Genomic DNA, 56,586 nt, shown 5'->3' on the forward strand with positions numbered 1-56,586 from the left:
ATGCGACAACTTCGACGTCGTTGAAGAAATTCTGTTCAAGCTCGTGCGTCATGATCCACGGCTGCGCATCAAGGAGATTCCGTTCACGTTCAAGCAGCGCCTTTTCGGGCGCACGAAGCGCAAGTTGTTCGTCTTCATGCTGACCTATGCGTTTACCTTGATCAAACTGAGGTTCTTCGTCTAAATGCTCGCGCAATTCATGCGATTTGGCGTAGTCGGAGCATTGGGCACGCTCGTCAATCTTGCGGTGTTTGCGCTGCTCGTCGAGCATTGGCACGTTGATCACAACGTTGGAGCGTGCGCGGCGTTTCTGGCGGCCGTGACGCACAACTACGCGATCAACCGTGCATGGACCTTTCGCTCGCATGGTCGGCCGGACGTCTCCCGCCTACGTGGCCTCGCAAAGTACGCAGGCGTCAACCTGCTCGGTTTTTGCGTAGGTCTTATCGGGCTGAACGCGGTCGTGCTGTTCGCTGGCCCGGCGTTCAGCTTGCAAGGGCAGGCTTTGGGGATCGTAATGGGCATGGGGTTCAATTTCCTGCTCGCGAGGCAATGGGTATTCAAGGCGCGGCGCGTGGATGAGGGCAGGCCCGAATGAGCGATCCGGCAATGGAGTTGTCCGTCCGACGAGTGAGTTTTTTTTCCAGATTCGTGCTGATAGGGTTGGGCGCAGCCGTTGTCTTTCATGCCACGATGGCTGCGCTGGGATTGACGTTCCCGTGGACGACGTTTCTCTTTCGGCCCGACGATCGCTTCAATGATTGGCACAATTCTGTTGCGGCCGCTGCAACGCTCGATCCTTATTACGCGGCTACGCGGGCCGTTTCCGCGTATTTTCCATTTGCCTACGAGGTGCTGCGTATTGGCGTTGGCTGGGCAAGGAACGTGTCGACCTCGATTTACCTTGCGATCTCGCTGACGCTCCTGTCGTTGGCGAGTTGGTCGGCCGTGCGCTTCATGGGCCATGTCCGGGGCTGGCAGCGCCACCGGCAATGGAAAGTCTTCATATTGGCATTGGCGGGGTGCGTTGGCTGTTATCCGGTCCTCTTTGCGCTCGATCGCGGCAATCTCGATGTGTGGATCGCTTGCCTTTGCGTCATCCATGCGGCGTCATTGCGTGCCGGCGATCGTCGAACGGAGGCCGCCGGTGCCGTCGCGCTTTCACTGGCGATCGCACTCAAAGCCTATCCGCTCGCGTTCCTTGCGCTCGCGGTGGCGGAACGGAAATACCGCATCGTTGCATGGGCACTATTGGGCGGCCTGTTGCTATCGTTGATTGGCGCGACCGCCCTGTCGGGCGGTATCGTTCATACGCTGCATGGGCTGCAGGCCGGGCTCGCCAAGTATCGCGAGATATACGTGATCGGCCGGGACTCGCTTTTTGCGAGTTCCGATCCATACAATGCGATAAGAACCGTCGAAGTGTTTCGGGGCGCCTCGGGGGCGGCGATCGCGAGCAGGAGTGCCGGCCTGCTCAAGATTTATCAGCCGATTGCTTTCGCCTTCGCCATGCTCGCCGCGGCGTATATTGTTTTCTCCGGTGCGCCGTATTGGCTCCGTGTCATGGCGACTTGCCTCGTTGCCATCCTGTTTCCCAATGTCGCCAACGACTATAAGCTGTCGCTGCTTTTGCCGGGGCTGTTCGCTCTGCTGTTTTCGCAGGCGGAGGATGGCGCAGGGGATCGTCTTCGCCAAAAAGCGGCGCTATTCGTAGTCTGTCTGCTGTTGGTTCCCAAGAGCTACTTTTTCATAAATGGCTTGAGCGTCAATAACCTCTTGAATGCCACGTTGCTCTCGGGACTCATCGCGATCGTCGCATTCGATTGCCGGCGATGGCGCACCGTGCTGCGGCGTTTGTCGGGACGCCGTTTCGACACGCCACATATTGAGCACCCCTGAAAAATCTTGCGCGCCTCGATGACGATTCGCTAGGCTCCCATTCGGAGCGAACCGTCGCTCCTGTTTCTCGACCGGAAATTTAAGCGCTTAAATTTGGAGGCCGCGGTCGCCGGACTCTTCGGGGCGCCGTGCCGACATGGAGGAAGACGAATGAACAGAAGAACTGTTTTGAGCTGGCTCGCGTCGGCCGCCGCGGGTACTGCGGCAAATGTGGTTTTGGGCTCGGGCGGGGCGGTGGCCGCATCGACGCAAGCGGGCGTGGGGCGTGCGCCCCTGGCACTCGGGGCGGACGTATCGACATTGCTCGAACTCGAGGCCAACGGTGCGCGCTATTACGATCGCGGCGTCGCCCGCGATTGTCTGCTGATCCTGAAAGAGCACGGGCTCGATGCTGTCCGCCTGAAGGTCTGGAACGACCCGGGCAATCCGGACTTCTTTCCCGCGAACCAGAGCCCGGCCGCGGGCTACAACAACGCGGAGCACGTCCGCGTGCTCGCGCGCCGTGCCGCCGCATTGGGCTTGCGCGTGTTGATCGACTTCCATTACAGCGACTGGTGGGCCGATCCCGGCAAGCAGTATCCGCCTCACGCCTGGGAAGGAAAGGACGTTGCGCAGACCTGCGAACTGCTTGCCCAGTACACGGCCCGGGTGCTGCGCATGCTCGCGCGCGACGGCGTGCGTCCCGAATGGGTGCAGATCGGCAACGAGATCACAGGGGGCATGCTATGGCCGCTTGGCCGCTACGATCAATGGGACAACCTCGCGCAACTGCTGAAAGCGGGACATGATGCGGTGAAGTTGGTCGATTCGCGTACGCAGGTCATGCTGCATATCGATAGCGGCGGAGACAACGCGAAGAGCCGCTGGTGGTTCGACAGCGCGACCCAGCGCGGCGTGAGCTTCGACGTGATCGGACTGTCATGGTACCCGCAATGGCAAGGGGCGTTGGCCGATCTGAAAGCGAACGTCGACGATCTCGCCGTACGGTACGACAAGGACGTCATCGTCGTGGAAGCGGCCTACCCATGGACCACGAGCGACGGCGATTCCGAGCCCAACGCGATGACGAACACCGGTACGACTCCTTACCCGGCCACGCCGGCCGGGCAGGCGCAGGTGATGACCGCGCTTGCCGAGATCGTCAAGGCCATCCCTCATGGTCACGGCAAAGGCATTTTCTGGTGGGAGCCGGAGTGGATTCCCGTAGCCGGCGTGGGTTGGAAAACCGGCGCGGGCGATCAATGGGACAACAATACCCTCTTTGATTTCAAGGGCCACGCGTTGCCTTCGCTCGACGTATTCAGGGCGCTGCGCGCGGGCCGCTGATCGCTTCAGTAATCGGCGTGAGCGATGGCCGGCGCTCACGCCGCGCCCGTCGGAGAGGGAGCGCGCCGACTAGCGCGAACGCAGAACCCGGCCGCGCGCATCGACTGCAAAAAGCGCAAACGCACACAGTGCAAGCAGGCCGCAGAGCAAAAAGGCTGGCCGATAACCGATCGTTTCGATGATGAAACCCGACAGTACGCCAGCCGCGATCGAACCCACGCGCGAGGCGTTGAAAAAGAGCGCTGTCGCGCTGCCTGGCGCGCGCGGCACCAACTCTTGTACATATGTGAGCCCGAGGCAGGAGGTGATCGCAACCACGCCGGCGCTCAATGCCTGCAAGGGCATGGCCACGGTCACGCTGCGGCAGGCGGCAAGCGCAACGAAATAGGCCACGTGAATGCCGGCTGCGGCCGCAAGCCAGCGTGCTTTGGCCAGCCGCGACGACTTTGCGCCAAGCCACAGCATCATCGGAATTTCGAGCAGTGCCCCGAGCCCGAGCATCGTCGAGACGTCGAGGCGCGTGCCGCCGAGCCGCTGGACGACGTATAGCGGCAGCATGATCATCGTTGCATTCGCAACGAGCCCGATCAGCGTCAACGCGGCCAGTGCTCGTCCCATCGAAGCCGGGGCGTCATCGCGTTTCGCCTGCTTTGCCGTCACGGTGCCCGGTTGGAGAGGCGGTGCCGCATGGTGGGTATCCGCATCGATGCCTGCCGACGGCAGCGTGTGCGCCGGGCCGTGCGTTTCGGCAACGCGCGCGACGAGCAAGGCACAGAGTGCAAAGCTGCCGGCAGCGAAGAAGAAGAGCCCGATATAGCCCGTTTGCGCGAGCACGAGCGCGCCCACGGCTGGCCCGAACACCCACGCGGCAGAGAGCAGCGTGCGCAATGCCGCGGCCGCGAATTCGCGCTGCGCCGGATCGGTGACGGGCAGGGCCGAGCGGCCGAAGGAAAAGACCTGCGACAGCGATGCGGCGCCCGGGCCGATCAGCAGGATGCCAACCGCCATCAGTGCTGCGTAGTCGCGCACGAAGCACAAACATAGATAGCCGGCGGCCGCGGCCGCGAGCGAGCCAAGGAGCCAGGGACGGTGCCGCCCCTGGCGATCCGAGCGTCTGCCCGCCCATGCGCTCGCCCATACGCCGCTCGCCGCGATCGCGGTCATGAACACGCCGAGCCGCAGCGGCGACATGCCCGCCTGTTCCACACCGAAAAGCGATAGGTATGGCGCAGTGAACGATAAGGCGATGCCCAGCATCAGCGTGGCCGATGCCAATGGCAGAAAACGCGGCACGCGGGCAACCCGCATGATCTGTGCGTACACCGGATCAGCGCTCCTCGATCCAGGCCGCCACGTCCACGGGGCCGATGATGGGCCCGCCGAGCACGAAGCGTGCGTCTTCCGGCGCTGGCGCGGGCTGAGGCGCACCGCCGTAATTGAACGCGAAGCACACGCCGTCGCGCTTGCGCGTGCGCACGCCGCTTGCCAGGGCCACGGTGGCGATGCCCGCCTGACGGGCGCTTTCCGCAAGCACGGCGCGCAACAGGGGCGAGTCCACCGATGCGGCGAGCATCGTCACGCGCGCTCGCCGCAAAACGGCCGGTACGCCGTCGTCGAACGCCGCCAGCACTTCCACGCCCGGGCCGGGCTCGGCATGATCGCGCCATTTGCGCGCGTGCCCTTGCACGCCGTCGAACGCCATGCCGGGTGCGAGCGACGGCCGTAGCGATTCGGCTTGGATCACGCGTACGGGCAGGACAGCTTGTAGCCGACCGGGCGGCAGGTTCGGCTCGATTGCGAACGCGGTCGTCTTCGAACCGGTGCGGGGCCCGAAGAGCCAGTGCGTCGAGCCGTTCTCGATCTGGGTCACGAGCGAGGTGGGGACGACGGGCAGCGTCGGCGCGACCACGAGCTCGTAGCCGCTCAGATCGGCTTGCGCGGGCACGATGTCGAGATCGACGCCGAGCGAGCGCAGCGCCTCGTACCACTCGAAGACGTGTTGCTGATAGTCGAAGTCCGCGCCGTGGCGCTGCGTCTCGACCATCCAGTCCGCTTCGTAATCGAAGATCAAGGCCACCTTTGCCGCCGTGTGCGCGCTGCCCGATGATTGCATCGCCGATGCTTGCACCTTCAGCGCCGCAAGCTCCTCGGCCGCGCGCCGGATTTCGAGGCCACCCGGAGAAAGCGTGTCGTCTGGAAGATTCAACCCCGAGTGCATTTGCTCCTGCGCGTAGGGGCATTGCCGCCAGCGAAAGTACGACACCAGTTCGGCGCCGTGGGCGAACGCTTCCCAGGTCCAGAGCCGCACCGCACCCGGTGCGGGAACGGGATTGTGCGGCGCCCAGTTGACGGGGCCGGCCTGCTGCTCCATGACCCACATGCGGCCTCGGCCAATACCGCGGTAGAGGTCGTGACTGAATGCGGACACGTCGGGATGTCCGGTGCGCGCCCAGCGGTGCTTGTCTTCTTCCGGCAGCCCGATCACCTCGGTTCGCGGAATCGGGTAGCTGTCCCACGCGGCCACGTCGAGCCCGCGTTCGGCGAACACGTAATGATCGAAGGCAGTAAAGAAGCCCATGAAGTTGTGCAGCACGTCCCGCCCAGGCGAATGCGCACGGATCAGTTTGGCCTGCAACGCGTGAAAGTCCGCCACTTCATCGGAAACGAAACGCCGGAAATCGAGCACGTGGGCCGGATTGGCATCGGTCGGCGTGTGCAGCGGCAGCTCGATCTCGTCGAAGGACCGGTATTCCATGCTCCAGAACACGTTGCCCCAGGCCATGTTGAGTGCCGCAATCTCGCCGTAGCGCGCGGCGAGCCAGCGGCGGAATTTTTGCAGCGCCGCGCGGCTGTAGCTCGGCAGGGTGTTGTGGCAGCCGAGCTCGTTGTCTGTTTGCCACGCGATCACGGCGGGATGCTGGCCGTAGCGGCGCGTCATCGCTTCGACGATACGTGCGCAATGCTCGCGATAGACCTCGCTCGAAATGTCGTAGTGGCGACGCGAGCCGAATTGCCAGGGCATGCCGTCGCGGGCGATCGGCAGGATGTCGGGGTGCGAATCGACGAGCCACTTCGGCGGCGCTGCGGTGGGCGTGCCGAGAATGACCTTCAAACCCTCGGCAGCGAGTGTGTCGATGGCTGTGTCGAGCCATGCCCAGTCGTAGCAGCCCGGTGCGGGCTCCATGCGGCTCCAGGCGAATTCGGCAATGCGTACGCGCGTGATGCCGAGCGCGGCCATCCGCTTCGCATCGCTCTTCCATTTGTCGCGGGGCCATTGTTCGGGGTAATAGCAAACACCTAAATGCATTGGGGTTCCTTCAGGGAAAATCGACGGGAATCCGGCAGGTATCGCGGCCCATTCGGTCACTCAGCCTTTCGTGGCGCCGAAGGTCAGGCCGGCGACGAACTGCTTTTGCATGGCGAAGAACATCAGCACGGACGGCAGCGCGGCGAGCACGGAGCCGGCGGACACGAGGTTCCAGGCGGTCGTCCATTGACCTTTGAGCGCGGCCACGCCGACGGTGATGGGCGCCGCCTCGTCGCCCTGCGTGAGACAGAGCGCCCAGAAGTAGTCGTTCCACACGAACGTGAAGACGAGAATGGCGAGCGCCGCAAGCGCGGGCCTCACGAGCGGAAGCACCACACGCGCATAGATGGCCCACTCGCTTGCGCCTTCCACGCGCGCCGCTTCGATCAGCTCGTACGGAAGCTCGCGGATGAAATTGCGCAGAAACAGCGTGCAAAAGCCGGTTTGAAAGGCGGTATGAAACAGGATGAGCGCCCACACCGTGTTGTAGAGCCCGAACGTCAGCATCAGATCGCGGACGGGAATCATCAGGATCTGGATCGGCACGAAATTGCCGGCGATGAAAATGCCGAGCAAGACGAGGTTGCCGCGAAAGCGGTAATTCGCGAGCGCGTGGCCGGCCAGCGACGCGAGGAAAATGGCGGCCGCCACGGCGGGCAACGTAATGAGGCAACTGTTCAGAAAGTAATGCAGCATGGGCGTTTGCGTGAGCGCCGTGCCGTAGTTCTCGACGAACGCGAAATGCCGGGGCCAGCCCCAATAGTTGCCTTCCGTCAATTCGTCGCTCGAGCGAATGGAGGTGACGAGCACGGCGATGAGCGGCAGCAGCCAGGCGATCAGCGCGCACGGCAGCGAGACTAGATAAACGAGGCGGGGAAGCGGCCGCCAGCGCGAAACGGGCATCGGGTACATCGTCGGCTCCTTGGGCTCAACTTTCCGTGCGAACGAGTCGCCGCAATTGATAAGCGATATAGACGAGCATGATCGCGAAGAGGACCACGGCAATCGCCGCCGAATAGCCTTCGCGGTAATACTTGATCGCCTGGTCGTACATGAAATAGGCCAGCACGGTCGAACTGTCGAACGGGCCGCCGCCGCTCATGACCGAGATGAGATCGAAGCTGCGCAGCGCGCCGATTACCGTCAGGACGACGGCCATGAACGTGGCCGGGCGCAGTTGCGGCAGAACCACATGCCAGAGCAGTGCGAATCCGCGCGCGCCTTCCATTCGGGCTGCCTCGACAATTTCGCCGTTGATGCCGGTGAGGCCCGTCAGATAAAGAATCATGCAAAACGGAATCTGCGGCCAAAGCGCGGCGAAGATGATGCCGTAGGTGACGTAGCGCGGGTCGCCGAGCACCGGAACGCCGTGTCCGACGATGACTTTGAGCAGCCCGAAGGTCGGATCGTAGAACCAGGAGAACACGAGCCCGACTACCACCCCCGGCAACACGAACGGGGCGAAGAAGAGCGATTTGACGAGGCGAATGCCCCGCACGTTCTGGTTGAGGTAAAGCGCGAGAGCAAGCCCCGCCGGCGGCGCGAGTAAAAAAAGCGCGAGCCAGAGCAGATTGTTTTTCAGCGCGGTGTAAAACGTGTCCGAGGCGATGAGTTCGCGATAGTTGTCGAGGCCGATGAAACTGGGTGCGCTCATGCCGTCCCAGCTATGAAAGCTGAGCCATATGCTGCTCGCGATCGGGTAGATGACGAGCACCGCGAAGAGGGCGAACCCCGGCAGCAGGAACAGCAGCGCCGCGCGCGTACGCCTGCGCGAAAGCGACGCCGCCTGCGGCATCCGTTCGGGCGAGGCATGGCGCGGAGCGCGTTGCGAGAGACTGTGCGACATGAAGGAGGTCCTTCGGAATTCGGTCGGCGTGCGCCGCGTGCCTGGCGGTACGGATGCGGGAGCCCGAAATGCTCCGCACCGCACTGGCCGCGCGGCGCGCGGGCGTCACTTCCTGTAGATGCGTTTGCGCGTGGTTTCGAGGCGCGCGAGGATCGCGTCGAGCTGGCTCGGGTCCGACACGAACTGCTGCATCGCCTTCATGCCTTCGTCGGCCATCTCCTTCGTCATGTCGCGGTCGTAGAATTGCGCGATGCCGCCCGTTGTCGACGAAAGCGTCTTGAAGCCGACCTTCGAGATCGGGTCCTGTGGTTCGGGCGCCTGATTGTTGGAGGGCAACTGCCCCCAGCCCTTGGCAAGCTCGCCGTTTGTGGACGGTTGCTCCATGAAGGCGAGCAGACGCCGCGCGTCGGCCTTGTTCTTCGCCCTGGCCGGCATGACGAGCACGTTGACGGGGCCGTCTTCGGCGACGGGCACAGCGGCATCGATGATGGGGAAGCGGAAATACCCCATTTGCTCGCGCGTGGATGCGGGCAGTCCTGCCGAGAAGAAGGTGCCCATCAGCAGCATTGCGGCTTTGCCGTTCACGAGCAGCGGGCTCGTGGAATCGACGTCGTAGGAAAGCGCGTTATCGATGAAGTAATGATTGTCGATGAGCGTCTTCCACGCCGTGTAGACCTTGCGCACGCGTGCATCGGTGTAGGGAACGTCGCCCGCCATCAACTCCTGGTGGAACGCATAGCCGTTGATGCGCAGATCGAGATAGTCGAACCATGCGGCGAGCGTCCACGCATCGCGTGCCGGAACGGCGATCGGGGCGATACCCGCGGCCTTCAGTTTGCCGCAGTCTTCGAGAAATTGATCCCACGTAGCCGGCTCGCTCGTAATGCCGGCTTTCTTGAAGAGATCCTTGCGATAGAAGAACCCGTAGGCGTCATAACCGAGCGGGGCGCTGTATTGCTTGCCCGCATAGGTCGACGATTGCTTCACCGAGGCATAGGTCTTGTCCCAGCCGTTATTCTTCCAATCTGCGCTGAGATCTTCGAGCAGCCCGCGCCGCGCGAAGTAGGCCATGCGCTCGCCGTTGTGCCAGCTCAGCAGGTCGGGTGGATCTGTTGCGAGCCAGCCCGAGATCTGCACTTTGTAGGCTTCCTCGCCCACGTACGACACTTTCAGGTCGACGTCGGGGTTGGCCTTGCGGAATTGATCGAATGCCTCCTGCCAGGTGGCGCGCTGATTGCCGCGCGCCGAAACCGTTACGTTCAACGTGGCGGCGAGGCTCGTGCCCGCGGCGGCGAGTGCGGCGCCGAGCGCGATTGCTTTGGCGCATACGCTCCATTTCCGGTTCGTTCCGAATTTCATGGTTTGTCTCCTTTCTCCTTGATGGTGTTATGTCGTCGTCTATTGCGCCGTCATGCCAATACGTGGGCAGCGTGCTCGACGCGCAGCGCGTTGCCCGTTGCATCGAAGAGGTGGCAGTTCGTCTCGGACAGACGAAATGCATGCCGCGCGCCGCGCCGAATGTCGCAATCCCCGGGCAGTTTGGCGACGAGCGGCCGCCCGCCCGGCTGCTCGAGGTGCACGTAGCTCGCCTCGCCCAGTTGCTCGACGAGCAGCACGTCCCGGGAAATGGCGAGTTCGCCTGCGGCCTCGGGAATCAACGTCAGATGTTCCGGACGGATACCCAGCGTGACCGCCGCGCCCGCGTGGACGTCGGGCGTGGGCGTTCGGCCGTGCAGCGTCAACGGTTCGCCGCTGCCGTCAAGGCGCAGATGCAGCGCCGACGCGTCCGCCGAGACCACGCGGGCAGGCAGGAAGTTCATGCGCGGCGAGCCAATGAAGCCGGCCACGAAGAGATTGGCCGGCCGATGGTAGAGGTCGAGCGGCGCCCCCACCTGGGCAATGCTTCCGTATTTGGACACGTCGTCGCCGGCGCGCAGCAGGACGATCTTGTCCGCGAGGGTCATCGCCTCGATCTGATCGTGCGTGACGTAGACGGAGCTGGCCTTTTCGAAGCGCGCGTGCAATCGCGCGATCTCGATGCGGGTTTGCCCGCGCAGAGCGGCGTCGAGATTCGAAAGCGGTTCGTCGAAGAGGAACACGCGCGGCTCACGTACGATCGCCCGGCCGATTGCCACGCGCTGCCGTTGGCCGCCCGAAAGTGCGCGCGGTTTGCGATCGAGCAGGGTATCGAGCTGAAGCGCACGCGCAGCCTCCTCGACGCGGCGCCGAATCTCGCGCTCGGGCAGCTTGGCGATGCGCAACCCGAACGCCATGTTGTCGAAGACCGTCATATGCGGGAACAGCGCATAGCTTTGGAACACCATGGCCACGCCGCGCTCGGCAGGTGGCGTTTCGTTCATGCGCTCGCCGTCGATGCGCAGTTCCCCATCGCTGAGTTCCTCGAGGCCGGCAATAATCCGCAGCAGCGTGGATTTGCCGCAACCCGACGGGCCGAGAAACACGCAGAACTCGTGCTCGCCGATTTCAAGATTGACGTCGCTGAGCACGGGTGCGTGCTGAGCGTAGCGTTTCGATACCCGATCGAGCGTGATCGTTGCCATGCTGCCGTGTCTCCATCCGATACGCCGTCCGCCCAATAGGCATTTAAGCGCTTAAATTTTTGTACCGAACAGGGCCGTCTCGTCTTACCATCACGGTATCCCTGCAACTCGGCGTGAAAGAAAAGTAGCGCAGCCGTGAAGGGCGTGCAACTTTTGAGACGCTGTCCCAATATATGAGCGAAAACGTTTTGGCCGAGTCGGAGTATTGGCTCACCGGTCCCTATTCAGCGAGCGATGCGACGAGGTGGTCATGGTGACGCTTGCGGAGGTCGCACGTCACGCACAGGTGACCGCGGCCACTGTGTCGAACGTGCTGCGCAATCCGCAAAAGGTGAAGCCGAGCACGGTCGAGCGCGTCATGGTCGCCATTCGCGAACTCGGCTATCGCCCGAATCTGACCGCACGCGCGCTCGCCGAAGGCCGCACGCCAACCTTGGCGCTGATGCTTTCGAACATCTCGAATCCGTTCTACCCGGAGTTCGTGCTTGCCGCCGAGCGCGAGGCACGCAAGCGCGGCTACTTTCTCCTCGTTTGCAATACCGACGACGACTCGGCCATTACGCGCGCCTATCTCGGGCAGGTCGCGGGCACGCTCGCCGCCGGGGTGCTCGTGATGAATACCGATCTGGCCGAGCGAGAACTGGGCGAGGTATCGAAAAAGGGCGTGCCCGTCGTGCTCTGCATGTGGGAGCAGGTGCGCGCCTCGCTCGCACTGCCTTGCGTGACGGTGGACTTCGCGGCGGCGGGCGCGTTGGCCGCCGAGCATCTTTTCGCGCTCGGGCATCGGAAGATCGGCGTGCTCGTTGGCGAGGGCTCCGGCGGGCCGCAATCGGTGCGGCTGGGCGGCTTCGGCCAGGCGCTTGCGGCGCGTGCCAGGAATCTCGCGCCGGCCGCCGTGGAGCACGCACACGACTCCATCGAAGGCGGTTATGAAGCAGCTGCCGCGATGCTGCGCTCACGTCCGGCGCTAACGGCGATCTTTGCCACGAACGATCTGATGGCGATCGGCGCGATGCAGGCCGCGGCGGATATGGGGCGGCGCGTGCCCGACGATCTGTCGGTGATGGGGCTGACGGACATTCCGCTCGCGCGCCAATTCCGCCCTGCGCTGACGACGGTGCGGTTTCCCACGGCCCAGATCGCGGCGCGCTCGATCGTGCTCGCAATCGATATGCTCAACGGCGAGCAACCCTTGCACAGCATCTTTGCCGTACCTTCGCCCGAACTCGTCGTTCGCGGTTCGACCGGCGCCGCGCCGCGCAAACGCGCGCACGGCTGATCTCAGGCGTGCGCGCACAGGCTTCGGGCTTGCGCGCATCTGCTTTCGCTTCCTTCTCATCAGTACTCCCGATCGACGATATCAGCAGGCGATACGCGATCGGCGCCCATACGAGAATTAAATAAAAAGATCAATTCTGATAATGGATGGATCAATTTCTTTATTGAATGTAACAATTGTTTTGTATCTGGAGACGTTTGTTGAGGATTGCCCCATTGGCTGTGATGGCAACGGAGAAACGATTGTTAACAATTCCAGAGGAATTCGTTGGATCGGGAAAAATTCTTACTATATGCGGATTTTTCGGATATGATGCAAAGACCTGTTCACCCACCGAACGGTGGGCGAACAGTTGGGGGATTCATTGATAACGAAAATCGAACGGCCGATGTCAGACGGGGTAGCGGTGCTATCTGATTTTTAACGCTTCACATAGATGAAGGCATCATAAGTCTCATGCGATCCGACAGAATAAAGATTGGCTATGCCAGAGTCTCGACAGACGAGCAGCATCTCGATATGCAATTGAAGGCGCTGAGCGACTACGGGTGTACGGCTGTCTATACTGATAAAGGGTTTTCTGGCGCGAGGTTCGACCGCCCCGGGTTGCTCGAGGCGCTTGCGGCGCTCAAGGGTGGCGGTACGCTTGTCGTGTTCAGGCTGGACCGGCTGGGGCGCTCCCTGCGGCATCTGGCAGCTCTGGTAAGCGATCTGGACAAGCAGAAGGTACGGCTCGTTTCGCTCAGCGAGTATATTGATACCGGTTCGTCGAGCGGGCGCTTCACGTTTCACATGCTTGCGGCGATGGCCGAATTCGAGCGTGGCTTGATCAGCGAGCGAACGCGGGCGGGGATGGCCGCGGCGCGCGAGCGCGGCAGTGCGATCGGTAGGCCGAGCGTATTGACGGAAGAACAACGCGAGCAAGCGCGTGCATTGCTGCAGTCCCATTCGACCGAATTCGTTGCACAAACGTTCAACGTCCACGAGCGGACGTTGAGGCGGCACTTGCGAACGCGCAATGCATTGCAGGACGCTGCGATATCGAACAATTGCACTTGAAATGGGCGCAGGCCCGCGCGGGAACCGATGTGGGTATTCGGTTACCGCCGGAATTGATGGATCAAATTAATCGTATGCCATCGTCGCGCGCAATTGCGGCAACATTTCCAGGTAATGCACTATAAGCCTCTATGCGTTGCATGACGTCTTGCAGCAGCGCGAGATTTGAACGCTATGATCAGGTGTTGAGTCGCCGCTGCCCGACCTCGGTGGCGAAGAAGCGGCCATGTGAATGAAGCACGGCCCCAATTTCCGTAAGACCATGCAGCCGGTGCGTCAGCGCCCGGGCCTGCTTCCGGATCCCCAGCGGCGCAATAATCGTACGCAGGTCCAGGTCGGGCGGCGTATCCCTCCGTCCGGCCTTGAACCAGCCCGCCGCACGCATATCGATTTGCGAGTGCGATGCGGTCTTCGGTGGGGCAAGTGACGGTTAACGCAGGCGCGCTTTCGTGCCACGCGGCCAAAAAGCAGAGGGCCGATTGCTGCGGCCGACGAAAACCGCACCCTGGTGCAAGCTAATGTTCGGAAAATCCCGACAATGGGGCGGAATTTGCGTTCGCATGACGAAAAAGCGCCTGATGCGGTATCCGGCAGGCGCTCACTTCTCGCGATCGCGCAAGCAACTTGAAATGCGGTGGCCGGGTACTCTATGCTTCACGGCTGGCTCTTCGAGGGGAAAGCATGGACCGCATTCAAGCAATGGAAGTATTCACGCGTGTGGTCGACGCCAACAGTTTTACGCGAGCGGCCGATACGCTCGGCATGCCGCGTGCCTCGGTTACCACGATCATCCAGAATCTCGAGGCATTGCTCGGCGTGCGCCTGATGCACCGGACCACGCGGCGTCTTTCCCTGACGCCCGACGGTGCGGCTTATTACGAGCATTGCATCAAGATCCTCGCGGAAATTGCCGAAGCGGACGCGAGTTTTCAGGCCGGCAAGCGCAAGCCGAGCGGGCTGTTGCGCGTGCACATGCCGACGTCGCTCGGGCACCGGCTCGTTATTCCGGAACTGCCGATCTTTCGCCAGCGCTATCCCGACGTCACGCTCGACGTCGGCTTGTCGGACCGGGCCGTCGATCCGGTGGAGGAAGGCGTCGACTGCATGGTACGCATCGGGCCGCTGGAGGATTCGTCGATGGTCGCGCGCCGAATCGGCGTGCTCAAGCGCGTGACGTGCGGCTCGCCCGGCTACCTCGCGCACTATGGCGAGCCGAAAGACATCCATGAACTGCCGATGCACTACGCGGTGAATTTCAGGGCCAGCCAGGGCGCGCGGCCCGTGCCTTGGGTGTTCATGATCGATGGCAAGCCGGTGGAGGTGCCGATGAACGGCACGGTCACCGTCAACGACTCCGATGCCTACGTGACCTGCGGGCTGGCGGGGTTCGGCCTCATTCAGCCCACGCTCTTCATGGTCCTGCCGCAATTGCTCGACGGCTCGCTGAAGGAAGTGCTGCCGGGGTTGAATCCGAAGCCGAAGCCAATTTCGATCGTCTATCCGCACAATCGGCACCTGTCGGCCAAAGTGCGCGTATTCGCCGATTGGATCGCCGAGTTGTTCGAATCGATGCCGGCCCTGGAAGGCAGCGAGGACTGGCGTCGAAGCGCGGCGAAAGCAGCGGGGCACGAAAGCCGCAGCCACGTCGCCGCTTGACGGCATCCGCGCAAGGGGGCATTCGATTCGCTGCCGGCGCGCAATCGCATGCCCCGCAGCAGTGCAGGTATTCATTCAACGCTATTTCCGACTTGCAATCGAGCCACCGTCATACATATGGAAACCGAGGCATTGCGCATCTCCGAAGACAAGAGCGAACTCGACATCGAGCTCATTCACACGTTCTTGCGCGATCATGCCCCGTGGGCGAGGGGCATTCCACGTGAAATCGTCGAACGCGCAATAGAAGGCTCGTTGTGCTTCGGGGCCTATCTCGGCAAGCGGCAGGTCGGATTCGCCCGCCTCGTCACGGATCTGGCGACGGTCGGCTATCTCTGCGACGTATTCGTGCTGCCGGAGTTTCGTTCCCGCGGATATGCCGGGGCGCTCATGCATCACATCTTCGATTCCGAGCGGCTCAAGGTGCTCCGGCGAATCGTTCTCGTCACGACCGATGCGCATGGCGTCTATCGGCCGCATGGCTTTCACGAACTCGAGCATCCCGAGCGGTATATGGAATTGCATCGGCCCGACGTGTATGCGGCGCCATGAACGGTGGCGCTGTCGACTTACGGATAGTCCGAGAAAGGCGATTGCGAAGCCGGCGAAGATGTGGCGGTGTAGCCGGGAATGCGCTGTGCGAATTCGCTGGCAAGCCCATTGTCCACTTTGGATAATCCCTTCAACTGAAGCTGCATCAGCACGCGTGTGCCGCTGCTCGCGGACGAACTGCTCGTGGCTTGCGTGTATTTTTCCAGCGCAAGGCCGATAGCCCAGCAGTCGGCATCGTATTGAAAGCCGACGAGGCCAGCGATCAGGCGATGCGTGACCAGGTCGTAATTCAGCCGCGCGACGCCCGAGGCCCCCCGGAAGACCGGCCATTGCGACGAGACAACGAACTGGTTGACGGGCGTATCGTCGAGCGTTGCGGTACCCCGGTTGTAGCGGTAGGCCGCATTGAGCACGTGGCGCTCCGCCGGTGTCCAGCCGAATCCTACGGTGGCACGCGAAAGGTAGTGGTTGACCTGGCTATATGCGAGCGACTGCTCCGCCGAGACGCCAGCGCCGATCCGATATGACGCCCCGACGATGAGGTTCGTGCGAGCCGCTTCGGCCGCGGCTGCGCCATCGGTCAACGTCACGCGCGGTGCGTGGAAGTCGTATTGCTGTGCGAGCACGAAGCGCGCACGCTCTTCGCCGCTTTCCGGTTCGATGAAGCGTGTGGTGAGGGCCGCGGTCACGCGATGGGTGTCCGATACGCGGTCGTTGCCGATGAAGCTGTTGGACGTGAAAATTTCCGCGAGGCCGAGATCCGCTTCGGCGGTATCGAAAAGCGGCGCGAAGCGTTGATCGCGGTATGGCGTATAGACGTAATAGAGCCGGGGCTCGAGCGTCTGCACGAAAGCGTGTCCGAACAAGCGAACCGGGCGCTCGAAGCGCATGCCCGAGTCGAGGCTCAGCGTCGGCACATTCGCATTGAACGTTTTCGGCTGACCGCTCGGCGCGTCCGCGCCGATGGACGTCAGGTCGTACGACGCGAAGTGCCACTGCAGTTTCGGCGTGAGAAACCAGCCCGGCCGGACGATCGAATAGCTGACGTACGGATCGAAAACGAAGCGCGAGCCCTGCGTCGCATCGGCTGTCGCAATCGTGAATCGGGTGACATCGGCCTGTGCGCCGAAGTCGAAACCCGCGAGGTCGTAGTGCGCGTAGCGCACGTTGATTTGCGGATCGCGGTTGTATGTCGAGCTGTCGGTGAACGACTGCCAATGCTGTTCGCGCGCCAGGACCGTCCACGGCCCGTCGCTATAGACGATGCCGGCTTCTTGTTGGTAAAGCGTGGTGGACGTGGTCGAATAGGACGACTGTCCGCCCAGATCGGTCGCGACCGTCGCATCCGATACGCGGTTGTAGTTCACGTAGGCCGAGAGGCCGGATGCGATCGTCCAGTCTTGGCGCAGCGCGATCGAATAGCGCTTCGTCTTCGTGAGCGCATCGTCGGGCAGGTAGAGCACATTGAATTCACCGCTGTAGCGCGCGCCGAGATAGCGGTAATTCGCGTCCAGCAATGCGCCTCGCTTGCTCATGAGTCTGGGCGTAAGCGTCAGGTCGTAGTTGGGCGCAAGGTTCAGGTAATAGGGAAGCGTCAGATCGTAGCCGTTGCTCGAGCTGAGCGAAAACGTCGGCGCCAGCAGGCCGCTGCGGCGCTCGTTCGACAGCGGAAACGAGAGCCACGGGCTCGCGAACAACGGCACGCCTTCGAAGAAGAGCACGCCATCGCGCGCGACCCCCGTTCCGCTTGCGTTGTCGACGTCGAAGCGCGATGCCGTCAGATACCAGTCCGGCCGCGCTTCACAGGCGCAGGTCGAATAGGTCGCCTCATGCGCGCTGAAGCGATCTTGATCCACGAGATCGATGCGTTTCGCGGAGCCCCATCCGTTCGTCATGGTGAAGCGGTACTTGGGCACCGTAATGTAGCCTTGGTTGGCTTCTACACGCAAATGCGCCTCGGGACCGAGAAAGACATTTCCGGTATCTGCGATCCGCACATGACCGTAGGCATCGGCCACGTCGCTGTCGACGGAATAATGCAGGGCGTCGGCCTTGATGGCAGACGATGCGCGCCGCAGTTCGGCGTCGCCCTTCGCCGCGACGTCGGCGCCGTCGCTTTGCGTCGCCAGCAGACCGGAGACGAACACGGCCGGGTGCTGCCCGGGCTGTGCGGGGTGCCGCTCGAGCGTTGGCGCGAGGCACAGGCCACGTTCGTCGCTCAGGCGCTCGCATTCCGTTGCCGGAGTGGCGCTTTGCGCAAGTGCGAGTACGGGACGTAGCGCGGGGCGGAGCGCGCAGGCAGCAACAACGAGAAAAACGATGCGCCTCACGCGCATGCGTCGATATCTGCGTGAGTTCAAGGCAAGAAAAATATAAGAGCCGGGCGGAGCGTGCGCGAATCCGTGCGAGAGCGCGGAAGGAAAGAGGGCCTGTTGACGAACTCGGCTATTGGAGCGTGGCGCCGTGGCCGGCGGCAAGGGTGGCCGGTTCGGGCAAGGGCAGTCCGGCCGCGGCGCAAAGCGCCTGGACCATGTACGGCACTTGATCGCGTGGCACCGAAAACGAAATGCCCGCATTGCCGTTCAACTGAAAGCGAACGACAAGATGATCGGTGCCGTCGAGCCGCCCGATTTCCCACCCATGGCAATGCAGTGCAAAGCACTTTTGCGCGGTGCCGCCGTTCAGTCGATTCGACAGCTCGATCGCATGAGGCAGCGCAACCAGCAGGTGATCGAACAACGAGCGATGAACCGCGGCGGTGCCGGCGTTCCCGAGCACGACGAGATATTGCCCGTCGGGCGTGAGTTCGACGGCGCTGATCGAGTCGATCGCGAGCGTCGGCGAATCAGACACGGCGCGCGGCCCACACCGTGTCCGGCGCGGCAATCCCCGGCCGCGCGTAAGCGGCGCCGAGCACGCTTGGACGAAGCACGGCGCCGGACGAAGAGGCCGCGGCCAGAAGCGGCGAGAAGATCGGTGCCGAGCTGATGCGCAACACCGCTGCGAGTACATCGGCTGTGACGAACGGAATCATGTCGAGTGCCTGTGAGTGATGGGGGCTTGACGACACGATATACGCTGCGAGCCACGCGGCCATTACGCGCGAATTACCGAATCTGAACGCAGGTATCGGTTTCTTATCGTTGACGTGCATTGCCGTGGCATGCGTGCGGTCGCAGGCGCCTCGAGTCTCGCAACCGGCTTGCAAAAGCAGCCGTTCATCCCCGTGAGCGCGCGGGGCGGCGGCGGAAAGAATCGTTAATGGGCGCGTAACTGCGCGAGAAATGTCCGTCTCTATACTCCGCGCATTCCATTCTCGAACCGGCGGGACGACGCAAGTACGTCGCCTGTCACATCCAACTTGAGCAAGCATGAAGCGTAACAGTACGACGGTCTATGTGACGGCCATGGCCGGGCTGGCGGGGACGACGGCAACGATTCAACCGGCGTGCGCGGCGCAGCCCTTCGTCGTGAAGGATGTCCGTATCGAGGGGACACGGCGTACGGAGCCGGGCACTGTGTTTTCTTATCTTCCCATCAAGCGAGGCGATACGTTCACCGACGATTTGGCGTCGAAAGCCATTCGTGCACTCTACGCCACGGGGTTCTTCAGCGACGTTCAGGTTTCGGCCGACGACGATACCGTGATCGTCAAGGTCGTCGAGCGCGCGGCAATCGCAACGATCGATTTCGCCGGCATTCACGAGTTCGAGAAGGACGCGCTCATCAAGGCGCTGAAAAGCGTGGGCTTGTCGCAAGGCCGCTATTACGACCGGTCACTCGTCGATCGGGCGGAGCAGGAGCTCAAGCGCCAATATCTTACGCGCGGTTTTTACGCGGCTGAAGTCAGGACCACGGTCACTCCCGTCGATGAAAATCGGGTGTCGGTTCTCTTCTCGGTGGCCGAAGGCGCGAGCGCAAAGATCCGTCAGGTCGGTTTCATCGGCAATGAGGTGTTCACGACCAACCAGCTGCGCGACGAGATGCAGCTTTCCTCACCGAACTGGTTCTCGTGGTATTCGAAGAACGACCTTTATTCGAAAGACAAGCTGACCGTCGACCTGGAAAACGTCCGGAAGTTTTATCTGAACCGTGGCTACCTCGAGTTCAATATCGAATCGACGCAGGTTTCCATCTCGCCCGACAAGAAAGACATGTATCTCACGCTGACGGTGCACGAGGGCAAGCCGTATACCGTGTCGGATATCCGGCTGGCCGGCAACCTCGTCGATCGCGAGGCGGAACTGACGAAACTGATCAAGCTGAGACCGGGGGAGCGATTTTCCGCGGATAAGCTGCAGGCCACGACGAAAGCGATCGTCGACAAACTTGGCGAATACGGCTACGCATTCGCATCGGTCAACGCGCAGCCAGAAATAGACCGTGACCGGCACACGGTCGCGCTGACGCTGCAGGTCGACCCGGGGCGGCGCGTCTATATTCGCCACATCGACATCGTCGGCAACACGCGTACGCGCGACGAAGTCGTGCGCCGCGAAATGCGGCAGCTCGAAAGCGCCTGGTTCGATTCGGGCCGCCTTGCACTGTCCAAAGACCGTATCAACCGGCTCGGTTACTTCACCGACGTCGAGATGGTGACGATCCCGGTCGAGGGCGCACCGGATCAGGCGGACGTGGAAGTGAAGGTCACCGAGAAGCCGACGGGCGCGATTACGCTCGGTGCCGGTTTCTCGTCTTCCGACAAGGTCGTGCTGTCCGCGGGTGTCTCGCAGGACAACGTATTCGGTTCGGGCACGAGTCTGGCCGTCAGCGTCAACACGGCGAAGACCTATCGAACGCTCGCCGTGACGGCAACGGACCCGTACTTCACGGTGGACGGCATCAAGCGGATCACGGATGTGTATTACCGCACGAGCTATCCGCTCTATTACAGCAGCGACTCGAGTTTCCGCATCGTCAGTATGGGCGGGGACATCAAGTTCGGCATTCCGTTTTCCGAGGCCGACACGGTTTATCTCGGCGTCGGCCTCGAGCAGGATCGCTTCAATATCGATTCGTCCACGCCGCAGAGCTACAAGGACTACGTGAGCGAGTTCGGCCGCGTCGTCAACAACGTGCCACTGACGGCGGGCTGGTCGCGCGATGCGCGCGACAGTGCGCTCGTGCCCAGCCGCGGCTACTATCTGCAGGCCAATGGCGAGGTGGGGACGCCGGCCGGCGAGACGCAATACTACAAGGCCGATCTGCAGGCGCAGTACTACTACTCGTTTGCACGCGGCTATATTCTCGGCCTGAACCTTCAGGGTGGATACGGTAACGGCTTCGCAGGCAAGGCCTACCCGATCTTCAAGAACTACTATGCGGGCGGCATCGGCTCGGTGCGAGGCTACGAAACGAGTTCGCTCGGCCCGCGCGATACGTCGACGAACGACCCGATCGGCGGTTCGAAAATGTTCGTGATGAACCTCGAAATGACGGTGCCGTTGCCCGGCACCGGCTGGGACCGCACGCTGCGCTTGTTCACGTTCGTCGATGCGGGCAATGTCTGGGGCGACGAGGGCAGCAGCACCGGTGCGAACGGCCTTCGATACAGCTATGGCGCGGGCCTGGAATGGATCTCGCCCATCGGCCCGCTCAAGCTGTCGTTCGGCTTGCCGATCGTTCGGCATTCCGGCGACAACTATCAAAAGTTCCAGTTTCAGATCGGCACGTCGTTCTGATGAGGAGCGACGGCGGCGCCCCGCCGAAGGGGCTGCCGGCCAGTATCAGAAGCGTCGTGGTCGTGGTGCCGGCATCTCCGCGACGGGTACCGGCGTTGCGTCGGGATCGACAACGGCGATGGCCTGGGCGCGCAGCCCGTTTTCATAGGTGCTGCCGTCCATAGCGGTGGTCCGGGCGATCGCTCCCGTACCCTGCTGATGAACGAAGACCGGGTCCTCGGTCTGAGTCGTTCGGGCAATCGCGTGGCTGCGGTAGGGATCCGCGCGCATCAGTTGGACCATCAATCCTTCCGGAAAGAAGATCTGACCGGTATGCGATATGTGCTCGCCGGCCAGCGATCGGTTCGTCGTCCGTACCTTGAAATGAATGTGGTTCGTACGGCCCTCGTAGCAACCGGGCACGATGGTACGAAACGTCACGTTGCCGCGCTCGTCGGTGCGCTGTATGCCGCGCAGAAACGTTAGCCGATCGCTTGGGTGCGGCCGCGGCGGCTGGCCAGGCGGCGGCTCCGGCGGTACGGCATCTTGCCGTCGCACACCCGGGCCGGGACCAGGTCCTGCTCCTGGCCTCGGTTCGCCCTCATCCTGCGGCGGCATGCCGGGAGGGGGGCCGGGCGGTCTGCCCGCCGCGTTCGTGAAACCCGAGTAGTTCCCGAGCGCGTCGCATTGCCATATATCGATAATGGCGCCCGCGAGCGGTGCGCAGCGGCGCTTGTCGATCAACGAAATGGTCAGAAGCAGGGGAATGCCGGGCTTGCCCTCGGTAACGTCGGCTCTGAACAGAGTCGTATCGAGGTGATAGGGGCCTGTCTCCTGCTCGGGGCTCGATTCGCAGGCGCCGGCGCCTGCCGCGGCAGACGGCGCCGCCCGCGGCAGGCGAGGCGTGTCCAGCGCGGCGCCGAGTACGAGCGTCGTCAGCAAGAAGCGGCGGCGCGTGGCGTATCCGTTGAAGGTCATCGTGTAGCCTTGAATATCTTGAATATGAATAGCGCGCCCGGTCGGGGCGTGCTATCCATAATCTAAGCCAATATTCGCGCGCATCCGTTAACGCCGGCTTACCGTCCATTAACGGACAGTTCGTGTCGCTCGAGAGGTGCCATAAAGGTAAAGCCGAAATACGGAAAGGCTTTCAGCTGTCGGATTCCGCCTGATCGGGATAGCGCTCGAGGCGATAACCGACACCATAGATCGATCGAATCATGTCCTGCTGCGGCCGCACGGCTTGCAGCTTGCGTCGCAGGTTCTTGATGTGCGTGTCGACCGTGCGATCGGCCACCACGCGATGATCGTCGTAAAGACTGCGCAGCAGGAGATCGCGCGGATAAATCCTTCCCGGTGTCGAATGCAAAAGCGAGAGCAGCCGCAATTCGATCGGCGTCAGATTCAGATCGCGCGAGTCCAGTTCGGCGATATGCCGTTCCAGGTCGATATGGAATGGCGAGGGCGCCGGGTTGTCCGGCTGTGCCGCACGCACCGCGTTTTCGACGCGGCGCAGAATGGCCTTGACTCTCGCGACGACTTCGCGGGGGCTGAATGGCTTGCAGACGTAATCGTCGGCACCGAGTTCGAGGCCCAGCAGCCGGTCGATTTCGTCGACGCGTGCGGTAATGATGATGACGGGCGTGTCCGAAAACGTACGCAGCTCCCGGCAGATTTCGAGCCCGCCGCGGCCGGGTAGCATCAGGTCGAGCAGGATCAGCGCGGGCGCGTGCGCGTGTACGTGCGCAATCGCATCGAGGCCGTCCGCGATCACGGTCGCGTCATAGCCTTCGGCGCGCAGATAATCGGCGAGCAACGCCGAAAGCTTGGGTTCGTCTTCGACGATCAAAATGCCGGGGCGCGAAATACGATCAGTCATGTCGGGTTGGCGATATCGGAAAACGGGCTGCGATCCAGAGCCCCCCCAGCGCAGAGCGCGATGCGGTGATCGTGCCGCAGTGTTCGCGGACGATATGCCGGCATAGCGCCAGCCCCAACCCCGCGCCACCGCTTTGTCGGCTGCGCGAAGGGTCGGCACGGAAGAGCCGATCGAACAGATGGGGCAGCAGCGGCTCGGGTACGGACGGATAAGAATCCTGTACGTCGATTCGCAATTCGTCGCGCGTGGTGGCGACCGAGACGCGGACTTTTCCGCCCGGGTCGGTATAGCGCAGCGAGTTTTCGAGCAGATTCTTCATCAATTGCGTAAGCCGATGCGGATCGGCGGACATCAGTGCGGGTTCCTCGCCGAAATCCGTTTCGAGCGCGATCTGCTTGGCGGCGAGCCGTTCCCTGACCGCTTCCGCCGCGCCTTCGACAAGCGGAGCGACATTGACCCTCACTTTTTCGAACGACAACGCGCCGATATCGGCAAGCGACAACTCGTACAAATCGTCGATCAACTGGCTCAGCATCGTGACTTCGGATTGAAGCGAGGTGAGCGTGGCCGCATCGAGCCGGCGCACACCGTCCTCGATCGCTTCGAGTTCGCCGCGCAAAACAGCGAGCGGGGTACGCAATTCGTGCGAGATGTCGGCGATGAAATCGCGCCGGCTCCGCTCGGCTGCTTCGAGCGAGGTGGCAAGGCGGTTGAAGTCGCTTGCCAACTGGCTCAACTCGTCGCTGCCGCTTTCGGGCACGCGCGTGGCGTAGTCGCCGCTCGCGAGGCGGTGCGTGGCCAGTACGAGGCGGCGCGCCGGGGCAAGAAAGAGGCGTGCCAGCACGATCGCCACGGCGGCCGACAGTAAAACGGCGAAGCCGACGATGATCCACGTTGCCCGAATCTGCCGGGCCTGAAACTGGCGGTCCGCCGCGTACAGCATGTTCGCGGGCGAGGCGACCGTCAGCCAGCCGACCACCGTGCCGGCCACCTTCAGGGGGAGGCGGCGTTCGCCCGGTGGCGGAGGGGGCCCGTTGGCGGCCACGCGGCGCATCTGTGCATCGTATAGCGTCATGGGCGGCATTCGTCCCGAGCCGGGTCCGTCGCCAGCGTCCGGTGGCAGCCCCGGCGGCGGGCCCCCGGGCGGTGCGCCCGCCTCGTCCGGCGGTGGGCCGCCTTCCGGGCTGCCGCCTGGAAATGCCGGCCTCCCGGCCGTGTCCGGTGCGCGGGCGCCACCGGGCGCCGACGCGGGCAGCACCGAGCGCGTCAGCGCCAGCCAGGCCTGGGAATTCTGGCGAAGAAAGTCCCAGTTGCCGTGCATGGCGTAAGCCTGCTCGAGCTTGAGGCTGAGCTGCTTCGTGCGCTCGCTGTTCTGGGCCGTCAGGTAATCGACAAAACCGCGCTGAAAGCTGAAGCGCATGGCCACGCCCATCGCAACGGCGATGAGGATGCAAACGGCGAGTACGGCCAGAAAAAGCTTCGATGTAATGCCGATTCTCATGGGCGGATCGGGGCGTATGCGCTGTCGTTAAGTCGTTCGTTCAATCGGTCTGGCGATCCGGGCGGGCAGGTCGGGGCGCGACCGGGAGGCGAGCCGCATCGCTCGCCGCGCATCGAGCCGCCCGGTCGACGGATGCTATTTTCGCGCCGGGCCGCGTAAAAGTGTCGAACCTGCCGGCAACTTTCACAGTTTCTCCTCTTTTCCCTCATCTTCGCTGCACAGTTGCGCTTTACCATCGATGGCGACGCAAAAGACGTTATCCCTGACATTGCATCGTGAAAGAGGCTCATCGATGATCAAGCACCTCCTTGTCGTTGAACCCGACCAGGCAATCCGCGACGAATTGCGCGCGCGCATTCAGCGGCACGAGTTCGAAATGTCGGTGCTCTACGACGCGGCTTCGCTGATGCGGCGCCTCGACGCGGAAGTGCCGTCCGCCATTGTGTTGCGGCACGGGCTGCCGGCCAACGACGGCATTGCGGCGCTTCGACGCGTGCGCGAGGCGGGATTCGACATGCCGATCATCATCGTGAGCCGCTCGGCGGAGGTGACCGACAAGATCGTCGCTTTCGAACTCGGCGCGAACGACTATCTCGTCGATCCTTTCGACACGAATGAACTGCTGGCTCGCATACGTAACGCGCTGCGCTTCCACCATCGGGAAAGGTTCGCCGTGCCGGCTTATCGGAAGCAATACGCGTTCGGGGAATTCTCGCTCGACTTTCTCGGGCGCAGGCTCTTCAAGCGCGGCGTGGAAGTGGCGGTGCGGCCCAGCGTGTTCTCATTGCTGCAGATTTTCTCGGCCCACCCGATGAAAATGCTCACGCGGGCACGCATCATGGAAATGCTCGGCAGGGAAGGGACGTATCAGGCGGAGCGCGGGCTCGACGTGCTCATATTCCGGGTCCGGTCGGTTCTCGGCAAAGCGCCTTCCGGCGTCCAATACATCCAGACGATCCGCGGGCAGGGCTACGTTTTCGTGCCCGGCGACGAAGAGCCGGCAACTGCGCGCTGCGTCGATGCGGCTCTAGCGGTCAGCGGTGCTGCCCGGCGCGCGATTCACTACGATTCCGCCGTGCTGTAGCTGACTGAGTGCGCATTGCTCAGGCCCGCGACCGCGTCTTACCGGGGATCGCGCGAGCGTCGGCTCGCGCGAGCGCGCGCTTTCGCTCCGATGCGAGTGGACTCGCCGTGGAATGGCGGACAACGAGTTCCGCCGGTAGCGTGATGCGCGCCGCCGATGGCTCGCCGCCGTTGATTGCGGCGAGCAGCGTATCCACCGCTGCGCGCGCCATCTGCGCAAAAGGCTGGCGGATCGTCGTGAGCGCGGGGTGAACCTGCGCCGCCATCGGTATATCGTCGAAGCCGATGATGGAGATGTCGTCGGGCACGCGCAGTCCGGCTTCATGAACGGCCGCGATGGCGCCGAAGGCGCTCAGATCGTTGGCGGCGAAGATGGCCGTGGGCCGTCGGGGCATCCGCATGAGGCGCAGTGCTGCCTCGAATCCCTTCATTTGCGACAAGTCTCCCTTCGCCACGAGTCCGTGGTCGCACGCAAGGCCCAGCCTTGCCAGCGTATCTTCATAGGCCCGGCGGCGGTCCTTCACGCCCTCGATCGCTTCGTCTCCCGATATGAAGGCGATGCGCGTGTGCCCGAGCGAAGCCAGATGCTCGATGGCCAGACACGCGCCACCGTAGTTGTCGACGGATACGGAGGGAAAGTGCGTGAGCGAGCCGCGCTGATCGATGAGCGTGACCGGAACATGCGCGGCGGCCAATGCCTCGAAAAATGCGGGTGCTCTCGGAAGAATGGCCACCACGCCGTCGGCAAACTGCTGAAGCAGGTTGATCAGGCTGCGATGGGCATCGCCATCCTCGTCGAAGACGGTGTAGACGAGCGTCTCGTAGCGCACCGCGCGCGCCGCCCGGCCGATGCCGACGATCAGCTCGCTCGCGAATTGATTGTCGAGCATCGGTGTGATGATGCCGATTACGCCATTGCGCGCCCCCGAGAGTTTTTGCGCGCTGCGATTGACGACATAGCCGATCTCCGCGGCGATTTTCCGCACCGCCTCGCGTGTTTCGCGCGACACGCCGGGGCGGTCGTTGAGTGCGCGGGAGGCCGTCATCTGCGAAACGCCGGCGCGCTTCGCAACATGCGCGAGAGTCGGACTGGGTTTGATCATCGGCGAATGCAATTCCGGGGTGCGCCTGTGAAGGTGAACGGCTGGCGGCTTCGGGTCGGGGAAACGTTAACGGTAACGCGAGACCGAGCTGGGATCATTGTAGCAGCGGCGCCATGCGATGCATCGTCCAATGGCGACCGTAGCGCCGCCTGGCCGGGGTGACCCGTCGGTCCATTGGGGGCATCCGCCCCGCCTTGGGGCATCCAGGCCGCGCCAGGGCAAGCCTTGCCGGATACGTGCTCGGGGGCCGGGCGCCGGACAGGTTCCATCGCGTGGGTAAACCCTCATAGTGCCGTTGCGTCCGGAAAATTAGCATGCGGTAACGTTAGCGATAACGTTGCGGCGGGCTATGAGAGGGCCTTGTCGCGGGGCGTGGGTTGAAGCCATGCCCCGCGCACTCGCGCCGACTGACTGGAGACGAAGATGACGTGGCTTTCGCGCGGCAAAACGGCATCGTTTCGAAGCGTGGCGGTAGCGGCACTTGCCGTCTCGGCGGCGTGTGCAGCCGTCATGGCGTACGGGCAGTCATCGAAAATCATCACCGAATGGGATCATCAGACGAACGGTAACGGGCCGAAGATCGTACGCGACGCGGCAGACCGCTTCGAGAAGCAGAATCCGGGGTACAAGGTTCAGGATTCTCACGTCCTCAACGATTCGTACAAGACCAAACTCAAGGTTGCCTTCGGGGCCGGGCAGCCGCCGTGCGTGTTCGATACCTGGGGTGGCGGGCCGCTGGGCGAGTACGTGAAGGCGGGCCAGGTCGTCGATCTCACGCCCTATCTGCAAAAAGATCCAGCCTTTCGTGACCGCTTTCTTCCGACCGCCTGGCACGCAGTCACCTATGACGGCAAGGTGTATGGCATCCCGACAGAGAACGTTTCCGCTGCCGTCATTTTCTACAACAAGGACATCTTCAAGCAGTACGGCCTGAAGCCGCCTGCCACGTGGGACGCCTTGATGGACGTGGTGAAAACGCTGAATGCTCACGGCATTGCACCGTTTGCGCTCGCCAACAAGAACAAGTGGACGGGCTCGATGTACTACATGTATCTCGTCGACCGGCTCGGCGGCCCCGCTGTGTTTCGCCGCGCGGCCGACCGTGCGCCAGGCGGCACCTTCGCCGATCCCGTGTTCGTCGAGGCCGGCCGATACATCCAGCAACTGGTCAAGGCCGGAGCGTTCGCGCAGGGCTACAACGGCCTTGATTACGACATCGGCGCATCGCGGCGGCTGCTCTACGCGGGCCGCGCCGCGATGGAATTGATGGGCGGCTGGGAGGCAGCCACCATTCAGAAGGAGAACCCTGGGTTCTACGCCAAGCTCGACTTCTTCCCGTTTCCGAGCGTGCCGGGCGGCAAGGGCGATCCGCGCAACGTGATCGGCACGGTGGGGGAAAGTTTCACCAGCATTTCCACGCAGTGTCCTGAACGCGATGCGGCCTTCAAACTCGTCAAGACGATTGCCGACGATGTTTCGATGCAGGCACGCGTTGCGGAAGCGCATATTCCGCCGGTCAAGAACATGGCCGTCAAGGATCGATTCCTCGAGCGGCTGGGTGGGCTGGTCGCGCAGGCGCCGAACGTCCAGCTTTGGTACGACCAGGAGTTGCCGCCGAAGCTCGGCGAAATGCACAAGGACACGACTCAGGCGCTTTTCGGCTTGTCCATGACCCCGGAGGCTGCCGCGGCGCAGATGGAAGCGGCCGCGAAAACCGGCGCGGGCCGCTGAACATGCGGCGCTCCTGTCGCGCAGCCAGCCTGGAGATCGCACCATGAACATCGCCATTGCACTCGAATCCGCGAAGCCTCGTCGTTCGCAATCGAAATGGCTCGTACTGTCGGCGTTCCTTGCGCCGTCGGTGGTGTTGCTCGCGGTGTTCCTGCTTTATCCGCTGCTGTCCAGTTTTCAATTGTCGATGCTGGACTGGAACGGCCTCGGAACGGACGCGCGCTTCGTGGGCCTCGAGAATTGGGTGCACCTTGCGAGCGACGCAATTTTTCTGCGGGCGTTACGCAACAATCTGCTGCTGGCGCTCTTTTCGATTCTGATTCAGTTACCGATCGCATTGGCGCTGGCGGTCCTGCTGGAGAAGGCCGGGCGCGGCTCGCGTACGCTCAAGATTCTCTATTTTCTGCCGCTTTTGATGTCGAGCGTGGCCATCGGCGTGTTGTTCAAGAACGTCTACGATCCGAACTTCGGGCCGCTCAACGCCGCGCTCCACGCGGTCGGTCTCGACAGTCTGGCCGTGGACTGGCTCGGCGATACGCGTTTTGCGCTGGGCGCAACGATTGCGGTGATCTGCTGGCAGAACATCCCGTTTTACATGATTCTCTTCCTGGCCGGCCTCTCGTCGTTCCCGGAGGAGGTGGCCGAGGCGGCATGCCTCGACGGCGCCTCGCCATGGACGATTTTCTGGCGGCTCAAGCTGCCGCACCTGCGCGGCACGCTCCGCACCGCGGCTGTGCTGTCGATCATCGGCTCTCTGCGGTACTTCGATCTGATCTTCGTGATGACGGGCGGGGGGCCGGAGAGCGCCTCGGAATTGATGGCAACGTATATGTACCGCACCGTATTCAGTTCGTTTCAACTCGGCTACGGCAGCGCGATCGCATCGGCCATGTTCCTGATCGTAGCACTCGTGGCCGCGGCCGCACTGCGCATCACGCAACGCCTCGCAACGGAGAATTGACATGGCCCGCCACCTCAGGGCGACGCCCGGCCGTGCGACTCGCCCCGGCGTTCTGCTGCTCGGACTCGTATGGCTCGCCGTGACGACGCTGCCGTTTTTCTTCGTCGTGACGACGAGCCTCAAGAGCCAGGAGGAGACGTATACGGAATCGGTCTGGGCCTTGCCGGCACACCTCGCGTTCGATAATTACCTCGACGTGCTGCGCAGCGCGTTCTTCGGATACCTCGGCAACAGCCTTTTCGTCGTCGGTCTCTCGGTGGCGACGATCGTCGTCATCAGCGCGATGGCCGCGTATGCCTTCGCGCGCATGCGTTTTCGCTTCGACAAAGTGCTGTTCGGCCTCGTCGTGGCGGGCATGATCGTGCCGTTGCATGCCACGCTCGTGCCCATTTACCTGCTGATCCGCAAGCTCGGCCTCTACGATACGCAGTTCGCGCTGATCGGCCCGTATGTTGCCCTGAGCCTGCCGCTGTCCATTTTTGTCTTGACCGAATTCATGCGGCAGATCCCGCGCGAACTCGACGAAGCCGCGCAACTCGACGGCTGCGGGCCGTTCATGGTGTTCTGGAAGATCTATTTCCCGCTCTCGACCCCAGGGCTCGCAACGGTTGCGATCTATAACGGCATCGCGCTCTGGAACGAGTTCATCTTTGCCAACGTGCTCACGTCCACACCGGCTCACCGCACGCTGCCGCTTGCACTGTGGGACTTCCAGGGGCAGTACTCGTCGAACATTCCGGCGATGCTGTCCGTCGTCACGCTGACCTCGCTGCCGTTGATATTCGCTTACGCATTCGGTCAAGAGCGAATCATTCGAGGAATGATGGCCGGATCGTTGAAAGGATGACGGCAATCGATTTCGATCGATTCGCGCCGAGTATCGCCGTGGCCGAACGCCGGCACGAAAGCCTGACTACGCATGAAAGAGGAACTGTTCGATGTCGACCCCTGACGCGGCCGCAGCGCCGCTTTACCGAGATCCGGCGGCCGCAGCGCCGCTTTACCGAGATCCGGCGGCCGCAATCGAGGACCGCGTAGCGGATCTCCTTGCGCGGATGACGCTCGACGAGAAGATCGCGCAGATGCACGCGGCGTGGCTGAAATTGTCGGCGGACGGCCGTCATGAATGGCGCCTCGCCGACTTCGCCCAACGCGCGATCGACATATCGATCGACACGTTGCTCGAACATGGGCTCGGGCAGATCACACGCCCGCTCGGCACGCATCGCGTCGAACCGCGAGAGGGTGTGCGCGCGCTCAACGAACTGCAGCGCCGGATGATCGAGGAGACGCGCCTCGGCATTCCCGTCATGGCGCACGAGGAATGCCTGGTCGGGCTGATGATCGAGGGCGCCACGCTCTTCCCGGCGCCGCTCAACTACGCCGCCACGTGGAATCCCGAACTCGTCGAGCAGGTGGGCGGGATCATCGGGCAGCAGGCGAGATCGATCGGTTGCCATCAAGGGCTCGCGCCCGTGCTGGACGTATCGCGCGATCCGCGCTGGGGGCGCACCGAGGAAACCCTCGGCGAGGACCCCTACCTCGTGGGCGTGATGGCGTGCCGGTACGTGCAAGGGCTGCAGGGCGAGCGCCGCGATCTGCTTGCCACGCTCAAGCACTTCGTGGGCCATTCGGCGAGCGAAGGGGGCCGCAATCATGCGCCCGTTCACATGGGGCCACGCGAACTGAACGACGTCTTCCTGCTGCCGTTCGAAATGGCCGTCAAGTTGGCCAAAGCGGGTGCGGTCATGCCGGCGTACCACGACATCGACGGCGTGCCATGCCACGCGGATCGCACGTTGCTGACCGGCATGTTGCGCGACAAATGGGGATTCGATGGGCTCGTCGTGGCCGACTATGCGGGCGTCAATCTGCTCTACACGCACCATCGCGTGGCGCGCGACGCGGCGTCGGCAGCCGCCATGTCGTTCAATGCCGGCCTCGATATCGAGTTGCCCGGGCACGAATGCACGCTGCATCTGAAAGAGGCGTTCGAGCGCGGCGAGATCGCGCAAGCGACCATCGATTCGATCGTCTCGCGGATATTGACGGTGAAATTCTCGCTCGGCTTGTTCGAGCATCCTTATGCGGACCCGGAGCGGGTGCAGTTGCAAAGCGAGGCGGCTTCGCAAGCGGCATACGAGGTGGCCGTGCAATCGGCCGTGCTTTTGCGCAACGACGGAACGCTGCCGCTTTCCGAGAAGAACGTCGGCACGCTTGCCGTGATCGGGCCCACGGCGGACGATCCGCTGGCCTTGCTGGCCGGCTACAGCTTTCCTGTTCACCTGATTACCGCCGGCGAGGAGGCCCGCTCAAGCATCGCCACGCCGCTGCAAGTCTTGCGCGAGCGCTTCGGCGAATCGCGCGTGGCCTGGGCCAAGGGGTGCGATCTGATCGCGCAGCGCCGGCAAGGTGCGCCCGTCTACCCCGGTGACGTACGAATGGATGAGGCCATCGGCGAGGATCGTCCATCGCTCGTCAGCGGCGACACGAGCCGGATCGCCGAGGCGGCGGCCGCCGCCCGGGGCGCGGGCGTTGCCGTGGTTTTCGTCGGCGATCTGGCCGGTCTGTTTCAGTCGGGCACGGTCGGCGAGGGCTCGGACACCGACAGCCTCGTGCTGCCCGGCGTCCAGCAGGCCCTGCTCGATGCCGTGGTGGCCACAGGCACACCCACGGTGGTCGTGCTCACGGGCGGCCGGCCGTACAACCTCGGCGGGCTGGAGGACAAGGTCGCGGCAGTCGTCATGGCGTTCGCGCCGGGCGAGGCAGGCGGCGAGGCGTTGGCCGATCTGCTGACCGGCAGGCGCAATTTTTCCGGGCGGCTGCCGCTTTCGGTACCCAAAAGCGCCGGCGCCGTGCCGTACGTGTACAACCACAAGCTGAAGAGCGCGGGCACGCCTATCGCCTTTCATTTCGGGGCGCGATATCCGTTCGGATTCGGGCTCGGCTATACGCGCTTTCGCTACGATGCCCTTGCCGTCGAGCAACGCGAAGTGGCGATCGCCGGGGGCACGATCGTATTGCGGTTCTTTGTCGAGAACATCGGCGCACGAGAAGGGACTGAAGTCGCGCAGGTCTACGTTCGCGACAGGCTTGCTTCTTCGGTCCGGCCCGTGCGCGAGTTGAAGGCGTTCGCGCGCGTGAGTCTCCAGCCGGGCGAGCGCGGCAGGTTGACCGTCGCGATTCCGGTGGACATGCTCAACCTGACGGAGGGCGCTGGCCACCGTGTCGTGGAACCCGGCGAGTTCGACGTGATGGTGGGCGGTTCGAGCCGCGACATCCACCTCGCCACGACGGTCAGCGTCGTGGGCCCGGGGCCAAGGGTGCTGCCGTTCGATTGGCGGATGACGAGTTCGGCCACGGTTTCGGTCGAACACGGCGCCGCCGAGCCGAAGCTCGGCTGCCCGCAGCTGTGACGCGGGCCTCGAGCGCCCCTGGAATCCGGCCCGCCGCGCACTCAGGACAGGGCGCGCGCGGCCGGGTGCGCCGACACGGGGGGCGGCAAAGCACACTCGATGTGCCGCGCGGTTTCGTGTGTCCATCGTGCTAAAGCGTCGAAGACGCGGTCGACGATTTCGATGCAATACTGCCGCTGCGCTTCGCGCAGGCCGATGGCGGCAAGCACGGAGCGCTCGCCGGCTCGCCGGTGGCCCGATCGGGTCGCGAGGCTGCCGGTGCGCGTGGCGCGAGCGCGCGGCTCCCGTTCGGCGTAGGGCGCGATCGATTCGGAGATGTCCGAGCTCAGTGACGCGAGCACTTTGCCCGTTGCTTCGATTGCTTCCACGATGGCGATTCGCTCGATGCTGCCGGCTGCCGAAATCAGGGCGCCAAGCTCCGCCATCAACGCGCGGTTCGCGTAGGCCTCCTCGCTCCACGGCATCGGCCCCGGGCCGGCCGGGCGCGTGTCCGGCCCGCAAACGGCGTGCTCGTATGGCTCGCCGGGCCGCGGCCAGCGCGCGGCTGGCCCATTGGGGTGCCGGTCGATGCCCGGCACGGTTCGCAGCAACTGGCGGTCGAGGTCGCCGAACGTCGTCACCAGGAACGAGAACGCGTACGTGAAGCGCAGCCGTACCTCGGGCGGCTGGCTCGCCTCGCGCAGCCGGTCGAACAGTGCAAGCGCCGAATAGCGCTCCTCGCGTCGGATGACATGTGCCAGTACGTATTTCATCGGGCGCCCCTCGAATAGGTGTCGCTGGCGGCAAAACCGCGTTGCGCACGCGGCCAGACCTAGCGTATATGGCGCTTCGTCATATGTGGACTGCCAGTTCTTACGGGGCTGCGGTGGGCAATTTCCTCGACGGGCGGACCGATTGGCCACCGCGTCGCGGATGGTTGGCGAAGGCGGATGACGGCCCGATGCGACGAAAGACGCCGCATATCTGACGAAAGCCGCCGGAATTGAGCGGTCATTGCGTAGAGCCTGCTACTATAGGCGGTTCGTTTTCGGTGGTGAGTGACAGGACAGGTATGGGTTTCGAGCAACTGGCAGAACTGAAGAAGCAGCTGGCGAAAGAGGCTAGGGACGCAAAAGAGGCGAAGCGGCAGTCGGCTCCGGCCGGCGGTGCCAAACCGCGGCGGCATCCCGCGCCCGGCAAGCCGGCGGCCACGGCTCAGCCCGACAAGGGCCAGCCAGGTCACGCCCAGCCGGCCAAGAGCCAGCAAGCAGAGGGTCAACCGGGGAGGGGGCAGCAGGCAAGGAGCCAGCAGGCGAAAGCCGAGCCGGTCGATCCCGTCGTTCGGATCATCGGCAAGCTGCAACGGCGTTTTCCGGCGGCTTTTCCGAAGAATCCGGCCCCGAAAGTGCCGCTGAAGATCGGCATCCTGGCGGATCTGCTGGCGCATGCGGCGGAGCTCTCGCTCAGCGAGGCCGAGATTCGCGACGCGGTCAGTACGTGGTGCCGCGGCAACCGGTACTGGGCATGCCTCGTCGAGGGGGCGGCACGGGTCGACCTGACCGGCGCACCGGCGGGTGAGGTCACGGCACGGGACGCCGCGTTCGCTCGCAACAAGGGCAGGCACGCACCGAGGCAGCGCCGCAAGAGCGACGCGGCGCCGACCGCGAACAACGCGGCTGCGCCCGAAGGCGCATCGGCTCCCGAGAGCGAATCCGCACCCGAGGGGGCATTGGCACCCGAGAGCGCGTCCGTACCCGAGAGCGCATCGGCGCCGAATGAGGCGTCGGCTCCGGAAGGCGCATCGGCATCCGGGAACCCGCCCGCCGATCAGGCATAGCGAACGTCGCGCGGGCGCCTGCAGCCCGGGCGGTCCGTGCACGAAGGCGTTCAGCCGCCCAGCCTTTCGATCGTCCGCAAGGCTATCCGAACAGGCGCCTGCTCGACAGCCGGGGCCTGTTTTTCGTCCTGCCCGCGAGCGCCGTGCAGCGCTTGCGGCTGCGCGATGCACGAGCAACTGCGTGGTGAAGACCCGGCTGACGAGTCTGTCGGGACATGATGCAACGAACCTGGCCGATACCCGGCGCTCAGGCCCTGAGCCATGGCTGTGCGCTGCGCGTGCGCGCAAGCTCCATCGCTTCGGTCAAATACGCGGTGACGGCCTCGGGCGTGCGCACGCCGAGCATGACCGAGGCAAAGCTCCCGTCGCGATAGACCATGATGGCGTGCGCGGTCGGCAGGCGCGATGCACGGAAATCGCGGACGAGGTGCCAGTAGCGCTCGAGCGCGGCACGAGAGCTGAGCAGCGTTTCATCTGGCTGCCAGTCGTCGATATTGCCGCCCCACCAGGCGGTCGCGCTGCCCGCGATGCGCGCAACCACAACACCTCGGTTAGCCGCCATCTTGACCGCGCGAGCCAGCGCCGTCGAGCGTGAATCGGCCGGATTCATAGCGTGCCTTTCTCCCTCGGACAGGTAAGGCGGCGGCTGCCTTGCGGCGGAGCCGAAACGAAGAGAGGTCGAGCAAAAATCACATCGGTGCCCGCGTCGAACAGAAGTCCTGATTATAGAAGCCGACGCCGCGCCGCAAACACATGTCGCGCCACCGTTTCGCCAGCGGAAAAAGAACTTCGCTGTCACTGCGGAGGCTGTCGATCGCCTCTGGCGAGAATAGGCTGTTCCTATCGTGCCTTTGCCACGACGCTCGCCTCCGCCCGATCCAACGGATTATGCCGACGTACCGTCTCCGACCTTATCGCCCGCTACTACTGTCCGCACTTTTTCTTTCAACGTGCGTGAGGCCCACCCTCGCACGCGCCGATTGCTTCGACGACGCCGGCGCCTATCAACAGGTCAACCCGCTCGTGCTGCGCGCGATCGCGTGGCTCGAATCGCACAATCGGCCCGATGCCACGCATCTGAACCAGAACGGTTCGATCGATTACGGCGTCATGCAGATCAACTCCATCCATCTGCGCGAGCTCAATCGCTACAACATCTCGCGTTCGACGCTCATGCGGCCGTGCGAGAACGTCTATATCGCCGCATGGCATCTACGCCGCATGATGGACAAGTACGGCAACACATGGGCCGCGGTGGGGGCCTATCATTCGCAGACGCCCGCCGAGCGCGACACCTACGCGCGTCACATTCAGCGCATCATCGCGGGCTGGCATCGTCTGCCAGCGCCGGCGGCCGCCCCCGCTTCCGCTGCGACGTCGGCGGCGGCGCGCAAAACGCGCGGTATGCACGAAGCGGACGAGGCGACCGAAGCGGACGAGGCGACCGAAACGCAAGCGTCCAGATAGCGTCGGACCTCAATGCAGCGGCGCGGGCGCACCCTCCGCGACAACGCAGTTGCGCCCTTCGTTTTTCGCTCGTGCGACCAGAAGATCGGCACGCTCCATCAGCGCTTGGACGTCGATGGTGCCTCGCGCATCGCAATATGCGACACCGAAGCTCGCCGTCACGCCGAAAGAGCCGCCTTGTTGCGAAACGATCGGCGTGTCCTCGATGGCCGCACGCATCTGTTCGGCGCACTGGATCGCACGTGCCTCGTTCGGCACGCGCATGAGCACGACGAACGCGTCGCCGTCTAACCGCGCCACGATGTCCGTATGCAGCCACGTCTGACTGCACAGATGAGCCACGGTGCGAAGCACGCGGTCGCCGCTGCTGTGGCCATGAAGGTCGTTGATCTGCCTGAATCGGTCGATATCGAATCTCACGACCGCATAGCCGGGCTCGTGCGCGTTCGCGGCGGGCCAGTCGTCTTTTGCCCGCTTTTCGAGTGCGCGGCGATTGAGCAGGCCCGTGAGCGGGTCCGTCTCCGACAGCTCTTTCATCTCGAGCAGCATATTCTCGAGCTTCATTTTCTCGATGTGATTCGCGTTGAGCGCGGCAATCGATTCGAGCAGCTTCGCCACTTCCATGCTCTTGGGCGTGAACGAGATCTCGGTGTCGATTTCGTCGCTCGCGATGGCATCGATCATGTTGACCGCCTGCAGGAGCGGTTCGACCATCCGCTTGCGCACGATCGACATCATGGCGGCCAGCGCGCCGCAGATCAGTACCGCGGCGGCCAGCGCCACGAGGAAATGAACGAGCGATTCGGTCTGGCGCGCATGGAGTTCGGCCTCCGCCTGATCGAGCAGCACATCGCGCAGGCGAGTGATGGAACCCATCGGCGGCACGTAGTCCGCCGCGAAGCGGGCAGGCGAGATGCCCGTGGCGCCCTTGGTCGCCAGCGCCTGCACGTGCTCTGCGTAACGGATGCCCGTCACGAAGTAGTCGTGCTCCATATCGTCGAGCGCCTTGCGCGCGGCCTGCGAGCCCGGGTTGACGGTCACGCGGTCGAGCACGAGCGCGTGCAGTTGATCGACGCGGCCGCGCACGCGCGCGATCGCCAGCAGTTCGTCGGATGTGAGCGGCCGTTGCGCCGCGAGTGCCGCGGTGAACTGCGAGCCGAGCTGGCCCGCGAATTCGCGCAGGTCGGCGAGCAGGCGCGTGGCTGCCAGCCAGTTCAACGTACCGGGCCCGCCTTCCCGGACCGAGATCGAGATGCCGTCGAGCGGCGGCGCCACTTCGGGAATGATCGCGATCATGCCGGCCACGACCCTGTGAATCTCTGCCGAGCGCCGCTCGGCGAGCGGCACTTTCAGCAACGCATCGACTTGCGCGCGAGCCGAATCGAGGTCGCCTCTCATCTTCGCCACGGCGGCCAGTTCGCGCGCGCAATCGCCGGGGCAGTGCTTGTTCCGGAGTATCGCGACGAGGCTCGCGATGCGACGGTCGCTTTCCGCGCGCGCCCGTGAAAGTGCTTCGGCACGCGCGGGGGCAATGGGCAGATCCTCGCCGAGCGCGCCGTTCGTCGGGCCGCGCTCCGCGGAGACTTTCTCCATGACGAGCAGGCCCGCTCTGAATCCGCGGAAGGCCTGCAGGGCGCCGCGCGCCGCGCTGCTGTCCGACCATTCGTGAGCGAGCGCCCAACCGAGCGGCACGATCACGGCCACGAGGATACACGCGACGAGTAACCCCAGAAGACGGGTGATCGGTAGTGCTTTATTGAACTTCTCTCTCTTCATGCGGCTGGCCCCTGCGTGACGCGCAACATGTATCACGTTTTCGCATATCGGAATGTAAAAAAAATCATGGCGCACCTCGCAACCTTTCGACGTGCGCTTCGCACTCACGTGGTTACGACTGGTGCCGTGTGCCCGGATGGCCGCGCAATTCTCCATGAAATTCCGTGTGCACGACAGTCGCTCCGGCACGTGGAACCGGTCCCGTGTCGATCAACCGTGGAGAACCCCGATGGCACAACGTCCCGCGCAAAGCAGCGTGACGCGGCGTCGCGCATGGCTGGCCGTTCCCGTCATCGCGCTGCTCGTCGCATGCGCGCGCGCTGCGCTGATGCAGCCCGCTAACGAAGACGCGCGTGACGCCGCCGCGCTTCAGCGCATGAGTGCCGCCAGCGAACGGATGGTAGTGGTGGTCGTTGCGAGCGCGGGCGGGCCTATGCGCTCGCCGGACGGCGACACGCTGGACGATCGCGCTCGCCGCGCGGCGAGCGCCGCCGTGGCAGCGCTCGAGAACGATTACCGATTGCGCGAAGTGATGGAGTGGCCGCTCGTCGCGTTGCAGTCGCATTGCGTGGTGCTGGAGATCGAAGGAGCGCAGTCGCGCGACGAGGTGCTGGCGAAGCTCTCGAAGGACGTACGGGTGCGTCTCGCGCAGCCGCTGCTGACGTTTCGACCGTCCAGTACGCGTGACGATGCCGGTGAGGGATTGCGTCCGCACACCCCATGCAGTTCGTGCGCGCGCCCCGTGGGGCGGGCCTTAAGGATTTCCTTACGGGCAAATCAGCGGCCGCCTACCTTGTGGCGTTGAGCGAATCCACGCACATTGGGGCGGCGGTCAACTCTATCTTTTTGACCCCGCTCGCAACTTTTTTCGCGCCTCGCGCTACCTACAGGGAATCGAGCGCGCCCGCGCGCACATGCGCACACGCGATTCGCACCATGCTATTGAACCCAGCCACTTCATACTCCGACGACGTACAAGCCACCGATGCGGACGACATGCGACTCATCCGTCGCGTGGCGGCGCACGACAAGGAAGCGCTGGCGCAGCTCTATCGGGCATACCACCGCCGGCTCGCCCGCTTCCTGAACCGCTTCACTCGCCGCGAGGACCTCATCGAGGAAGTGATCAACGATACGTTCATGGTGGTATGGCAAAAAGCAGCACAGTTTCGCGGCGACGCACGCGTTTCGACGTGGCTCATGGGCATCGCCTACCGTGTGACGCTGCGCGCATTGCGCGACGGCAGTCTTCAGCACGACCAGCTCGACGCCGATTTCGAAGGGGAAGCCGTGGAGCCGTTTGCCGCCCATGAGCAGACCGATTGGGTGGACAAGGGGCTCAGGAGGCTTTCGGCGGAGCAGCGGGCCGTGGTGGAACTCGCCTACGTGATGGGGCATTCGCTGGAGGAAGTCGCGCAGATCACCGAATCGTCGGTGACGACGGTGAAGGCGCGGATGTTCCATGCCCGTGTCAAACTGCGCAACGTGATGCCTGTGCTGGCGGGATTTACCGGGGAAGATTGATGAGTGCGTCTGCAGCCGACGACGAGCGCAGGCACCTGCGCATCTGGGAAATGCTGCCGTGGATCGTAAACGATACCGCCGGTGCCGAGGATGCACGTGAGGTGCAGGCACATCTGCGCGAGTGCGTGCTTTGTCGCGCGGAGCTTGCACGCCAGCGTTGGCTGCTGTCCGCGGCGAATCGGCGCGAGCCCCAAGCCCCGAACGTCGAGCGTGGGCTCGACAAGTTGATGCAGCAAATCGACGATGCGGACCATCATGAAGCCGAGTCGCGTGGGACCGGTACGCACGGGCGGTGGCAGCCCGCTGAAAAGGCGAGGGCGCGCGCAGGGCGTTCGGTGCTGCTTGCGTATGGGCTCGCCGCGATGGCGCTGATCGAGGCGGGAGCGCTCGCCATGCTGGGCGGGCAGTTGCATGGTCTGCAGCCGGCCGGCTCCTATCGAACGCTGTCCGAGGCCGCTTCGCCGTTGCACCGCGCAACGATCAGGCTCGTCGTGGACGATGCGATGTCCGTGCGCCAGTTGCAGACGCTGCTCGCCGCCCAGCATCTGAGGATCGTGAACGGCCCGGGCGAGAACGGCGTTTATTCGCTTGCGCCGGCCGGGGAGATGGGTGATGTCGACGCGCAAGTGGCGGCGCTGCGCGCGGCGCCCGGTGTGCGGTTCGCGGAGCCCGCCGCGGAGGCGCTGAACGCGCAGTAGGGTTGCGGCGACGTGTTCGTTCGTTGCCCGCCCCGCCGTTTCGTCGCACCCGGGGTATGGCATGGCCTCTCGTCGCGAAAATGAAGCGCATGCGTTCCGGGCCTCGTCAGGCCTGCCAACACCGCGCTCATGCTGGACGGCCTGCTGTTTTCGGTTACCGTTTTCGGCGATGGGCAGGAGTACCTGATGCCCAGCCGAATAGCGAATCCGATACCGTCGTTCTCTTCCTTTGGACACAGTGCTGCGCCGGAGCCGGCGCAGCCGGCCGGCGGTGGCCGTCCGGGCGCCCGCAACGAGGGGGCGTTTTCGAGTCTGCACCGCCCCGAGCCGGGCGCGAGCGCAATCGGTGCGCAACGCACGAACATGAACGGCGCCGATCGGCTGGCAGCTTTCCTCGAGCGTGCGCGCAATGGGCAACGCGGCTCCTCGGGCGGTGTGCCGCCCGCGACAACGTCAGGCACCGAGGATGCCTCCGGACGCCCGACGCGAGAGTCCCGGTTTGCCGAGACCGGAGTTCCGGGCGCGAGGACGCCGACGGGGGCGAAGGGGGCTCAGTGGACGCAAGGGGCACCGGCATCCGAGCCCGGCACGAAGCGAACTGGCTTCGGCGCGGCGAAAGGCAGCCGCCACTTTCCGGGCACGGGGTCTTCGCGTCCCGCAACCGGCACATCGTCGGCTCGGAGGCCGGCCGGGCAGGGACATTCGGCGTATGCCCGTGCACGCGGGTATTCGAGCCATCACGCGTTCCCCAGGCCGTCGCACGGCTATGCGGGTGCGTACGCGGCTGGGCACTTCGCGGCCAGCGGGTATCCGCGCTACGTGCGCACGGCGTGGCGTGGGCCGGGTTACTTTACCCACGCATTCGACGTTGGCCGGCTTCTCGGATTCACATACGGATTCGCGCAAACTGCGCATGGGGCTCGGATGCACCTCGGGTTTCATTTCAACGGCCGATTCCATACCTTGCACTTCGGTATGTATCCCAACACGCCGAGCCCGCTTTTCGCAACGCTGCATAGCGGCTATATGCATGCGATGCCGGCATATCGTCCTTACTCCGGCCACTACGCTTATCGCCGTCCCGCCTGGCATGCGGGATACGGCTACGCACCGTCCGGGCCCTACGGCGGCTACGGCCATTTTGGCGCGGCTGCCCCTCCGCCGTTCGCGAGCCATTGGTGGCACATGCCATTTCACGGTGCCGCACCAGGCTCCGGTGCCACGCCGCACGGGCCCCGTGCGCAAGCCGGCGACACTGGATATCGGACAGATGGAGCGCCGCGGCCTGACGCAAGCGGGACGGGCCCGGAGCGCGCGAACGCGGCGCCGAGCGTGGACCAGCAGCCGCCCGATGGATTTCGCCGGTGGCACGAAGTCCTCGGCGTTGCGCATGGCAGCGCCACGTGCGAGGCGGTAAAGGCTCGCTACCGAAGGGATGCGCTGCGACTGCATCCGGACAAACCGGGCGGCAGCAAGGTCGCGTTTCAGGAGCTGCAGTGGGCCTATGCCACGGCCATGGCCGTGCTGGACGCGCGCGAGCGCGGCGAGCACGTCCCCGAGCCCGCACGCACCGCGTGAGGTCATGGCGGACGTGGCGGCTGCCCTGCGACGTGGCACCGGAGAGGGGCGCCCGAGGATTTTGCGGCAGCGGCGCGCTTTGTATTCGCCACCTTCGCGCGTATTTCGCCGCGGCGTCGGGCGCTGCATCGGCATGCCGCTAACGTAGCGCTCACAGCTATGCATCACGTCCGCCGCGCGCAGTTGCGCCGCACGTGAACCGGCTGAGAGCGCGGCGAGATCCGCGCCGCGTGCGCGGCGCGGTCGGTCCAATCAAGCGACGGGGCAAACCATGAGCATTACCATCAGCAGTTCGATCAGCATCGAGCAACCAGGCATCGATTCATCGGCGAAGGAGGCGGTCGGCGCGCTGCCCGCGGATTTCGAGGCGCTTTACGAGTCGGCGCTGCGCTCGCTGCAACAGATGTTTCACGAAGTCTTTGCGCAAGGCGGGACGAGCGAGGCCGATTTCGGCGATGACGCGGATACCGGCATGGACACTCAAAGCGCGGCCGGCGCGCTGGCCGGCTACATGCACGAGAACGGCATCAATACGCTCAACCCCGATCAGCTCTATCAGCTCGCCTACAACCCGAAGGACGGCACACCGTCCGCCGTTTCGGCCGCGGCGAAATTCATGCTGCAGAACCCGGACGTATTCAATCAGATCGAAACGCATGACGTGGCAGGCTCCGACGGCATCGCTAGCGCCAATGATTTCGACTGGGCCGCACAGGGCGAGATCGGCGATGTGCAACCGTCGGCGGCCAGCAGCAAGGCGGCGCAAATGGACACGCAAGGGGCATCGGGCGCGCTCGCGGGCTATATGCACGAGAACGGCATCCACACGCTCACTCCGGGCCAGCTCTATCAGCTCGCGTACAACCCGCGCGAGGGCACGCCGCCCGACGTATCGGCGGCAGCCGCGTACATGCTTCAGAACGCGGATGCGTACAACCAGATCGAAACGCATGACGTCGCGGGCGCCGATGGCATTTCCGGCGTCGGCAATTTCGATTGGGCGGCGCAGGGTGGGCTCGATGAAGCGAAAGACCCGGGGGAAACCGACACGGCCGATGGCGGCGAACTGCTCGACGACAAGACCTCCAGCTCGGCCGATCTCGAGCAGGCAGTCGAAGCCGAACTCGAGCAGATCAATCAGGCCGTCTTCGGGTACTCGATCGCGTCAAGTCAGTCGCATGCAGGGGCGCGGATCGAGCAGACGATCTGACAGAATCGATACGAGAGAGCGGGCGGCGATGCGTTCGAGGCGTCTTCGTCGTCCGTTTGTCTGCCGCGCCATTGCCAACTATCCGGCGGCTCCTGGAGCGAGGGCATTGAGCCCGATTCTCATCGCAACCGGCAGGACAGCAACGCCGGACAAATTCAAGTTCATTTCGCCTCGGGCGCCCGACATTCGCCGCCGCGCGCCGTTGACGCATCGACGTTCGCCGACAATCGGCGCACCGCATGGCACCCATGCGATTCGTATTGAGGAGAGGATGATGAAGGCCCGCTTTGTTCGTTATAGCGGCGCGTGCCGCACGATAGCGCTCGCGCTTGCCTGTTTCGTCGGCCTGCTCGCGGCGCGGCCGATGCAAGAGGCACGATTCGACCATGCCGCGCGTGTCCGCACGGGAGAGCCGTTCCCGCAATCTGCGTTGTCGCCCACCGTACGGAGTGCGCCATGACAATGACCCGAATAACCGGATCGGCCGCGTTGTCGATCGCACCGAGCGCGAGCACGCCGGAGACGGCGGCGCTTCCGGCACTACCGGCACCGGAGGAAAGGCGCCGCCGGACAACCGGGGCGGCGCTCAGTGCGCTGGCGACGAACGGAGCGGCGGGCCGGAACTCCTCGGCGCAGACTGGCGCCGCAGGCAGCGTGCCACCGCGAACTGCCATGTCGTTGCTGCGGCGCACCCGGTCCGCCCCTAACCTGTCGCAGGCGCGATCCGAGCCGCACACGCCGGCCGCGCGCGCACCGTCGGCGGGCGCGAGCCGCACGTCCACCGCGGCGGTGTTTGCGGAGATGCTGCACGGGGCCAACGACATCGAACGAAAAACGCGCTCGTTCATCGACAAGCTGAAGGCGTTGCCCGCGTTGCGGCTCGGTACCTCGAAGACCGGCGAGGTACCGGGCGATGCCCATCCGAAGCCAGCAGACGCCGCGCACAACTACCACGCCACCATGGCCGATCAGGCCACCCAGGATGCCATCCGGCGCGAACTCGGCGAGATCGACAAATTGATCGCTCAGTTGATGCGGATGCTCGCCAAGCTGACCGGCGATCATTTGTCGGCACTCACCAGGAACTGACCGGCAAGCTGTTGCTCGGAATCTCCGGTATCGGGCGCCGCCACTTCGTGGCGGCGCCCGTTTGCGTTTGCACGGCAAGAAGCATGAAAACATGAGCGGAACCAATCGAAGCGGAGGAATCGCGAGGGCAGCCAGGTTGTCCGATGCGTCGGAGGGCGCTCTCCGGCGCGCGACGCGAAGCGCGGCAAGCGCGCATGATTTCAGGCGACTCGGTGGACAACGGGAGCGGCCTCGAGCCGGCTGACGAATCTTATCGCCGGCACGTCGGCCGGTGCGCGATCCCTGTGACGTCCGGCGATTTCGGGCGAGCGGGTGGCGGGGACGTCCATTCCGGCCAGAACGTGCGCACGAATGACGGTGTGAGGCGCGTGCCCGTTGCGACGTTGCCAAAGAGCGCGCCGGTACCTGGCAGAACGTTCGATTGCATTCGAAGATCGGCAACGAGGGCGCTACGCGCGAATCCAGACGTAGGAGCCATCGCTCAGATGGCGGAACATTTCGTCGTCGGAAAGCAGGATGTTCTCGCGCCAGTAGCGGCCGTGCTCGACGTAATGCTCGATCGTCTCGACGAGCCATTTCCCGTCCGTGTGATCGCCGAGCACGCCGCGCACGACGAGCACCACGCCGCCGGTATCGGCTTCGACGCCGAGCTGGGCCTGGTCCTGCGCGTAGACGGAAAGATTGGCTTCCAGCAGCAAGCGGAATACGCGAAGCGTGCGCCCGCCGCTGACAACGCCAAATTGGAAATTGATGTAGATCGCCGCGGGATCTTCGTCGAAGTAATCGATCGCGACATCGAAATCGTTGATCGAGACGACACCGCTTTTGATGACCGATTCGGCATTGCCGATGCCGCGCAGGTCGCACAGCTCCCGGATCAGTTCGTTGCGGCGCTCGAGGCTCATGGGAGGAGGGAAAGGGGTGCGGCCCGCGCGGCGCGAGGACGCACCCGAATCGCGCTTAGCCTTGCGTGAGGCTCTTTGCGTTCTTCGGACCGGCTTCAGCCAGCTGATCCTTCGCCGCGTCGTTGTTCAGCTCGTTTTCCATCTTCGTGGCGGCATCTTGCAGCGCGATCGAAGCAGCCGTGTTGGCTTGCATTTCGGCGATCGTCGAACCCGTGCTGAGAACGTTGGAAGCCGTCGAACCACCCGAAATTCCGCGCGAAAGCGACATGATAAGACTCCTTAGTGAAGTTGCATCTATAAGCCCCGGATGGGGCGCTTGGTTGCCGTGTCCATAAGGCCACGGTAATACGGTCGTGATCGACGATCACGATTCCGATTCGATTGCCGCGCGGCACAGCTGCGCAGCGGCATTCAGGCCGTCCGCAACCGTGGTTGCGGATTGGCGAAGAAGCGGGTCGGTGAGCTTCACCGCCTGTGTGGCGAGATCCTGCGCGCTGCGCTGCAAGGCGAGCGCCGTGTCCTCGAACTTGCGACGCGCGCTGGCTGGCTGCTCGGCCAGCGTCTTTACGCTGTCGAGGACGTCGATATGCTCCGTGGTGATCGCTTCGTACATCATCGTTCCTCAGTGTCCAGTTCTCGTTGGCCAACGCTCGGGCGTACTCAGTTGAGCGTGTCCCGTTGCGTCTGTGTATCGACGAAGTGCTTCGTGCCGTCGCTCGATACCATGTACTGCAAGCCGTCCACCGCCAGCAGCGATTCGACGTCGGTCGGCGGTGCCATGCGATCGTCGGTACCGAATCGCGCGGCGATCTGCTTGACCATCGGCGCGAGATCGCCCGTCAACTGCTCGAGCGTCGTGCGCACCGCATTCGCGTTCTTCGCCACGCCCGTAACCTCGAACGTCCGATTGCCGAGGTAGCGCACGTGCAGCGACGAATCGTGCAGCGACTCCTGCAAATCCCGCGTGATCTGATCCACGCATCCTACGCGCCAGACAACCCGGCCGGGCGCGATGTTTTCGGCGATGCGCCGTGCCGCCATCTCGCTGGCGCTGTCGGGCACCACGCCCATCACAAGAAAGCGGCCGTCCTGGCGCTTCACTTCCAGGTCATGCAGATCCAGCTGCCGCAGGCCTGTGGCCAGCATGGCCGCATCCGGTTCCTGTAGCGCCTTCAGCGCGGTGGCCGCCTCGCGCGGGCGCAGCACTGCCGGCAGGGCAATGCCCGCACAACCGATCGCCAGCACCGCCACGCCCGCGAAACCCGCATTGCGCATGGCGTGCCCCCTGCGGGGCGCGTCGGTGAGCGGACGCGGTGCGTGCTGCGGCTGCGGCGCGGGCACTTCGATCGACGTGGCCACCGGCGTGGCGACTGGCGCGAGCGCGGTCTCCAGCAGTGCGATGTCCGAGGGCCACGCGGCATCGGCGTCGCCGGCGCACAACACGATGTCGCCGAAGCGATGGGGCACGAAGTCCTCGAGCGTCACGTCGGGGTGCGCCCCCGTCGGGTCCGAGATCGAAACGTGTCCGTCTTCGTGGTGGCTCAGTTGCATCGTGGGCATCGTCCAGTCGCTGATCTGAATGTCCGCTTCGTCATCGTTGCCGATGTGCGTCAGCGTTGGATTCAACTTTATGCGAGCGCCTGCATGGCGTCCGGTCAGCAAACGAATTTCCTTGGTCATCGGCGAACTCCTGGCATCGTCGTACGGCGCATCGCTGCGACCGTGTTCTTTCAAGCTACGCGGCGCGCGCCGAGCAGCGATTTGTTGATGGCGATCGCGCGGCCGCGTTCTTCGTCGGTGCGCTTGCGCTTCAGGCTCAGCATCATGAGCGGCAGCAGCACGTTCATCGACTGCTGGTGCGTCGGTGCGGGCGAGGTTGGCGCCGGCACCGCAACGATGAGCTGAGCACGTACGGCGGCAAGCGTGGCTTCGCTGACCTTCGGCGCGGGCATCGCAAGGAAGTCGAGCGCGATCGCAAGCACCTCGTAGGTCCAGCTTTTCGGGTGTTGCGGCGTGCCTTGTTTGTGCCGGGCCTCGATGAGCGCTTCTTCCGCGCGCTCGCGCACGCCGTCCACCTCGCCGTCGCCGGCGCTCGCCCGCGACAGACGCGCCCCGCGCCGTCCGACAGCACCGGGCGCATCCTGAGGATGGTCGTCGCCTTGCGAGCCGGTGCCGGAGCCCGAGTCGCCCTGGGCGCCGTGCCGCCGCTCGCCGACGCGCATGATCATGTCCTCGCTGTTTTGAAGATGCTCCTCGAGCATCATCAGCAGCTCTTCGCTGGCACCGCTTTCGTCGATGCCGTCCTGCGAATCGGCCCCTTTGCGTTTCTTGGTGCGCGGGCGGGTCGCGGGCCTGTGCAACAGCACTTTTTCGTGGTGATGGTGCTGCTGCCGAGCCGGCACATTCGCCTCCGGCGGCGTTTCCGTGGCGGGAAGGGGCAACGGCACGCCCGGTTGGTTGACGCGCGAGATCATGGGAACACCGTGCGAAGAACCGATTGAGCGAAATGCATCACCGCGGACGCACCCCACGGGGCGGCCACGACGATGACCACGGTCACGACGAGAAACTTCACGCCGTGCGAAATGCTCGAATCCTGCAGCGAGGTGATCGCCTGGAGAAACGCGATCAGCAGGCCGGCCGCCGCGGCAATGCCCACGGCCGGCAGCGAGACGAGCAGGCACAGCGTCAGTGCGTTGGTCGTCAATTGGGTGATCGCGTCGTATTCCATAAATCGGTCACTTGTAGGTCGAGACGAGTCCGTGAATCAGCGTGGACCAACCGTCGAGCGAGACGAACAGCAGCAGCTTGAACGGAATCGCCACGTTGGTCGGTGTCACCTGAGACAGCCCGAGCGCCATCAGAATGTTGGCGATGATGAGATCGATGACGACGAAGGCCAGATACAGCAGGAAGCCGATCCGGAAGGCCGAGGTCAGCTCGGTCAGCGTGAACGCGGGAGCGAGCACGATCAGGTCGTCCGGCTTGAGCGTGGCCACTTTGTCCGCCGGCCAGATCTGCTGCGCGGAACGCATGAAGAACGCCTTCTCGCGCTCGGCGGTGTGCTTCAGCAAAAATTGGCGAAACGGTTCGCGCGCGGCGTCGAAGATCGGCATGACCTGGCTCGTCGGCGATTGTTCACTCGAAACCTGTGCGCGGTGGACGGCTTCCATGCCGACCGGCGCCATGACGAAGGCGGTCACGATCATCGCGATGCCATTGAGCACGGTGCTGGGCGGCACCTGCTGCACGCCCAGCGCATTGCGCAGCAATCCGAGCACGACGACGATCTTCGTATAGGACGTGACGACCATCGCGGCGAACGGCAGCAGGCCGAAGGCGAGCAGGCCGACGAGCAGCGATGCGACATCAAGATTGCCGTTCATCGCTTGCCGCCATCCGGGTGATCTGTACGCCCAGATTGTCGCCCACGGCCACGAGCTTGCCGAGCGCGAGCGTCTGGCCGTATGCGGCGAGGCGCACGGGCGCGTCCGCGAGCGGTAGCGGCAGATCGAGTACATACCCCGGTTGCAGGGCGCCGAGCTGGGCGACGCTCAGATTGACCGTCAGCAGTTCGATGTGAACGGGCAGGTCCATCGCGGCGACATCGACGATTTCGCCTGCGAGCAGATCCGATTCGCCTGCATGGAAGCTCGCGTCGTCGGAATGGGCGTCGTTCACTGAGGTCAAGGCAGTCTCCAAGGTTATGGCGTGCGCATCGACGCGCACGGTGGCACCGAGCTGGCGGCCGCGCGCGGCGCCGAAGCGCAGTTGTGCCTGTTCGATCGTCCCCGGCTCGGCGAAGCGCGAGGCGGGCCGCCAGCCGAGCAGCACATCGTTGCGCCGCAGGGAGGCCAGCAGGTCGGGCGAGCATTGGCGGCTGCGCAGCCGCAGCACCCCGGGCAGGAGGATGTCGCCGAGCGAGCTGTTGTTTTCGGCAGCGGCGTGCGGCCCGGCTGTCCAGGTGAGCGCGTAGTCGGCGCAGAGCGCGGCCGGCACCTCTGTAACGAAGCAGGTGCGGTCGACACCGTCCGAGGAAAAGCGCAACGCAAGGCCTGGTTTTCGGTCGGCTGGCCTGCCGAGCGTGATGGCCTTGATGGCCGGCGTGCCGCCCTCGTTCGTGCGAAAGCGCGCGAGCGTATCGGCGAGCCACATGTTCGCGAGTGCGCTGGCACGGTCGCGCTCGGTATCGAGCGCGATGCTCTCGAGCGCGGGGTAGTCATCGGCATTGGCGACGACGGTGAGCGGCCCATGCGCGCATTCGAGATCGAGCGTGAGCGCGCGCTCGAACGTCACCGCGCAGACGCCATGCGGGCGCAGGCGTGACGCTACACCCGGGTGCGCGGCGCGCGTATCGCACAACGCCCGGCACAGCTCGGCCAGAGGCGGGGCATAGCGCGGGAGCCGGCCGTCGAGCGACGACGGCAAGACATCGTTGACCATGCGCGTATCTCCGGTTATGTGGACTTCGTCACAGCGTGACGTCGACGTCGATCTGCCGCCGCAGCGCATCCGACAGGCGCACTCTCAGTGCGTCGACGTTGTCATAGATTAGTTGTGCCGAATAAGCATTTGGCGTTTCGAAGCGAATAGCTATGCGTGACGGCGAAAGTTGCAGATGCAGCAGCGTGTCTTCGAGCACGGCGGGGTTCATCGGCAGCGTGACAGCCCATACGGCGTCGTCGGCTTCGCCCGACATTGCGCAAAAGCGGCTGATGCGCTCGGTCAGTTGCCGAGCGAGCAACTCGCCGTGCGCCGCGTTGGCACAGGTGCGTACGATGTGCTGACCGAGCACCTCGTCCTGGCGAGCAGACGCTTGCCGTTCCGCCGCGCGGTCCACGCGCGCGAGCGTCCGGCCGCGCGCCGACGTTGACGGCGATCGTTCCTCCGGGGCTTCGCCGCGCGCGGTGCCGGCGCTCGGTACGGGGGCTGCCGCAGCCGGTATCGGATCAGGCGGCATGGGTGCCTCGTTCGTCACGGTCGCCTCGCTTGTTTCGGCGAGGCCGCTGCCTTCGTCCCGCTGGTCGCTGGGCAACGGCCGCTCGCCGTCGTCGGCTCCGTCGGCTCCGACGGCGCGGGTGGCCGCCTGCGACGCGAGGGAGCGGAACACCTGGACGGCGGCTGGCGCCGCGCGGCGTCCGCCCGCGGGGGCCGGGCCCGCGGCTCCGGGTACGATGCGGATTTCCCGCGCGTTGCGCGCACGTTCGGACATGTCGTTCTCCCGGAGACCGATCAGAACGCGAGGCGCCCGACGGGCGACAGATGCGCGTCCGAGCCCAGCTCCTGGAACGAGTAGACGGGCAGCGAGGGGAAGCGCTGCTCGATCATCCGGCGCGTGTATCGGCGAATATCCATCGCGCAGACGACTGCGAGATGCTTCGCGGGATCGCTGCCGCAAATGCCTTCGAGGTTGCCGAGCAGGGTATCGATGAGCGTGGGCTCCAGCGCAAGGAAATTGCCGGCCGGCGTGGGCTTGATGGCTTGCCGGATCGCCTGCTCGACTTCCGGGTCGAGCACGATCGAAGGCAATTCGCCCGTGCCGCCGGTCGCGCGGTGCGCGATGAAGCGACCGAGGTCGCCGCGGACGTACTCGGTGACCATCAGCAGGTCTTTCTCCTTCGGCCCCCAGACGACGAGGCTTTCGAGAATCGCACGCATATTGCGGATCGGAACGTGCTCTTCGAGCATGCGGCGCAGCACTTCGGCGATACGTTGAGCAGGCATCGCTTTTTGCACTTCCGCAACGAGGCCCGGGTATTCGGTTCCGGCGCGCTCCAACAGCCATTGCGTCTCCTGCAGCCCGATGAAGAGCTTTGCATCGGCCGCCAAACGGGTCACCGCATGCCCGGCGATCAACGCCTCGCGGCTGACGATCGATGCTTTCGCCGCATCGGGCACCTTCGCGGCGTCGATCCAGTAACTGACGTCGAGCCCAGCCACGTTCGCGCGCTTTTCGCACTGCGCGGCCAGCGCGTCGGGCACTTCGCGCAATACGGCGATACCCGGTGCCAGGTCGAGCGGATCCGATGGCACGTCCTGCACGAAAAGCTGATAGGCGTGCCCGGAAAGCTCGTCCGAGATCCACAGCGCGGTGCGGGGGAACGGCAGGCCGAGATCCGCCGTGAGCGCGCGGCGGCCGCGTTCGAAGGCGGCATCGAGCGCTTCGGCGTCGATGCCGGCGGCGAGCGCCGGTGCGAGGCGTATCGCGAGCGGTACGGCGAAAGCGGGCGGCTTCGTGGCGATCGTCGGCACACGCTCCTTCGATCCCTCGCGCGAGAGGGCCGGCAACTCGGGGCCCGACGGTTCGTCTTTCTTGCGCTGCGTGCGGCGCAGCGCCATCCCGCCCGCGAAGAGTCCGCCGGCCAGCACGACGAAGAGCGCCGACGGAAAGCCCGGCACGAGCGCGAAGCCGCACAACAGCGCCGCCGCGCTGAAAAGCGCGCGCGCATTGCCGGAGAGCTGCTCGATGATTTCGGTGCCGAGCGAGCGCGGCTCCTTCTCCTCGTCGGCCACGCGCGTGATGAGCACGCCGGCCGCCACCGAGATCAGGAGGGACGGAATCTGCGAGACCATGGCGTCGCCGATCGAGAGCACGGAGAACCGGTTGGCGGCTTCGCCGGCCGACATGCCGTGATAGGTCACGCCGATGACAATGCCGGCAAGGATGTTGACCATGGTGATGACGAGGCCGGCAATCGCATCGCCCTTGACGAATTTCATCGCGCCGTCCATGCCGCCGTGCAATTGGCTTTCCATCGCCAAACGCGCGCGGCGCTTCTGTGCCTGCTCGGCGGTGAGGTTGCCGGCCCGCACGTCGGCATCGATGCTCATCTGCTTGCCCGGCATACCGTCGAGCGTGAAGCGTGCGCCGACTTCGGCTACACGCTCGGAGCCTTTCGCGATCACGATGAACTGCACGGTGGTGATGATCAGGAAGACGACGAGGCCGACCACGAGGTTGCCGCCCACGACGAGTTCGCCGAAGCTCTCGATGATGTGGCCCGCGTCCGCGTTCAACAGAATCGATTTCGTCGATGCGATGTTCAGCGACAGGCGAAAGAGCGTGGTGAACAACAGCAGCGACGGGAATGCCGAAAGCGAGGTCGCTTTCGGGATATACATCGTCACCATCAGCAAAACGACGCTCGTCGTGATGTTGATACCGAGCAGCGTGTCGATGAGGAAAGTCGGGAGCGGCAGGATCATCAGCGCGATCACGGCGACGATCACGCCGGCGATCGCGACCTCGCCGCTGTACTGCGAGATGGGAGCGCTCTTGATCATGACGGCAGGCCTCGGGAGGGAACGGACGATAAAGCGGACGACGAAGCGGACGATAAAGCGGACGATAAAGCGGGCTGGCCGGCTGCGTCGGCATTCCTTTGGGCCGCGAGATCCTCGACCCACGCGAGCACGGCCGCGACGGCCTTGAAGCACGACTCGGGAATCGCTTCTTCGAGCGGTACCCGATACAGCGTGCGCGCAAGCGGCGGATTGCCGACGATCGGCACGCCATGGCGTTCGGCCATGCGCCGGATTTCGAGCGCATCGGCATCGACGCCTTTCGCGACCACGCGCGGCAGGTCGTACTCGTCGGGCATGTAGCGCACGGCCACCGCGTAGTGCGTCGGGTTGACGATGACGGCCTGGGCGCCTGCGACCTTCGGCTCGGGGTTGCCTTGCACGATCTCGCGCGCCACTTCCTTGCGCTTGCCCTTGAGGTGCGGATCGCCCTCGGAATCCTTGTTTTCGCGCTTGACGTCTTCCTTGCTCATCCGGTGGTCGCGGATGAAGAGCCAATGCTGAACGCCGTAGTCGGCTACGCCGAGCACGAGGTAGATCACGCCGCCCACCGCGAAAACACGACACAAGGTGCTCCAGGAGATCTGAATCAGATCGGGCAGCGGCTCGTACGCCACGCCGACGATCAGCGGCGAGAGCGCGAGCAGCGTCTTCCAGAGCGCGGCGGCGATGATCGCGGCCTTCACGAGCATCTTGGCGAGATCGACGAACGAGCGTACCGAGAACATGCGCTTGAGGCCCGAGCCCGGGTTGATCGCGCTGAACTTCGGCTCGATCGGCTTGAAGGACACCTGAAAACCGACTTGCGCCGCAACGGATGCGATGCCAACGACCAGGGTCGCGAACACGGGCAGGCTCAGAATCGCCGCCTGCATCGCGATTTCGGTCATGGCGCGCCGCAGGTCGAACGACGGCTTGTTCGCTTCCCGCACCTGGAGCGCGAGATGCATGATCGCGCGCAGATGCTCGCCCATGGCCGGGCCGGCAAGACCGAAGCCGAGCGCAGCCGCGATCAGCAGCGCGGCGAACGACAGATCGGCGCTCTTGACCGTCTCGCCGTCGCGGCGGGCGTCTTTGAGCTTCTTGTCTGTCGGCTGTTCGGTCTTTTCGTCGGACATCCGGATTGCTCCGAACCAAGGGATGGGAGCCGAGTCTCGCTGCCCGGTGCCTCGCGCGCGCGCGGTAGCGGCGAAACGGCGCGTCCGCCGGCGAACCTCGCGGCGCGACGGCGCGGCCGTTCGCCGGAAGGTCGGAGAATTCGCAGCGCGCGCCGGTGCGCGCCGGCGCGGACAGCTACGTTACGGTCACCGGCGGCGAACGTCTTTCGTTTCTCCGCGTTTTTGTGAACGAGTGAAAACCGCGAGGCTGAGCGATGAATCTCACGACATGCAGTAACCGTCTTGTGTCCGGGCTGGTGGAGATGCTGACCTGGGCGGCGAGGAAGGGGCATCTGGACGAAGCCGACCGGCTCCTCGCCGCGCTGCACCTGATGCGTCCGAACTTCGTCGAGCTGCAGGCTTACGACGCCTGGCTGCTCATTCGACGAAACCGGATGGCCGACGCCGCGCAATTGCTGCGGCAGCTCGAGGGGCGCGAACTGCAGCCGCCGTTCGGGCCGTACGTGACCGCATTGCTCGCGGTGTGCCTTTCCTCGCTCGGCGACGCGAGCTGGCGCGTCTACGCGAACGAAGTGCTCACGCGCGAAGAGGACCCCGAATCGGTGGGGCTCGTAAACCTGCTGATGGGCAAGCGCGAGAAGAGGGAAGCGGCGGATGCCGCGGCGCCGGGCATGGCTGCCGGCGCCGCCGACCTGCTGCGCCAGGCCATGGCGTTCAGCTACCTGCGTGCCTGAAGGAGCCGGCCATGACATCCGCGATTCCTTCGATTCCGCCGTTGCCGCCGTTGCCGTCCGTCGGGCCCGCCGATGCGACGGGGGCTGCCACGCCCACGGCTTCCGCGCAGGCGCCTGCCGGACTCGGCGAGCGTTTCCGGCAGGCGCTCGCCGACGCACGGCTCGTGGCCGAGCAGGGCTCGCACATGCACGGCCCGTCGGCGGTGTCGCAGGCCGTGGCGGCCCAGGACGAGGCGTTCGGCGCACTCACCCAGAAGATCGACGCATTCGAGGCATCGAGCGCGAATCTCTCGATGCAGGAAGTGGCGGCCCAGTCGCTGCAGATCCAATCGGAGATCACCTCCCAGATGGTGAAGATCTACGTGGGCACCGCCGTCGCCCAGGGTGGCAAGGGCACGGTACAGACGCTGATGAAGAACCAGTGACAGGAGCTGCGATGCCCCGTTTCCCCAATCTGCTGCGCGCGCTGGCGCTCGCGGTGCTGGCCGCGGCACTGCTCGCGGGCTGCAGCAAGCAGCTCTTCGCGCAGTTGACCGAAGCCGACGCGAACGACCTGATGCGTGTGCTGCTGGAGGCCGGCATCGACGCGAACAAGTCGTCGCCGGACAGCGGCAAGACGTGGGGGGTCTCGGTGGGCGAAGACGACTTCGCGCGCTCGATGGAGGTGCTCCGGGCGCATGGGTTGCCGCATCAGAAGTACACGTCGCTCGGCGAGATGTTCAAGAAGGACGGGCTCATCTCCACGCCCACCGAGGAGCGCGTGCGTTTCATCTTCGGCGTGTCGCAGCAACTGTCGGCCACACTGTCGCGCATCGACGGCGTGGCCTACGCGGAAGTGCAGATCGTGCTGCCGAACAACGATCCGCTGTCGGCCTCCGTCAAACCGTCGTCGGCCGCCGTCTTCATCAAATATCGCGCGGGCACCGATATCCAGGCGCTCGTGCCGAGCATCAAGAACCTCGTCGTGCACAGTGTCGAGGGGCTCTCGTACGACAACGTCAGCATTACGCTCGTGCAGGCGATGGAGCCCGCGCCGCCGCCAGCGGATGCGACGCGCGGCGGGCGCGGCTGGCTGCTGTGGGTCGGAATCGGTGGCGGTGTGGCCGCTCTGGTGGCCGCGGTGGCCGCGGCCTTCCTGTTCGCACCGGCGCGCTTCAAGGCACTGGGGCGCGTGGTGCCCGGGCGCGGCGGCCGCAAGGCGATGCGCCAAGCCGAACCGCCGCACGGCACCGAGGCCGTGCCGGCGGAGAAGGTCGAACCCGCATGAGCGCCGATCACCCGCACGTCCGGATGCTCGCGGCATTCGATACGCGCGTGAGCGAACTGTGTCTGTGGCTGTCGGACAGGTGGCGGGACGGCGCGCAGAGCGGCGCGACGGAGCGTACGACCACGCCCATGCCGCCGTCCGCGCCGGGCGGGCATCGCATGCATGCACAGGCGCTGAGTGCGCAGATGGCGCGCCGCATCTGGTTCGCCGAGCCGGTGTCGTTCGCCGTGTTCATGGTGCCCTGCAACCGGATCGCGCTCGTGGGGCCTCCGCTGCTGCGCCGCGTGCTGGCCGCGCGCCGGCTCTATGCCTGCAGGGACGCGGCGCGCCGTTGCATCGATCGGCGCGTGCGTCGCGCACTGATCGATACGGTCGGCGAAGCCGCTTTCGCCGCCATAGTCGATCTGCCGGTGGGTCGGGCAGGCGCGGACGACACGCTGCCCGACCACGTCGCGGACCTCGCGCCCGACGCGCTTGCGCGCGAAGGATGGGCACGGATGAGCGCGGATGGCGTCTGTGCCCAGGCGACGTTGCGCAACATGGTCGAGCTGAGCCTGTTGGCGATGGCCGATACGCCGTGGGCGGATTGCCGCCCGATCGTGTCCGCCCTGGCGACGCAGGCAGGGGCGCCGGTGCCGACGCCGATCGTCGGCCCGGTCCGTGCAAGCGTGGACGATACCGCTGCATTTTTCTCGGAAGTGGTTCGCATGTTTCCGGAGCTTCAATGGTTATTTGGCTGAAAACCGATCCGAAGGTCGTCGCGCTCGACACCGATGTCGTTCGCGCCGAGGATCGCGGGCGCGTGACCGAGCTGGCCGATGCGCTCGAGGCGCTGCATGAAGTCGTGGCGGCGACGATGACCGATGCCACTGAACGGGCGAGAGCGCTCGTCGAAAAGGCCAGGTGCGAGGCGGAGGCATTCGTCGCCGGGGCGCAAAGAAAATTCGACAACAGTGCGCGATTGGGCTACGCGGCGGGCCATCAGCGCGCCCTCGACGAGACGCATGCACGCTTTGTGGCTGCCGCGCGCGACGAACAGGCGCAACTGCGCGCTTGCGCCGACCGCTTGTCGCGCATCGTGATGAAGGCCGTGGAACAGGTCGTCGCGGAGAGTGACCGCGACGCGCTGATGCGTCGGGTCGCGCTGACGGTATCCCGCTCGATCGACAATGCCGCTCATATGAGCGTGACCGTCGCGCCCGCCGACGCCGAGCGCGCACGCCGGCTTTTCGGCGAGCTCGCCCGGACCGCCGAGCCGTCGCTTGCCATCGAGATCGTCGTCG

The 56,586-nt window shown here is 64.4% G+C and carries 54 protein-coding genes (2 of these 54 only partly in view); 27 read left to right on the plus strand and 27 right to left on the minus strand.

Annotated elements, in window-relative coordinates:
* The 4 genes from U0034_RS20345 to U0034_RS20360 form a co-directional block, all read left to right on the plus strand.
* Positions 1-184, plus strand: partial view of a glycosyltransferase gene (locus tag U0034_RS20345; protein ID WP_085225369.1) — the 3' portion only. It extends 542 nt beyond the left edge of the window; 184 of the gene's 726 nt are visible here — the last part of the coding sequence; its start codon lies beyond the left edge, outside the window; the stop codon is at positions 182-184.
* 15 nt (positions 185-199) lie between these two features.
* Positions 200-598, plus strand: a complete 399-nt coding sequence (locus tag U0034_RS20350) for a GtrA family protein (RefSeq protein ID WP_158243504.1) — start codon at positions 200-202, stop codon at positions 596-598.
* Positions 595-1,899 (plus strand): glycosyltransferase family 87 protein, encoded by a 1,305-nt coding sequence (locus U0034_RS20355; RefSeq protein ID WP_085225365.1) that lies wholly within the window; start codon positions 595-597, stop codon positions 1,897-1,899. The genes U0034_RS20350 and U0034_RS20355 overlap by 4 nt, the downstream gene beginning before the upstream one ends.
* 150 nt (positions 1,900-2,049) lie before the next feature.
* Positions 2,050-3,225 carry a glycoside hydrolase family 53 protein gene (locus U0034_RS20360; RefSeq protein ID WP_085225363.1) on the plus strand — a complete coding sequence of 392 codons (1,176 nt, stop codon included), beginning with the start codon at positions 2,050-2,052 and terminating at the stop codon, positions 3,223-3,225.
* A gap of 69 nt (positions 3,226-3,294) precedes the next feature.
* Here the strand turns inward: U0034_RS20360 and U0034_RS20365 are convergent, their stop codons facing one another.
* The 6 genes from U0034_RS20365 to U0034_RS20390 form a co-directional block, all read right to left on the minus strand.
* Complete coding sequence (locus U0034_RS20365; RefSeq protein ID WP_085225541.1) at positions 3,295-4,533, minus strand: MFS transporter; 1,239 nt, start codon at positions 4,531-4,533, stop codon at positions 3,295-3,297.
* A gap of 19 nt (positions 4,534-4,552) precedes the next feature.
* On the minus strand, positions 4,553-6,532 hold the full coding sequence (locus tag U0034_RS20370) for a beta-galactosidase (protein WP_085225361.1): 1,980 nt from the start codon (positions 6,530-6,532) through the stop codon (positions 4,553-4,555).
* 60 nt (positions 6,533-6,592) lie between these two features.
* The gene (locus U0034_RS20375; RefSeq protein WP_085225358.1) at positions 6,593-7,444 is read right to left on the minus strand and encodes a carbohydrate ABC transporter permease; all 852 of its coding nucleotides are present in this window, start codon (positions 7,442-7,444) and stop codon (positions 6,593-6,595) included.
* A gap of 16 nt (positions 7,445-7,460) precedes the next feature.
* Complete coding sequence (locus U0034_RS20380) at positions 7,461-8,378, minus strand: carbohydrate ABC transporter permease (protein ID WP_085225355.1); 918 nt, start codon at positions 8,376-8,378, stop codon at positions 7,461-7,463.
* Between the two features lie 105 nt (positions 8,379-8,483).
* Complete coding sequence (locus U0034_RS20385; protein WP_085225353.1) at positions 8,484-9,737, minus strand: ABC transporter substrate-binding protein; 1,254 nt, start codon at positions 9,735-9,737, stop codon at positions 8,484-8,486.
* A 50-nt stretch (positions 9,738-9,787) separates the two neighbouring features.
* On the minus strand, positions 9,788-10,939 hold the full coding sequence (locus U0034_RS20390; protein ID WP_085225351.1) for an ABC transporter ATP-binding protein: 1,152 nt from the start codon (positions 10,937-10,939) through the stop codon (positions 9,788-9,790).
* Between the two features lie 250 nt (positions 10,940-11,189).
* Between U0034_RS20390 and U0034_RS20395 the strand changes: the two genes are divergently transcribed.
* The 4 genes from U0034_RS20395 (at position 11,190) to U0034_RS20410 (ending at position 15,485) form a co-directional block, all read left to right on the plus strand.
* Complete coding sequence (locus tag U0034_RS20395) at positions 11,190-12,218, plus strand: LacI family DNA-binding transcriptional regulator (RefSeq protein ID WP_085225349.1); 1,029 nt, start codon at positions 11,190-11,192, stop codon at positions 12,216-12,218.
* Between the two features lie 456 nt (positions 12,219-12,674).
* A complete protein-coding gene (locus U0034_RS20400; RefSeq protein ID WP_085225348.1) occupies positions 12,675-13,277 on the plus strand; it encodes a recombinase family protein in 603 nt (200 codons plus the stop codon).
* 681 nt (positions 13,278-13,958) lie between these two features.
* Complete coding sequence (locus U0034_RS20405) at positions 13,959-14,933, plus strand: LysR family transcriptional regulator (protein WP_139831124.1); 975 nt, start codon at positions 13,959-13,961, stop codon at positions 14,931-14,933.
* 117 nt (positions 14,934-15,050) lie between these two features.
* Positions 15,051-15,485: a GNAT family N-acetyltransferase gene (locus U0034_RS20410; RefSeq protein WP_085225344.1), complete on the plus strand. Its 435-nt coding sequence runs from the start codon at positions 15,051-15,053 to the stop codon at positions 15,483-15,485.
* Positions 15,486-15,502: 17 nt separating this feature from the next.
* Here U0034_RS20410 and U0034_RS20415 read toward each other — a convergent pair whose 3' ends face one another.
* From U0034_RS20415 to U0034_RS20425, 3 genes are all read right to left on the minus strand, one after another.
* Positions 15,503-17,821: an LPS-assembly protein LptD gene (locus U0034_RS20415; protein WP_085225343.1), complete on the minus strand. Its 2,319-nt coding sequence runs from the start codon at positions 17,819-17,821 to the stop codon at positions 15,503-15,505.
* 109 nt (positions 17,822-17,930) lie between these two features.
* Positions 17,931-18,338: a hypothetical protein gene (locus tag U0034_RS20420; RefSeq protein ID WP_085225341.1), complete on the minus strand. Its 408-nt coding sequence runs from the start codon at positions 18,336-18,338 to the stop codon at positions 17,931-17,933.
* The gene (locus U0034_RS20425) at positions 18,331-18,519 is read right to left on the minus strand and encodes a hypothetical protein (protein ID WP_139831123.1); all 189 of its coding nucleotides are present in this window, start codon (positions 18,517-18,519) and stop codon (positions 18,331-18,333) included. The genes U0034_RS20420 and U0034_RS20425 overlap by 8 nt, the downstream gene beginning before the upstream one ends.
* Positions 18,520-18,892: 373 nt before the next feature.
* On the opposite strand from U0034_RS20425, the gene bamA reads away from it, so the two are divergent.
* Entirely contained in the window at positions 18,893-21,166 is a 2,274-nt protein-coding gene (bamA, locus tag U0034_RS20430; RefSeq protein ID WP_233211911.1) for an outer membrane protein assembly factor BamA, read from the plus strand.
* Positions 21,167-21,211: 45 nt separating this feature from the next.
* Here the strand turns inward: bamA and U0034_RS20435 are convergent, their stop codons facing one another.
* The 3 genes from U0034_RS20435 to U0034_RS20445 form a co-directional block, all read right to left on the minus strand.
* The gene (locus tag U0034_RS20435) at positions 21,212-22,123 is read right to left on the minus strand and encodes a peptidase associated/transthyretin-like domain-containing protein (RefSeq protein ID WP_085225335.1); all 912 of its coding nucleotides are present in this window, start codon (positions 22,121-22,123) and stop codon (positions 21,212-21,214) included.
* A 172-nt stretch (positions 22,124-22,295) separates the two neighbouring features.
* Positions 22,296-23,024, minus strand: coding sequence for a response regulator (locus U0034_RS20440; protein WP_085225333.1), 729 nt, complete (start codon positions 23,022-23,024; stop codon positions 22,296-22,298).
* A complete protein-coding gene (locus U0034_RS20445; protein WP_085225331.1) occupies positions 23,017-24,525 on the minus strand; it encodes an ATP-binding protein in 1,509 nt (502 codons plus the stop codon). Before U0034_RS20445 ends, U0034_RS20440 begins: the two co-directional genes overlap by 8 nt.
* 292 nt (positions 24,526-24,817) lie before the next feature.
* On the opposite strand from U0034_RS20445, the gene U0034_RS20450 reads away from it, so the two are divergent.
* Positions 24,818-25,609, plus strand: coding sequence for a response regulator (locus U0034_RS20450; protein WP_158243505.1), 792 nt, complete (start codon positions 24,818-24,820; stop codon positions 25,607-25,609).
* 19 nt (positions 25,610-25,628) lie between these two features.
* Here the strand turns inward: U0034_RS20450 and U0034_RS20455 are convergent, their stop codons facing one another.
* The gene (locus U0034_RS20455; protein ID WP_085225327.1) at positions 25,629-26,711 is read right to left on the minus strand and encodes a LacI family DNA-binding transcriptional regulator; all 1,083 of its coding nucleotides are present in this window, start codon (positions 26,709-26,711) and stop codon (positions 25,629-25,631) included.
* Positions 26,712-27,134: 423 nt separating this feature from the next.
* On the opposite strand from U0034_RS20455, the gene U0034_RS20460 reads away from it, so the two are divergent.
* From U0034_RS20460 to U0034_RS20475, 4 genes are all read left to right on the plus strand, one after another.
* Positions 27,135-28,442, plus strand: coding sequence for an extracellular solute-binding protein (locus tag U0034_RS20460; RefSeq protein WP_233211900.1), 1,308 nt, complete (start codon positions 27,135-27,137; stop codon positions 28,440-28,442).
* 43 nt (positions 28,443-28,485) lie between these two features.
* Positions 28,486-29,403: a carbohydrate ABC transporter permease gene (locus tag U0034_RS20465; RefSeq protein ID WP_085225325.1), complete on the plus strand. Its 918-nt coding sequence runs from the start codon at positions 28,486-28,488 to the stop codon at positions 29,401-29,403.
* Between the two features lies 1 nt (position 29,404).
* The gene (locus tag U0034_RS20470) at positions 29,405-30,250 is read left to right on the plus strand and encodes a carbohydrate ABC transporter permease (protein WP_085225323.1); all 846 of its coding nucleotides are present in this window, start codon (positions 29,405-29,407) and stop codon (positions 30,248-30,250) included.
* A gap of 91 nt (positions 30,251-30,341) precedes the next feature.
* Complete coding sequence (locus tag U0034_RS20475) at positions 30,342-32,819, plus strand: glycoside hydrolase family 3 N-terminal domain-containing protein (protein ID WP_085225321.1); 2,478 nt, start codon at positions 30,342-30,344, stop codon at positions 32,817-32,819.
* 41 nt (positions 32,820-32,860) lie between these two features.
* On the opposite strand, the gene U0034_RS20480 is transcribed toward U0034_RS20475, so the two are convergent.
* A complete protein-coding gene (locus U0034_RS20480; RefSeq protein ID WP_085225319.1) occupies positions 32,861-33,571 on the minus strand; it encodes a hypothetical protein in 711 nt (236 codons plus the stop codon).
* Between the two features lie 299 nt (positions 33,572-33,870).
* On the opposite strand from U0034_RS20480, the gene U0034_RS20485 reads away from it, so the two are divergent.
* Positions 33,871-34,635, plus strand: coding sequence for a ProQ/FinO family protein (locus U0034_RS20485; protein WP_085225317.1), 765 nt, complete (start codon positions 33,871-33,873; stop codon positions 34,633-34,635).
* Between the two features lie 247 nt (positions 34,636-34,882).
* Here U0034_RS20485 and U0034_RS20490 read toward each other — a convergent pair whose 3' ends face one another.
* Positions 34,883-35,245, minus strand: a complete 363-nt coding sequence (locus tag U0034_RS20490; RefSeq protein ID WP_085225315.1) for a hypothetical protein — start codon at positions 35,243-35,245, stop codon at positions 34,883-34,885.
* Positions 35,246-35,589: 344 nt separating this feature from the next.
* On the opposite strand from U0034_RS20490, the gene U0034_RS20495 reads away from it, so the two are divergent.
* Positions 35,590-36,102, plus strand: coding sequence for a lytic transglycosylase domain-containing protein (locus U0034_RS20495; protein ID WP_327197070.1), 513 nt, complete (start codon positions 35,590-35,592; stop codon positions 36,100-36,102).
* Positions 36,103-36,111: 9 nt separating this feature from the next.
* Here the strand turns inward: U0034_RS20495 and U0034_RS20500 are convergent, their stop codons facing one another.
* On the minus strand, positions 36,112-37,878 hold the full coding sequence (locus tag U0034_RS20500) for a diguanylate cyclase domain-containing protein (RefSeq protein ID WP_158243506.1): 1,767 nt from the start codon (positions 37,876-37,878) through the stop codon (positions 36,112-36,114).
* A 229-nt stretch (positions 37,879-38,107) separates the two neighbouring features.
* On the opposite strand from U0034_RS20500, the gene U0034_RS20505 reads away from it, so the two are divergent.
* The 6 genes from U0034_RS20505 to U0034_RS20530 all read left to right on the plus strand — a co-directional run bounded on the left by U0034_RS20505 (position 38,108) and on the right by U0034_RS20530 (position 43,977).
* Positions 38,108-38,683 carry a hypothetical protein gene (locus U0034_RS20505; protein WP_085225309.1) on the plus strand — a complete coding sequence of 192 codons (576 nt, stop codon included), beginning with the start codon at positions 38,108-38,110 and terminating at the stop codon, positions 38,681-38,683.
* 191 nt (positions 38,684-38,874) lie between these two features.
* Complete coding sequence (locus U0034_RS20510; protein ID WP_327197071.1) at positions 38,875-39,402, plus strand: RNA polymerase sigma factor; 528 nt, start codon at positions 38,875-38,877, stop codon at positions 39,400-39,402.
* The gene (locus U0034_RS20515; RefSeq protein ID WP_085225305.1) at positions 39,402-40,100 is read left to right on the plus strand and encodes a hypothetical protein; all 699 of its coding nucleotides are present in this window, start codon (positions 39,402-39,404) and stop codon (positions 40,098-40,100) included. The genes U0034_RS20510 and U0034_RS20515 overlap by 1 nt, the downstream gene beginning before the upstream one ends.
* 975 nt (positions 40,101-41,075) lie before the next feature.
* Positions 41,076-41,678, plus strand: a complete 603-nt coding sequence (locus U0034_RS20520) for a DnaJ domain-containing protein (RefSeq protein ID WP_158243507.1) — start codon at positions 41,076-41,078, stop codon at positions 41,676-41,678.
* A gap of 271 nt (positions 41,679-41,949) precedes the next feature.
* Positions 41,950-42,888: a hypothetical protein gene (locus U0034_RS20525; RefSeq protein ID WP_085225301.1), complete on the plus strand. Its 939-nt coding sequence runs from the start codon at positions 41,950-41,952 to the stop codon at positions 42,886-42,888.
* Between the two features lie 456 nt (positions 42,889-43,344).
* A complete protein-coding gene (locus U0034_RS20530; RefSeq protein ID WP_139831122.1) occupies positions 43,345-43,977 on the plus strand; it encodes a hypothetical protein in 633 nt (210 codons plus the stop codon).
* Positions 43,978-44,426: 449 nt separating this feature from the next.
* On the opposite strand, the gene U0034_RS20535 is transcribed toward U0034_RS20530, so the two are convergent.
* The 11 genes from U0034_RS20535 to sctU form a co-directional block, all read right to left on the minus strand.
* The gene (locus U0034_RS20535; protein WP_085225295.1) at positions 44,427-44,882 is read right to left on the minus strand and encodes a type III secretion system chaperone family protein; all 456 of its coding nucleotides are present in this window, start codon (positions 44,880-44,882) and stop codon (positions 44,427-44,429) included.
* Positions 44,883-44,937: 55 nt separating this feature from the next.
* Positions 44,938-45,150: a hypothetical protein gene (locus tag U0034_RS20540; protein WP_085225293.1), complete on the minus strand. Its 213-nt coding sequence runs from the start codon at positions 45,148-45,150 to the stop codon at positions 44,938-44,940.
* A 96-nt stretch (positions 45,151-45,246) separates the two neighbouring features.
* Complete coding sequence (locus tag U0034_RS20545; RefSeq protein WP_085225291.1) at positions 45,247-45,498, minus strand: hypothetical protein; 252 nt, start codon at positions 45,496-45,498, stop codon at positions 45,247-45,249.
* 44 nt (positions 45,499-45,542) lie between these two features.
* On the minus strand, positions 45,543-46,562 hold the full coding sequence (hrpD5, locus tag U0034_RS20550) for an HrpD5 family protein (protein WP_139831121.1): 1,020 nt from the start codon (positions 46,560-46,562) through the stop codon (positions 45,543-45,545).
* 50 nt (positions 46,563-46,612) lie between these two features.
* Positions 46,613-47,356, minus strand: coding sequence for a hypothetical protein (locus tag U0034_RS20555; RefSeq protein ID WP_085225287.1), 744 nt, complete (start codon positions 47,354-47,356; stop codon positions 46,613-46,615).
* Positions 47,353-47,613, minus strand: a complete 261-nt coding sequence (sctS, locus tag U0034_RS20560; RefSeq protein ID WP_085225285.1) for a type III secretion system export apparatus subunit SctS — start codon at positions 47,611-47,613, stop codon at positions 47,353-47,355. Before sctS ends, U0034_RS20555 begins: the two co-directional genes overlap by 4 nt.
* Positions 47,614-47,620: 7 nt before the next feature.
* Positions 47,621-48,268 carry a type III secretion system export apparatus subunit SctR gene (gene sctR / locus U0034_RS20565; protein ID WP_085225283.1) on the minus strand — a complete coding sequence of 216 codons (648 nt, stop codon included), beginning with the start codon at positions 48,266-48,268 and terminating at the stop codon, positions 47,621-47,623.
* Entirely contained in the window at positions 48,252-49,325 is a 1,074-nt protein-coding gene (sctQ, locus tag U0034_RS20570) for a type III secretion system cytoplasmic ring protein SctQ (RefSeq protein WP_158243508.1), read from the minus strand. The genes sctR and sctQ overlap by 17 nt, the downstream gene beginning before the upstream one ends.
* Before the next feature lie 28 nt (positions 49,326-49,353).
* Positions 49,354-50,094: a type III secretion HpaP family protein gene (locus U0034_RS20575; RefSeq protein ID WP_085225278.1), complete on the minus strand. Its 741-nt coding sequence runs from the start codon at positions 50,092-50,094 to the stop codon at positions 49,354-49,356.
* A gap of 20 nt (positions 50,095-50,114) precedes the next feature.
* Positions 50,115-52,166: a type III secretion system export apparatus subunit SctV gene (gene sctV / locus U0034_RS20580; protein ID WP_085225276.1), complete on the minus strand. Its 2,052-nt coding sequence runs from the start codon at positions 52,164-52,166 to the stop codon at positions 50,115-50,117.
* Positions 52,163-53,302: a type III secretion system export apparatus subunit SctU gene (gene sctU, locus U0034_RS20585; protein WP_085225274.1), complete on the minus strand. Its 1,140-nt coding sequence runs from the start codon at positions 53,300-53,302 to the stop codon at positions 52,163-52,165. The genes sctV and sctU overlap by 4 nt, the downstream gene beginning before the upstream one ends.
* Positions 53,303-53,556: 254 nt before the next feature.
* Between sctU and U0034_RS20590 the strand changes: the two genes are divergently transcribed.
* The 5 genes in view from U0034_RS20590 to sctL are tightly spaced (at most 11 nt apart) and all read left to right on the plus strand, a layout consistent with a single transcriptional unit that may run on beyond the window.
* Complete coding sequence (locus U0034_RS20590) at positions 53,557-54,036, plus strand: HrpB1 family type III secretion system apparatus protein (protein ID WP_085225272.1); 480 nt, start codon at positions 53,557-53,559, stop codon at positions 54,034-54,036.
* 11 nt (positions 54,037-54,047) lie between these two features.
* Positions 54,048-54,461: a hypothetical protein gene (locus U0034_RS20595; RefSeq protein ID WP_085225270.1), complete on the plus strand. Its 414-nt coding sequence runs from the start codon at positions 54,048-54,050 to the stop codon at positions 54,459-54,461.
* Between the two features lie 11 nt (positions 54,462-54,472).
* A complete protein-coding gene (gene sctJ / locus U0034_RS20600; protein ID WP_102622937.1) occupies positions 54,473-55,303 on the plus strand; it encodes a type III secretion system inner membrane ring lipoprotein SctJ in 831 nt (276 codons plus the stop codon).
* Complete coding sequence (locus U0034_RS20605) at positions 55,300-56,043, plus strand: type III secretion protein HrpB4 (RefSeq protein ID WP_085225268.1); 744 nt, start codon at positions 55,300-55,302, stop codon at positions 56,041-56,043. The genes sctJ and U0034_RS20605 overlap by 4 nt, the downstream gene beginning before the upstream one ends.
* Positions 56,028-56,586, plus strand: partial view of a type III secretion system stator protein SctL gene (gene sctL / locus U0034_RS20610; protein ID WP_158243509.1) — the 5' portion only. The gene runs 281 nt beyond the window's last position; 559 of the gene's 840 nt are visible here — the first part of the coding sequence; it begins with the start codon at positions 56,028-56,030; the stop codon falls past the right edge of the window. The genes U0034_RS20605 and sctL overlap by 16 nt, the downstream gene beginning before the upstream one ends.

It is taken from the genome of Trinickia caryophylli, assembly GCF_034424545.1.
Taxonomy (GTDB): Bacteria; Pseudomonadota; Gammaproteobacteria; order Burkholderiales; family Burkholderiaceae; genus Trinickia; species Trinickia caryophylli.

Coding starts and splice junctions, on each gene's coding strand:
- U0034_RS20350 (WP_158243504.1), top strand. CDS start 200: ATGCGATTTGGCGTAGTCGGAGCATTGGGCACGCTCGTCAATCTTGCG.
- U0034_RS20355 (WP_085225365.1), top strand. CDS start 595: ATGAGCGATCCGGCAATGGAGTTGTCCGTCCGACGAGTGAGTTTTTTT.
- U0034_RS20360 (WP_085225363.1), top strand. CDS start 2,050: ATGAACAGAAGAACTGTTTTGAGCTGGCTCGCGTCGGCCGCCGCGGGT.
- U0034_RS20365 (WP_085225541.1), bottom strand. CDS start 4,533: ATGCGGGTTGCCCGCGTGCCGCGTTTTCTGCCATTGGCATCGGCCACG.
- U0034_RS20370 (WP_085225361.1), bottom strand. CDS start 6,532: ATGCATTTAGGTGTTTGCTATTACCCCGAACAATGGCCCCGCGACAAA.
- U0034_RS20375 (WP_085225358.1), bottom strand. CDS start 7,444: ATGTACCCGATGCCCGTTTCGCGCTGGCGGCCGCTTCCCCGCCTCGTT.
- U0034_RS20380 (WP_085225355.1), bottom strand. CDS start 8,378: ATGTCGCACAGTCTCTCGCAACGCGCTCCGCGCCATGCCTCGCCCGAA.
- U0034_RS20385 (WP_085225353.1), bottom strand. CDS start 9,737: ATGAAATTCGGAACGAACCGGAAATGGAGCGTATGCGCCAAAGCAATC.
- U0034_RS20390 (WP_085225351.1), bottom strand. CDS start 10,939: ATGGCAACGATCACGCTCGATCGGGTATCGAAACGCTACGCTCAGCAC.
- U0034_RS20395 (WP_085225349.1), top strand. CDS start 11,190: ATGGTGACGCTTGCGGAGGTCGCACGTCACGCACAGGTGACCGCGGCC.
- U0034_RS20400 (WP_085225348.1), top strand. CDS start 12,675: ATGCGATCCGACAGAATAAAGATTGGCTATGCCAGAGTCTCGACAGAC.
- U0034_RS20405 (WP_139831124.1), top strand. CDS start 13,959: ATGGACCGCATTCAAGCAATGGAAGTATTCACGCGTGTGGTCGACGCC.
- U0034_RS20410 (WP_085225344.1), top strand. CDS start 15,051: ATGGAAACCGAGGCATTGCGCATCTCCGAAGACAAGAGCGAACTCGAC.
- U0034_RS20415 (WP_085225343.1), bottom strand. CDS start 17,821: ATGCGCGTGAGGCGCATCGTTTTTCTCGTTGTTGCTGCCTGCGCGCTC.
- U0034_RS20425 (WP_139831123.1), bottom strand. CDS start 18,519: ATGATTCCGTTCGTCACAGCCGATGTACTCGCAGCGGTGTTGCGCATC.
- bamA (WP_233211911.1), top strand. CDS start 18,893: ATGGCCGGGCTGGCGGGGACGACGGCAACGATTCAACCGGCGTGCGCG.
- U0034_RS20435 (WP_085225335.1), bottom strand. CDS start 22,123: ATGACCTTCAACGGATACGCCACGCGCCGCCGCTTCTTGCTGACGACG.
- U0034_RS20440 (WP_085225333.1), bottom strand. CDS start 23,024: ATGACTGATCGTATTTCGCGCCCCGGCATTTTGATCGTCGAAGACGAA.
- U0034_RS20445 (WP_085225331.1), bottom strand. CDS start 24,525: ATGAGAATCGGCATTACATCGAAGCTTTTTCTGGCCGTACTCGCCGTT.
- U0034_RS20450 (WP_158243505.1), top strand. CDS start 24,818: ATGATCAAGCACCTCCTTGTCGTTGAACCCGACCAGGCAATCCGCGAC.
- U0034_RS20455 (WP_085225327.1), bottom strand. CDS start 26,711: ATGATCAAACCCAGTCCGACTCTCGCGCATGTTGCGAAGCGCGCCGGC.
- U0034_RS20460 (WP_233211900.1), top strand. CDS start 27,135: ATGACGTGGCTTTCGCGCGGCAAAACGGCATCGTTTCGAAGCGTGGCG.
- U0034_RS20465 (WP_085225325.1), top strand. CDS start 28,486: ATGAACATCGCCATTGCACTCGAATCCGCGAAGCCTCGTCGTTCGCAA.
- U0034_RS20470 (WP_085225323.1), top strand. CDS start 29,405: ATGGCCCGCCACCTCAGGGCGACGCCCGGCCGTGCGACTCGCCCCGGC.
- U0034_RS20475 (WP_085225321.1), top strand. CDS start 30,342: ATGTCGACCCCTGACGCGGCCGCAGCGCCGCTTTACCGAGATCCGGCG.
- U0034_RS20480 (WP_085225319.1), bottom strand. CDS start 33,571: ATGAAATACGTACTGGCACATGTCATCCGACGCGAGGAGCGCTATTCG.
- U0034_RS20485 (WP_085225317.1), top strand. CDS start 33,871: ATGGGTTTCGAGCAACTGGCAGAACTGAAGAAGCAGCTGGCGAAAGAG.
- U0034_RS20490 (WP_085225315.1), bottom strand. CDS start 35,245: ATGAATCCGGCCGATTCACGCTCGACGGCGCTGGCTCGCGCGGTCAAG.
- U0034_RS20500 (WP_158243506.1), bottom strand. CDS start 37,878: ATGAAGAGAGAGAAGTTCAATAAAGCACTACCGATCACCCGTCTTCTG.
- U0034_RS20505 (WP_085225309.1), top strand. CDS start 38,108: ATGGCACAACGTCCCGCGCAAAGCAGCGTGACGCGGCGTCGCGCATGG.
- U0034_RS20510 (WP_327197071.1), top strand. CDS start 38,875: ATGCGACTCATCCGTCGCGTGGCGGCGCACGACAAGGAAGCGCTGGCG.
- U0034_RS20515 (WP_085225305.1), top strand. CDS start 39,402: ATGAGTGCGTCTGCAGCCGACGACGAGCGCAGGCACCTGCGCATCTGG.
- U0034_RS20520 (WP_158243507.1), top strand. CDS start 41,076: ATGTATCCCAACACGCCGAGCCCGCTTTTCGCAACGCTGCATAGCGGC.
- U0034_RS20525 (WP_085225301.1), top strand. CDS start 41,950: ATGAGCATTACCATCAGCAGTTCGATCAGCATCGAGCAACCAGGCATC.
- U0034_RS20530 (WP_139831122.1), top strand. CDS start 43,345: ATGACAATGACCCGAATAACCGGATCGGCCGCGTTGTCGATCGCACCG.
- U0034_RS20535 (WP_085225295.1), bottom strand. CDS start 44,882: ATGAGCCTCGAGCGCCGCAACGAACTGATCCGGGAGCTGTGCGACCTG.
- U0034_RS20540 (WP_085225293.1), bottom strand. CDS start 45,150: ATGTCGCTTTCGCGCGGAATTTCGGGTGGTTCGACGGCTTCCAACGTT.
- U0034_RS20545 (WP_085225291.1), bottom strand. CDS start 45,498: ATGATGTACGAAGCGATCACCACGGAGCATATCGACGTCCTCGACAGC.
- hrpD5 (WP_139831121.1), bottom strand. CDS start 46,562: ATGACCAAGGAAATTCGTTTGCTGACCGGACGCCATGCAGGCGCTCGC.
- U0034_RS20555 (WP_085225287.1), bottom strand. CDS start 47,356: ATGATCTCGCGCGTCAACCAACCGGGCGTGCCGTTGCCCCTTCCCGCC.
- sctS (WP_085225285.1), bottom strand. CDS start 47,613: ATGGAATACGACGCGATCACCCAATTGACGACCAACGCACTGACGCTG.
- sctR (WP_085225283.1), bottom strand. CDS start 48,268: ATGAACGGCAATCTTGATGTCGCATCGCTGCTCGTCGGCCTGCTCGCC.
- sctQ (WP_158243508.1), bottom strand. CDS start 49,325: ATGGTCAACGATGTCTTGCCGTCGTCGCTCGACGGCCGGCTCCCGCGC.
- U0034_RS20575 (WP_085225278.1), bottom strand. CDS start 50,094: ATGTCCGAACGTGCGCGCAACGCGCGGGAAATCCGCATCGTACCCGGA.
- sctV (WP_085225276.1), bottom strand. CDS start 52,166: ATGATCAAGAGCGCTCCCATCTCGCAGTACAGCGGCGAGGTCGCGATC.
- sctU (WP_085225274.1), bottom strand. CDS start 53,302: ATGTCCGACGAAAAGACCGAACAGCCGACAGACAAGAAGCTCAAAGAC.
- U0034_RS20590 (WP_085225272.1), top strand. CDS start 53,557: ATGAATCTCACGACATGCAGTAACCGTCTTGTGTCCGGGCTGGTGGAG.
- U0034_RS20595 (WP_085225270.1), top strand. CDS start 54,048: ATGACATCCGCGATTCCTTCGATTCCGCCGTTGCCGCCGTTGCCGTCC.
- sctJ (WP_102622937.1), top strand. CDS start 54,473: ATGCCCCGTTTCCCCAATCTGCTGCGCGCGCTGGCGCTCGCGGTGCTG.
- U0034_RS20605 (WP_085225268.1), top strand. CDS start 55,300: ATGAGCGCCGATCACCCGCACGTCCGGATGCTCGCGGCATTCGATACG.